55 protein-coding genes (2 of these 55 running past the window's edge) are annotated in these 57,671 nt (G+C 49.3%); 26 read left to right on the top strand and 29 right to left on the bottom strand.

The window, feature by feature from the left end:
- Positions 1–650 carry the 5' portion of an IS21-like element helper ATPase IstB gene (gene istB, locus AC1XYH_RS19865; protein WP_483326501.1) on the bottom strand. 106 nt of this gene lie to the left of the window's left edge, so 650 of the gene's 756 nt are visible here — the first part of the coding sequence; its start codon is at positions 648–650; its stop codon lies beyond the left edge, outside the window.
- A gap of 14 nt (positions 651–664) precedes the next feature.
- Positions 665–2,209 (bottom strand): IS21 family transposase, encoded by a 1,545-nt coding sequence (gene istA / locus AC1XYH_RS19860; RefSeq protein ID WP_483326500.1) that lies wholly within the window; start codon positions 2,207–2,209, stop codon positions 665–667.
- 393 nt (positions 2,210–2,602) lie between these two features.
- Here istA (AC1XYH_RS19860) and AC1XYH_RS19855 point away from each other — a divergent pair, with 393 nt between their 5' ends.
- Positions 2,603–2,896 (top strand): type II toxin -antitoxin system TacA 1-like antitoxin, encoded by a 294-nt coding sequence (locus AC1XYH_RS19855; protein ID WP_483326499.1) that lies wholly within the window; start codon positions 2,603–2,605, stop codon positions 2,894–2,896.
- 551 nt (positions 2,897–3,447) lie between these two features.
- Here AC1XYH_RS19855 and AC1XYH_RS19850 read toward each other — a convergent pair.
- The 11 genes from AC1XYH_RS19850 to AC1XYH_RS19800 form a co-directional block, all read right to left on the bottom strand.
- Positions 3,448–3,840 (bottom strand): hypothetical protein, encoded by a 393-nt coding sequence (locus AC1XYH_RS19850; protein ID WP_483326498.1) that lies wholly within the window; start codon positions 3,838–3,840, stop codon positions 3,448–3,450.
- Between the two features lie 3 nt (positions 3,841–3,843).
- Positions 3,844–6,054 (bottom strand): hypothetical protein, encoded by a 2,211-nt coding sequence (locus AC1XYH_RS19845; protein WP_483326497.1) that lies wholly within the window; start codon positions 6,052–6,054, stop codon positions 3,844–3,846.
- On the bottom strand, positions 6,051–7,637 hold the full coding sequence (locus AC1XYH_RS19840) for a tyrosine-type recombinase/integrase (protein WP_483326496.1): 1,587 nt from the start codon (positions 7,635–7,637) through the stop codon (positions 6,051–6,053). The genes AC1XYH_RS19845 and AC1XYH_RS19840 overlap by 4 nt, the downstream gene beginning before the upstream one ends.
- Before the next feature lie 282 nt (positions 7,638–7,919).
- A complete protein-coding gene (gene istB, locus AC1XYH_RS19835; protein WP_483326448.1) occupies positions 7,920–8,717 on the bottom strand; it encodes an IS21-like element helper ATPase IstB in 798 nt (265 codons plus the stop codon).
- Complete coding sequence (gene istA, locus AC1XYH_RS19830; protein WP_483326449.1) at positions 8,714–9,733, bottom strand: IS21 family transposase; 1,020 nt, start codon at positions 9,731–9,733, stop codon at positions 8,714–8,716. The genes istB (AC1XYH_RS19835) and istA (AC1XYH_RS19830) overlap by 4 nt, the downstream gene beginning before the upstream one ends.
- 81 nt (positions 9,734–9,814) lie before the next feature.
- Positions 9,815–10,888, bottom strand: a complete 1,074-nt coding sequence (locus AC1XYH_RS19825) for a tyrosine-type recombinase/integrase (protein WP_483326495.1) — start codon at positions 10,886–10,888, stop codon at positions 9,815–9,817.
- 164 nt (positions 10,889–11,052) lie between these two features.
- The gene (locus AC1XYH_RS19820) at positions 11,053–11,904 is read right to left on the bottom strand and encodes a HipA domain-containing protein (RefSeq protein WP_483326494.1); all 852 of its coding nucleotides are present in this window, start codon (positions 11,902–11,904) and stop codon (positions 11,053–11,055) included.
- Positions 11,894–12,136 (bottom strand): helix-turn-helix domain-containing protein, encoded by a 243-nt coding sequence (locus AC1XYH_RS19815; RefSeq protein WP_483326493.1) that lies wholly within the window; start codon positions 12,134–12,136, stop codon positions 11,894–11,896. The genes AC1XYH_RS19820 and AC1XYH_RS19815 overlap by 11 nt, the downstream gene beginning before the upstream one ends.
- A gap of 90 nt (positions 12,137–12,226) precedes the next feature.
- A complete protein-coding gene (locus AC1XYH_RS19810) occupies positions 12,227–12,481 on the bottom strand; it encodes a hypothetical protein (RefSeq protein WP_483326492.1) in 255 nt (84 codons plus the stop codon).
- Positions 12,471–12,902 carry a type II toxin-antitoxin system TacA family antitoxin gene (locus AC1XYH_RS19805; protein WP_483326491.1) on the bottom strand — a complete coding sequence of 144 codons (432 nt, stop codon included), beginning with the start codon at positions 12,900–12,902 and terminating at the stop codon, positions 12,471–12,473. The genes AC1XYH_RS19810 and AC1XYH_RS19805 overlap by 11 nt, the downstream gene beginning before the upstream one ends.
- Before the next feature lie 12 nt (positions 12,903–12,914).
- Positions 12,915–14,645, bottom strand: coding sequence for a phosphoadenosine phosphosulfate reductase domain-containing protein (locus tag AC1XYH_RS19800; protein WP_483326490.1), 1,731 nt, complete (start codon positions 14,643–14,645; stop codon positions 12,915–12,917).
- Positions 14,646–14,782: 137 nt separating this feature from the next.
- On the opposite strand from AC1XYH_RS19800, the gene AC1XYH_RS19795 reads away from it, so the two are divergent.
- Both AC1XYH_RS19795 and AC1XYH_RS19790 read left to right on the top strand, forming a co-directional pair.
- Positions 14,783–15,205 carry a hypothetical protein gene (locus tag AC1XYH_RS19795; protein WP_483326489.1) on the top strand — a complete coding sequence of 141 codons (423 nt, stop codon included), beginning with the start codon at positions 14,783–14,785 and terminating at the stop codon, positions 15,203–15,205.
- A gap of 91 nt (positions 15,206–15,296) precedes the next feature.
- Complete coding sequence (locus AC1XYH_RS19790; RefSeq protein WP_483326488.1) at positions 15,297–15,788, top strand: hypothetical protein; 492 nt, start codon at positions 15,297–15,299, stop codon at positions 15,786–15,788.
- Between the two features lie 343 nt (positions 15,789–16,131).
- On the opposite strand, the gene AC1XYH_RS19785 is transcribed toward AC1XYH_RS19790, so the two are convergent.
- The 3 genes from AC1XYH_RS19785 to AC1XYH_RS19775 form a co-directional block, all read right to left on the bottom strand.
- Positions 16,132–16,605, bottom strand: a complete 474-nt coding sequence (locus tag AC1XYH_RS19785) for a hypothetical protein (RefSeq protein ID WP_483326487.1) — start codon at positions 16,603–16,605, stop codon at positions 16,132–16,134.
- Positions 16,606–16,779: 174 nt separating this feature from the next.
- Positions 16,780–17,127: a hypothetical protein gene (locus AC1XYH_RS19780; RefSeq protein WP_483326486.1), complete on the bottom strand. Its 348-nt coding sequence runs from the start codon at positions 17,125–17,127 to the stop codon at positions 16,780–16,782.
- A 25-nt stretch (positions 17,128–17,152) separates the two neighbouring features.
- Complete coding sequence (locus AC1XYH_RS19775) at positions 17,153–17,383, bottom strand: hypothetical protein (RefSeq protein ID WP_483326485.1); 231 nt, start codon at positions 17,381–17,383, stop codon at positions 17,153–17,155.
- 236 nt (positions 17,384–17,619) lie between these two features.
- On the opposite strand from AC1XYH_RS19775, the gene AC1XYH_RS19770 reads away from it, so the two are divergent.
- Positions 17,620–18,933 (top strand): Y-family DNA polymerase, encoded by a 1,314-nt coding sequence (locus tag AC1XYH_RS19770; RefSeq protein WP_483326484.1) that lies wholly within the window; start codon positions 17,620–17,622, stop codon positions 18,931–18,933.
- A 58-nt stretch (positions 18,934–18,991) separates the two neighbouring features.
- Here AC1XYH_RS19770 and AC1XYH_RS19765 read toward each other — a convergent pair whose 3' ends face one another.
- Both AC1XYH_RS19765 and AC1XYH_RS19760 read right to left on the bottom strand, forming a co-directional pair.
- Entirely contained in the window at positions 18,992–20,281 is a 1,290-nt protein-coding gene (locus tag AC1XYH_RS19765) for a type II toxin-antitoxin system HipA family toxin (protein ID WP_483326483.1), read from the bottom strand.
- Positions 20,256–20,594, bottom strand: coding sequence for a helix-turn-helix domain-containing protein (locus AC1XYH_RS19760; RefSeq protein WP_483326482.1), 339 nt, complete (start codon positions 20,592–20,594; stop codon positions 20,256–20,258). The genes AC1XYH_RS19765 and AC1XYH_RS19760 overlap by 26 nt, the downstream gene beginning before the upstream one ends.
- A gap of 193 nt (positions 20,595–20,787) precedes the next feature.
- On the opposite strand from AC1XYH_RS19760, the gene AC1XYH_RS19755 reads away from it, so the two are divergent.
- From AC1XYH_RS19755 to AC1XYH_RS19730, 6 genes are all read left to right on the top strand, one after another.
- The gene (locus tag AC1XYH_RS19755) at positions 20,788–21,000 is read left to right on the top strand and encodes a hypothetical protein (RefSeq protein ID WP_483326481.1); all 213 of its coding nucleotides are present in this window, start codon (positions 20,788–20,790) and stop codon (positions 20,998–21,000) included.
- Between the two features lie 45 nt (positions 21,001–21,045).
- Positions 21,046–21,279: a hypothetical protein gene (locus AC1XYH_RS19750; protein WP_483326480.1), complete on the top strand. Its 234-nt coding sequence runs from the start codon at positions 21,046–21,048 to the stop codon at positions 21,277–21,279.
- 6 nt (positions 21,280–21,285) lie between these two features.
- Entirely contained in the window at positions 21,286–23,241 is a 1,956-nt protein-coding gene (locus tag AC1XYH_RS19745; protein ID WP_483326479.1) for a hypothetical protein, read from the top strand.
- 163 nt (positions 23,242–23,404) lie between these two features.
- On the top strand, positions 23,405–23,761 hold the full coding sequence (locus tag AC1XYH_RS19740; RefSeq protein WP_483326478.1) for a hypothetical protein: 357 nt from the start codon (positions 23,405–23,407) through the stop codon (positions 23,759–23,761).
- Between the two features lie 35 nt (positions 23,762–23,796).
- Entirely contained in the window at positions 23,797–24,384 is a 588-nt protein-coding gene (locus tag AC1XYH_RS19735; protein ID WP_483326477.1) for a DUF6012 family protein, read from the top strand.
- 55 nt (positions 24,385–24,439) lie between these two features.
- On the top strand, positions 24,440–24,700 hold the full coding sequence (locus AC1XYH_RS19730) for a hypothetical protein (RefSeq protein WP_483326476.1): 261 nt from the start codon (positions 24,440–24,442) through the stop codon (positions 24,698–24,700).
- Positions 24,701–25,412: 712 nt separating this feature from the next.
- Here the strand turns inward: AC1XYH_RS19730 and AC1XYH_RS19725 are convergent.
- The 3 genes from AC1XYH_RS19725 to AC1XYH_RS19715 all read right to left on the bottom strand — a co-directional run bounded on the left by AC1XYH_RS19725 (position 25,413) and on the right by AC1XYH_RS19715 (position 27,097).
- A complete protein-coding gene (locus AC1XYH_RS19725) occupies positions 25,413–25,901 on the bottom strand; it encodes a hypothetical protein (protein ID WP_483326475.1) in 489 nt (162 codons plus the stop codon).
- Positions 25,902–25,935: 34 nt separating this feature from the next.
- A complete protein-coding gene (locus tag AC1XYH_RS19720; protein WP_483326474.1) occupies positions 25,936–26,334 on the bottom strand; it encodes a hypothetical protein in 399 nt (132 codons plus the stop codon).
- Positions 26,335–26,602: 268 nt separating this feature from the next.
- Complete coding sequence (locus tag AC1XYH_RS19715) at positions 26,603–27,097, bottom strand: hypothetical protein (RefSeq protein ID WP_483326473.1); 495 nt, start codon at positions 27,095–27,097, stop codon at positions 26,603–26,605.
- 830 nt (positions 27,098–27,927) lie between these two features.
- On the opposite strand from AC1XYH_RS19715, the gene AC1XYH_RS19710 reads away from it, so the two are divergent.
- Positions 27,928–28,635 carry a hypothetical protein gene (locus tag AC1XYH_RS19710; protein ID WP_483326472.1) on the top strand — a complete coding sequence of 236 codons (708 nt, stop codon included), beginning with the start codon at positions 27,928–27,930 and terminating at the stop codon, positions 28,633–28,635.
- A 796-nt stretch (positions 28,636–29,431) separates the two neighbouring features.
- On the opposite strand, the gene AC1XYH_RS19705 is transcribed toward AC1XYH_RS19710, so the two are convergent.
- The 4 genes from AC1XYH_RS19705 to AC1XYH_RS19690 form a co-directional block, all read right to left on the bottom strand.
- The gene (locus AC1XYH_RS19705; protein ID WP_483326471.1) at positions 29,432–30,346 is read right to left on the bottom strand and encodes a Fic/DOC family protein; all 915 of its coding nucleotides are present in this window, start codon (positions 30,344–30,346) and stop codon (positions 29,432–29,434) included.
- A 14-nt stretch (positions 30,347–30,360) separates the two neighbouring features.
- Positions 30,361–30,585 carry a hypothetical protein gene (locus AC1XYH_RS19700; RefSeq protein WP_483326470.1) on the bottom strand — a complete coding sequence of 75 codons (225 nt, stop codon included), beginning with the start codon at positions 30,583–30,585 and terminating at the stop codon, positions 30,361–30,363.
- A gap of 50 nt (positions 30,586–30,635) precedes the next feature.
- A complete protein-coding gene (locus AC1XYH_RS19695) occupies positions 30,636–32,771 on the bottom strand; it encodes a hypothetical protein (protein ID WP_483326469.1) in 2,136 nt (711 codons plus the stop codon).
- 291 nt (positions 32,772–33,062) lie between these two features.
- On the bottom strand, positions 33,063–34,529 hold the full coding sequence (locus AC1XYH_RS19690) for a hypothetical protein (protein WP_483326468.1): 1,467 nt from the start codon (positions 34,527–34,529) through the stop codon (positions 33,063–33,065).
- Between the two features lie 739 nt (positions 34,530–35,268).
- Between AC1XYH_RS19690 and AC1XYH_RS19685 the strand changes: the two genes are divergently transcribed.
- The 4 genes from AC1XYH_RS19685 to AC1XYH_RS19670 all read left to right on the top strand — a co-directional run bounded on the left by AC1XYH_RS19685 (position 35,269) and on the right by AC1XYH_RS19670 (position 39,044).
- On the top strand, positions 35,269–36,033 hold the full coding sequence (locus AC1XYH_RS19685; protein ID WP_483326467.1) for a type IV secretory system conjugative DNA transfer family protein: 765 nt from the start codon (positions 35,269–35,271) through the stop codon (positions 36,031–36,033).
- Positions 36,021–37,226 (top strand): ATPase, T2SS/T4P/T4SS family, encoded by a 1,206-nt coding sequence (locus tag AC1XYH_RS19680; RefSeq protein ID WP_483326466.1) that lies wholly within the window; start codon positions 36,021–36,023, stop codon positions 37,224–37,226. The genes AC1XYH_RS19685 and AC1XYH_RS19680 overlap by 13 nt, the downstream gene beginning before the upstream one ends.
- Positions 37,227–37,532: 306 nt before the next feature.
- Positions 37,533–38,627 carry a plasmid segregation protein ParM domain-containing protein gene (gene parM, locus AC1XYH_RS19675; protein WP_483326465.1) on the top strand — a complete coding sequence of 365 codons (1,095 nt, stop codon included), beginning with the start codon at positions 37,533–37,535 and terminating at the stop codon, positions 38,625–38,627.
- A 21-nt stretch (positions 38,628–38,648) separates the two neighbouring features.
- Positions 38,649–39,044 (top strand): hypothetical protein, encoded by a 396-nt coding sequence (locus tag AC1XYH_RS19670; RefSeq protein WP_483326464.1) that lies wholly within the window; start codon positions 38,649–38,651, stop codon positions 39,042–39,044.
- Positions 39,045–39,088: 44 nt separating this feature from the next.
- On the opposite strand, the gene AC1XYH_RS19665 is transcribed toward AC1XYH_RS19670, so the two are convergent.
- On the bottom strand, positions 39,089–39,373 hold the full coding sequence (locus tag AC1XYH_RS19665) for a hypothetical protein (RefSeq protein ID WP_483326463.1): 285 nt from the start codon (positions 39,371–39,373) through the stop codon (positions 39,089–39,091).
- 276 nt (positions 39,374–39,649) lie between these two features.
- Here AC1XYH_RS19665 and AC1XYH_RS19660 point away from each other — a divergent pair, with 276 nt between their 5' ends.
- Positions 39,650–40,540: a hypothetical protein gene (locus tag AC1XYH_RS19660; RefSeq protein ID WP_483326462.1), complete on the top strand. Its 891-nt coding sequence runs from the start codon at positions 39,650–39,652 to the stop codon at positions 40,538–40,540.
- A 39-nt stretch (positions 40,541–40,579) separates the two neighbouring features.
- On the opposite strand, the gene AC1XYH_RS19655 is transcribed toward AC1XYH_RS19660, so the two are convergent.
- Complete coding sequence (locus tag AC1XYH_RS19655) at positions 40,580–43,015, bottom strand: DotA/TraY family protein (protein WP_483326461.1); 2,436 nt, start codon at positions 43,013–43,015, stop codon at positions 40,580–40,582.
- Complete coding sequence (locus tag AC1XYH_RS19650; protein WP_483326460.1) at positions 43,012–43,509, bottom strand: hypothetical protein; 498 nt, start codon at positions 43,507–43,509, stop codon at positions 43,012–43,014. The genes AC1XYH_RS19655 and AC1XYH_RS19650 overlap by 4 nt, the downstream gene beginning before the upstream one ends.
- Positions 43,510–43,618: 109 nt before the next feature.
- On the opposite strand from AC1XYH_RS19650, the gene AC1XYH_RS19645 reads away from it, so the two are divergent.
- The 5 genes from AC1XYH_RS19645 to AC1XYH_RS19625 are packed head-to-tail and all read left to right on the top strand — an operon-like array spanning position 43,619 to position 51,302.
- Entirely contained in the window at positions 43,619–44,122 is a 504-nt protein-coding gene (locus tag AC1XYH_RS19645; RefSeq protein WP_483326459.1) for a type IVB secretion system protein IcmW, read from the top strand.
- Entirely contained in the window at positions 44,119–44,742 is a 624-nt protein-coding gene (locus AC1XYH_RS19640) for a hypothetical protein (protein WP_483326458.1), read from the top strand. The genes AC1XYH_RS19645 and AC1XYH_RS19640 overlap by 4 nt, the downstream gene beginning before the upstream one ends.
- Positions 44,723–45,793, top strand: a complete 1,071-nt coding sequence (locus tag AC1XYH_RS19635) for a hypothetical protein (protein WP_483326457.1) — start codon at positions 44,723–44,725, stop codon at positions 45,791–45,793. Before AC1XYH_RS19640 ends, AC1XYH_RS19635 begins: the two co-directional genes overlap by 20 nt.
- A 2-nt stretch (positions 45,794–45,795) precedes the next feature.
- Positions 45,796–46,878, top strand: a complete 1,083-nt coding sequence (locus AC1XYH_RS19630; RefSeq protein WP_483326456.1) for a hypothetical protein — start codon at positions 45,796–45,798, stop codon at positions 46,876–46,878.
- Positions 46,879–46,892: 14 nt separating this feature from the next.
- Positions 46,893–51,302 carry an LPD1 domain-containing protein gene (locus AC1XYH_RS19625; RefSeq protein WP_483326455.1) on the top strand — a complete coding sequence of 1,470 codons (4,410 nt, stop codon included), beginning with the start codon at positions 46,893–46,895 and terminating at the stop codon, positions 51,300–51,302.
- A 56-nt stretch (positions 51,303–51,358) separates the two neighbouring features.
- Here the strand turns inward: AC1XYH_RS19625 and AC1XYH_RS19620 are convergent, their stop codons facing one another.
- Positions 51,359–52,036 carry a hypothetical protein gene (locus AC1XYH_RS19620; protein WP_483326454.1) on the bottom strand — a complete coding sequence of 226 codons (678 nt, stop codon included), beginning with the start codon at positions 52,034–52,036 and terminating at the stop codon, positions 51,359–51,361.
- A gap of 725 nt (positions 52,037–52,761) precedes the next feature.
- On the opposite strand from AC1XYH_RS19620, the gene AC1XYH_RS19615 reads away from it, so the two are divergent.
- The 5 genes in view from AC1XYH_RS19615 to istA (AC1XYH_RS19595) are tightly spaced (at most 56 nt apart) and all read left to right on the top strand, a layout consistent with a single transcriptional unit that may run on beyond the window.
- Positions 52,762–53,460, top strand: coding sequence for a DotI/IcmL family type IV secretion protein (locus AC1XYH_RS19615; RefSeq protein ID WP_483326453.1), 699 nt, complete (start codon positions 52,762–52,764; stop codon positions 53,458–53,460).
- 2 nt (positions 53,461–53,462) lie between these two features.
- The gene (locus AC1XYH_RS19610) at positions 53,463–54,410 is read left to right on the top strand and encodes a DotH/IcmK family type IV secretion protein (protein WP_483326452.1); all 948 of its coding nucleotides are present in this window, start codon (positions 53,463–53,465) and stop codon (positions 54,408–54,410) included.
- Positions 54,411–55,703 carry a DotG/IcmE/VirB10 family type IV secretion system protein gene (locus tag AC1XYH_RS19605; protein WP_483326451.1) on the top strand — a complete coding sequence of 431 codons (1,293 nt, stop codon included), beginning with the start codon at positions 54,411–54,413 and terminating at the stop codon, positions 55,701–55,703.
- A gap of 8 nt (positions 55,704–55,711) precedes the next feature.
- Positions 55,712–57,199, top strand: a complete 1,488-nt coding sequence (locus AC1XYH_RS19600) for a hypothetical protein (RefSeq protein ID WP_483326450.1) — start codon at positions 55,712–55,714, stop codon at positions 57,197–57,199.
- A 56-nt stretch (positions 57,200–57,255) separates the two neighbouring features.
- A protein-coding gene (istA, locus tag AC1XYH_RS19595) for an IS21 family transposase (protein ID WP_483326449.1) crosses the window boundary here: on the top strand, positions 57,256–57,671 show its start. Its footprint extends 604 nt past the window's final position; the window shows 416 of its 1,020 coding nt (coding positions 1–416); it begins with the start codon at positions 57,256–57,258; its stop codon lies off the right edge, out of view.

Below are 57,671 nucleotides of genomic sequence, written 5' to 3'. Positions count from 1 at the left end.
TCGGCGAGCGTGGCGGAGCCGATGTACTCGTGCCAGTGTTCGGTGGGTAGCTGGCTGGCAATGAGCGTTGAACCACGTCCATGTCGATCCTCGATCACCTCCATCAGATCCTGTCGTTGCTGGGCATTGACCTTCTGCATGCCCCAGTCGTCCAGGATCAGCAGATCGGTTTTCAACAGCTGCGTCATCAGGCGGGCGTAGCTGCCGTCGCCGTGGGCGATCCGCACTTGCTCGAACAGCCGTGGCACCCGCAGGTAGCGCACAGACAGTCCTTGCCGGCAGGCCTGGTTGCCCAAGGCGCAAGCCAGCCATGTCTTGCCACAGCCGGTGGGACCGGTGATGCACAAGTTCAGGGATTGACCGATCCAGTCACAGCTGGCCAGGCCTGCCATACGGGAACGTTCCAGCCCTCGCGGGTGGCGGTAGTCGATGTCTTCGATGCAGGCCGGCACGCGCAAGCGGGCAGCCTTCAGTAGCCGGTCCAGCCGGCGGTTCTCCCGGTGCAGTACTTCCCGGTCCACTAGCAGGGCCAAGCGCTCCTCGAACGCCAGATCGTGGGTTTGCGGTTGTGCCCGTTGCTGTTCCAGGGCGTCGCACATGCCCGTTAGCTTGAGGTGGCGCAGGGTGTTCAGTGTGTTGTGAGTCAGCATAGGTTTCTCCGGGATCAGTGGTAGTAATGCGGGCCGCGAACGTTGGTGTGCGCCGGCAGGTCGGTCAGGTCACGCTCATCGTCGGCCAGAGGCAGCGGGAACTGGTCCAGCCCCTGTTTCAGGATCGAGGTGATGCTCTGGTAGCTGGCCGAATTGATCGACACCGCCCGGGCACAGGCTTGTTCAAGGCGTTCACGGCTGTAGCGCCGGCTGAGATTCAGCAACCCCAGGCAAGCGCGGTAGCCATGCTCTGGATGAGGGCGGTCCTTGAGTTGGCTCTGCACCACCTCCAGCGTGCCGGGGCCAATGTCCTTGGCCCAGTTAACGAAGCGCTGCGGCGACCAGTCCTTGTGGGCCTGATGCGCCTTGGGCATGTGTTCGGTCAGGGTCACGAAGCGGCTCTTCCCGTGGCGGGGATGTAACGCCACCCGCTGGCCCTTGTGCATGACCTCCAGGGCGGTATCTGTTACCCGTACGTCCAGAACCAGCCCGACCAAGGCGTGAGGCACGCTGTACAGCCGCTTGTCGATCTCTATGTGGTAGTCGATGCCTGGCCTGGCCTTGCGCCACTCGGCGTAGGTATAGGGCGCTACTGGCAGAGGCCGCAGCGCCGGTCGATCAAGTGCGTCGAACAGGCTCTGACGGCTCTCGGTCCGCCCTTGGAACGGGCGCTGGTTCAGGGCGGGTAGCAACGCTGCAATGGCGGCATTGAGTTCGGCCAAGGAGAAGAACGTCTGGTGCCGTAAACGCGCCAGGATCCAGCGCTCGACCAACAGCACCGATGTCTCGGCCTTCGCCTTATCCTTGGGCTTGTAGGGCCGTGCTGGTAGCACTGCCGTCTGGTAATGGCAGGCCAGCTCAGCATAGGTCTCGTTGATCGTCGGACTGTAGCGGTCCGCCTTGGTCACTGCCGCCTTGAGGTTATCCGGAACCAGCAGTTCCGGCACCCCGCCAAAGAACTTGAACATCCTCTGGTGGGAGGCGATCCAGTCTGGAAGGCTCTGGCTCCAGGTGGCTTCGGCGAAGGTGTAACTGGACGCGCCCAGCACTGACACAAAGACCTGGGCCTTGCGCACCTCACCGGTAGAGCGGTCCACCACCGGCACAGTAGGGCCGCAGTAATCGATAAAGATCTTCTCGCCAGCGCGATGGACCTGTCGCATGCTGCGGCGCTGCCGGCCACGCCAGAGCCGGTAGTGGTGGCAGTACTGGCTGTAGCGATACGCCTTGTCCCCGTGGCGTTCTACGTACTCGGCCCAGAGCAGTTGCAGAGTGACGCCTTTGGTCTTGAGCTCTTGATGAACCTCGAAGTAGTCGGGCTCGGCAAAGCGTGACGGTGGTGCCTTGGCCGGGAACAGCAGCGCGTACAGCCGAACCTCGTCCAGGTCCTTCGGCAGTGGCCAGGTAACGCCCTGAACCTGGGCCAGGCTGACGTACTTGCCGACCACGCCCTTGGAGAGTCCGCAGGCACGAGCAATGCGCTCGTGACTGAGACCGGCTTCGTATTTGAGGCGCAAGACCTCGGTGATCTGTCGCATGGAAATCCTCGCAGCCGGCATCCGCTCTTCCTCGTGGAAAAAGGAGCGGTATGCGCGATTAAGTTGAAGAATTCCAGTGTGTTGGCAGTGATTCCGGGGGAACGTGACCGACGATTCCGGCATCGTGACCGGTGATTCCGGGAAATCCCCCAAAATCGGTCACGATAAAACGGAATGAGCGGTCACGTTAGCCCGGAACAGGCGGTCACGTTCAAACGGAATGGACGGTCACGATGGGCCGGAATATGCAAAAATACCGTTTGACGGCTTGCCAGCAGGCCTCAGCGTTCTCATTCCGGATGTACCAATCATTCCTACCCTCTAATCGCTCGATCCACATCAGCCTAGGCGCGCAGGTCCAAGCTGTCTCCGATTTAGCACCATAGAAAATATATGCCTCAGTGTGCTGTTATCATGAATATTGTGGCCTGCTATAGTTCATCAGTACGCAGCGCCGTTTCAATCCCAGCCAACGACAAGGTCGCTTCGATGACGCACGACGAGCACTGCGAGATTGATGTCGAATTTCATTCCGACCAACTCGAGCTCATCAAGACAGCGGCCGGCATGTGCGATCAGCCAATTACAGACTTCATCGTTGACGCTGCATTCGATAAGGCTGTAAAGACCATCCTGACGGACAAGGTCACCTTCATTTCAGATGAGGCTTATCAGGCAGTGTGTCGTACCATTCTCCAGTCGGAGTGATAGGTTTTCGGTCTCAATTGGAAAGGAAGATCGACCGGAATTCGGCCTAGAGTCGAACACACCTTTACCAAGGCCAACGAGATTGAGAGCCAAGTTGGTGAACCGCCCGCCGCAGCGCCACGGAGTCGTCGTTTTCCAATATATCTAACGGAGTCCGACCACCAAAAATGGGGATGGGCCAGTGTACAAACTTGTTCCGATTAGTAGGATTTTCGAATGTGGCGTCGATGACAATGCTCAACTCCAACACCAGCCTTGAGCGTTCCACCTGCTCCAACGTCACCCGATATAAACCGTCAATATTAGAGGACTGGTGCATTACATCTTCAAGCTCGCTTGTGGTCAGTCGCAAAACTCGGCAGATGCTTGCAGCGCTCAGGCTCCAGCTTCTCAATGTAGCCAATGCAAGGCAGAGAATTTCTCGCTGATTACCTCCCAAAATTGTTTTTTCGAGCCCCCCATATTGTTCAACCTTAGAATGCAATGATCCGGCGATAACTGTTTGACGGCATTCTATCAATCGCCACTAGCGGCCTACCAGCGCTCTCAAACTACCTCCTCGCTTTAAACAACGGCTGATCAAGCATCGACTCCGTCAAGCCGTGCATATCTGCGTTGGCTTGCCATCGCTTAAATCGCACTAGCAGCTGATTATTTACCTTTCTGAGCAACTGATTCTCAGCCTCAAGCTTGGCGATGCGCTGATTAGCATCCTTTAAATCTTTCACGTACCCCGGAGCTTGAGACGGTGCTTTCAATGCTTTTTTGCGATCCTTGATCGCCATCTTGAAATCCTGTCGCGTACTGAGAGCTTGGCGCGTGACGCTGATACCTAATTCAGCTTTGCACGCCTCAACCAGCTCGACCCATCCAAGCTTAGGGTTCGTCCACTGCGTAATGAGCGCGAGTATGTTCTGCTCATCCTTTTCCGAAAGACGCGCCATTCTTTAGCCCTCTAGCTTTTCCATAAGTGCCTCTAAGTCCGTTAGGGAGGGCATAGCTTCTTCGGCCTTAGCCTCGATAGTCTGGGGATCAATGAGACCCGCCATTGCAGCCGCGTTATTCGTCAAATTCCACCCGTTATCACTGTTCCACACGATGTCTCCATTTTCCCTTTCAGGGTTCTCCAGCGTCTCGATCAAGGCGTTGCATTTGAATAGATCCAACGCCGCTTTCTTGCGCCACTCAGACGCGCCGAAAAGTCCACGTGCTTCAGCATCAACAGACTTTTCATAGTTCATTTTGAGAGCGTTCCGCTCCTGCTTGATGTTCGCTAGCTTGACATCGTCGCCCTTCACGCACCCCAGCATGCCGCAGGTTAAACAGGCCCCCATCTTTGGGCAGGGGGTGTAGCTAAAATCATGCACGCAGATTCCTAGATGCGTTTTGTGGATGATCCGATCTTGGGCGTTTTCGTCCAATTCAGTCACATCGCTCAGACTGAGTGGTGCGTTGGTTTTAAGCATCTCAAGGCGCTGGCCATTATTGCTTTTCTTCGTTGAAGGGTGCACCGTAATGAGCGCCTGAGTGCGCTCTTCAATTGTTTCATGGTTATATACGCACCCCATTGAGGTGCGCCCCGAAAACGCGTCTATCAACAGCTGCGAAAGACCGGCTCGGTGCATCTCGGTATTCAACTCGTGTCGAAAAGCATGAGTGTTTACGCTAACATTAGAATATCCGTGCCGCTGAAAAATGCTACGCCGTTTACTCCCCCCCTTGAGCTGTACAGCAAGGCGAGCACTATTAGCTCCCAGCTCCACGCCAAACGGGTGGGCAATCGCAACAGGAACTTGTGAGTTATTGAACAAACTCCCCGTACGCACGGTAAAAAGTGCGTCACGGTACTTCAGTCGCGGTTTACCCTCTTCGAAGGGAGTGGTGTACGGGAAATTCTTTGGCAGGTACTTCTCCCGCATAAGTACATTCAGCGAGCGAAGCGTTATCACACAGGTATCTGTGTATTCCATGTGGTACCGGGTTGTACCAGGCACATAGACCCTTTCGCCTTCGCTCGTATCAATACCGCTGCAAATCGCGTCAAAGACAGCCTCCGCCTCAGGGCTCAGCGCGGTTCGCTTAGCGAACTTGTTGAGGAAGTTTTGATGAAATCTATTCCGAGCGCTCTCACCCTTAGCGACGGCGAGCCTAAGCGCCGCGCAGACTTCATCATAGCTTAGTGGATCATCTGGTCCCTTTTTGGGCAGCCCTGGGTGCGGTGGAAATTCGTCGGGGTGATCCTCCAGCCAAGCCGCATATTTGCGCGCCTCGTCAGTCAGAGGTCTTAGCAAGCTCAGGGCACGTTCTACGGAAGGCTCCATACCCGTCACCACAGGCTTTAGCGTCTCGCCAAACCCTTTTTCACTGTACCAGCGGAGGAACATACGTTGACTGCCATCCCGACCCGTCTTGTAGACGATACAGTCACGGGGAAGATCAGCCAGTTCGCCTACACGGCTTGGCTGGCTCAACAGGAACACACAGGCAGAGGTTATGATAATGTCTAGCGAGCTGTTCAGGTCGTTATGGAAGATCTCGCCCAAGGCCTTAATCGACTCTTGGCTAGGGAGTTTCGTCTGATGGTCACTCCTCTGCTGCTTCAGGGTACCCTTTGATATATGGAATAGCGGCGAGGACCAGTGAAAAGGCGTCGTTAGTAGCTTTTTTTCCTTAATCAAATCAACGATGTTTTCCAGAAACTTGCTGATTCGATAGCAAGTTTGACTACTGTTCAGATTGGCCTGGATGTACTCACAAGCCTTGTAGCAAACGGCTCCGTTGAGCTGGGTCACATCACCTCGACCGGTCATCTCGACCAGCGCTACCTCCATAGCTTTAAGTGCCATAAGCCAGCCAGTAACATTCTTCTTATTATTTAGAATCCGGTAGTGCACGATCATAGCTTTAGCAAAATCGATAAAGGGTTGTTGCATTGGTATTTTATCAACAGCCTTCGCGAATCTGTTATTGCCCAGTACGTAGAATGTGCAACTTCGAATACCCCATCCGTGCCAAGAGAATGCCTCCCACCGCACACCCGCATGTACTTTTTGCGGGACACCTTTGGGAAGAGTGGCTTTTGCCCATCCAATAAAGACATCCACCTGCTCTGCGGCTTTGAGGTTTTTTTTTGGCGTGAACGGCTCGATATTTGTCATACATCGCCTCTAGAGATCTCGCGTTTGGAGATGAGCGACCTACAGTCCAGTATGACCCTACGACAGGCGAGGATGGCACGATCCCAGATCGCGCCAGTGACTTTGTCATTATCGATTGACTGCGCCCGGTAGCGCTCCATGCGCTCCAGTGAAGCTGCGTGATCGGCATGCAGGAGTGGTTGGAATTTCCTGCACCCATAACACGAGAGAGGAGTGTCTAAATGGCAGGCCGCATCAGAGCCACAGACAGCCAGATCCTGAATTTGACGATCTGCCCTGAAACCATTCTTAGCCGACTCACGATCCGTAACTATTGTTCCTGAGAAAGCATTTACCACCAATGCAAGATGACCGGACATCTTTGCGTCGATCAGCTTCATCAGCTCTGCGGAGACCTGTCGGTACTTGCGGACCGTAGTGGTTTTCCTGTGCATCAACGCATGGGCAATCGACCACTCGTCCAAGCCAGCATTTGAGAGATCGGTACCCAGGGTGTGCCGGAAACGATGACCACGGGTGATCCTCAAAGGTTTATGGGTCCGACTCGATATCGGAAAGCTGTCCATCTTTTCAATCTGCTTCAACCAGTTCAATGTGATGGCCTGGGTGACATGAAAGTCCGAGTTGGGACCGTGTTCGAGTGAATTAAGGTCATTGTTGTCGGTAATGACCGGAAGAGGGCTGACGTAACTGGTACCAGTAGCTAATTTACGCCGAAAGAGCGGGACGTGCTTTATTGCTCGATCCCAATCAGCTCGACCAGGAAACTCTAATTTAAGACGGGCCAGCACGAGCGACTGATAAGCCTGCACAGTGGCATACAGATCTGCATCAAGGTTGAAGGTCTCGTATTTTTTACGGAAGCCTCCGTCATCATATCGCTGCTTAGCCCAAAAGAGGCGGATCTTATATCCCCGCTCTGTCCTAATAAAATCATCAAAGACGCACTTGCGTAGCTGAGTTCCACGTTGCCCGTACACCATCAGCAGTTGTAAATAAAGGTAACGTTCGGGATCCAGAACGTCATGACAAAATGCCTCGTGCGACCACTGGTGCAGTGCATTTTGTTCTTGGAGTGTAAACGGACCCTCTTCGGGGTCCAAACTCAAGATCACGTCTCTACCAGATAGCTTTTTCCTCGGCATTGCGGCATAAGCATCGATCAGTGCTTGGTCCGGACGTTGTTGCAGGGATTCGCAGTCGTGCCAGAAAACCACAAAGCTGACCAATATCGAAAATTCAGTAATCGAAAAGCGATCACGCAAGTCGATTATCTGACTCTCTCTCAAGGGGTTTAATTCAGCCTGAGCCGCACGCGATAATATTGAAGCGATATTAGACAGTGTTGCTTGTCCTATCTCTGCCATACGATACGCCAACGCGGCATGAAGCCAACGTTGCCATTCAACAGGGACGCAGCCTATGGCAGCTTGCCAGTTGACTGAAACACAGGTCATATCTGGCCTCCACATCGGCTGGGAAGGAGTAAACAGGGTCCCGCACCTTGCCAGTCGTGGCTGATCAAGCCAATTATCAAGTTTATCGGCTGAAGGCACTTCTAATGCGGTAAGTGCGATGTTCATTGCTTATCTCGCTTATTGAAAACGTCTTCCACTTCCTCGCGAATCCGCTGGAAATTCTCTGAACGCTTTGTCACGGCTTTATCGGCCTCTTCTTTCCAGTATTTTGCGCCGTAAAGCCCCGGCATCTCGGAGTTTGACCTCCACCCGAATGCATAGGTCAGCACCTTCTGTGTTTGCGTTGTGCGATCTTCGGGAGTAAGTGCGTCCAGATGTCAACGCCGGTTTAAAACTGACCCACTTAACGGCGATATCGCCAGTTTAAAACTGACCCACCCTTGGCGATTAAGTGTTGCTTAATAGATCCTTGCTGCTAGCCGAGATCGGCGCGATACCGGCAGCATTCTTGTCCTTCAGTCGATAGCTTTCACCCCGGATCTGCACGATATGCGCATGGTGTAACAACCGATCCAAGAGCGCTGCCGTCAACGTTGTGTCGTCAGCGAAGGCATGGGACCACTGCGAGAACGGTAGGTTGCTGGTCACGATGACACTGCCGTGCTCATACCGCTTGGCAATGACGTTAAAGAACAGATTGGCCTCTTCACGACCAAACGGCAGGTAGCCGATCTCGTCGATAATCAATAGCCGGGGAGCCAGAACACTGCGTTTCAAGTACTGATCGAGACGCTCCTGCTTGCGGGCGGTCGCCAGTTGCAGCATCAGGTCAGCGGCGGCAATGAAGCGCGTTTTGATGCCCTGGGCGACGGCCTTGTGACCCAGACTGATCGCGAGGTGGCTTTTGCCAACGCCACTGGGGCCTAGGAACACGACGTTCTCTGCTCGCTCCACAAAGGCTAGGCTCGTCAGTTCGTTCAGCTGTTTGCGCGGTGCTCCGCTGGCGAACTTGAAGTCATAATCCTCAAACAGCTTACGCCCCGGGAAGCCGGCAAATTTGAGTAACGTCTCCCGGGAGCGGAGTGACCGTGCGTCCAGTTCCAGGCGCAATAGCTGCTCAAGGAAGTCAGCCAGGGTGTCTTCTTGCGAGGCGCAACGGTCGGCCATCGCAGACCATTCACTGGCGAGCGTATCGAGCTTCAGGCTCGCGCAGGCGTACTGGATACGCTGATGTTGCAGGTTCATGGACGCACCTCTAGCAGCCGGTCATAGGTGCTTAGCGGATGCTGGAAGCTCTCCCTGGGCACAGGCCTTGCGGCGATAGATATTTGCTGTACTGCCTGTTTTGACTGCGACGGCAAGGGATTGAGTTGGAAGCGTTCCTGATCCAGTAATACTTGAGGTTTAATGCCTGTAGTGCCGTGGATACGTTGATGCGCCACACGTTCAAGCCAGGGACCTATGTGAGCGTTGGCCGTGGGCACATCCAGTCGCAGGCCAGCCTGGTTCAGTGTGGCCGCCAGAGGCGTGATGAAGCTGTTCTTCAGATAGCCATTAAAACGCTCAACCTTGCCCTTGGTGCGTGCTCTGTAGGGCCGGCAAGCGCGGGCGATAAAGCCGTAATCTCGCGCCGTCGCCAGCAGTTGCGCATTCCAACGATGATGGCCTTCGCCGTAGGCATCGCGCTCGATCATGATGGTCTTGGCGTTATCGAACAGGATCTCCTGAGGCACTCCGCCGAAATAATGACATGCTTCCTCAATACCCCGCAGCCAGTCATCCTGACGCTCATGCTCGGAAAACCGGACGTAGGTGGCGCGGCTATAACCCAGCGTCGCAACGAAGGCTTTAATCGTACGCCGGTGACGTGAAATGGTCGTGAAGTCGACCTGCATCTGCTTGCCGGGCGGGGTCTCGAAGCGGACGACGGGATCAGCCTCGACCGTTTTGAACTCGGCAACGTAGTACTTGAGCTGGGAGATGCCACCGGTGTAGCCACGGGCTTGAATCTCGCTAAACAGCACCGTTGCGGGTATCCAATGCGGCTTGGCCGCTTCAATTCGACCTAACAGATAAGGCTTGTAGGGCTCCAGCTTCGTTGGTCGCGGACCCCGATCTGGATAGCTAGGCACAACGGTCAGGTCTCGTAGGTACCGCCGTACGGTATTGCGCGATACTCCGAGTTGCCTTGCGATGGCACGAATGCTGTTGCCTTGGCCATGTAATACATGAATTTCCACGAGTCTCTCCTGAGTCAACATCGGCCGCCGCTCTGATCATTTGATTAGGCGGCCATTTTGCTTCAGGTGGGTCAATTTTAAGTCGACGTTGGTGGGTCAGTATTACTCCGGCGGTGACACCAGATCCTCCTTCATGCTGCGAAGCAGTGTAAATACCGCATCATGGCGCAACCTGTGGGAGTGAATCCCTGCCAGCTTCGGCACTGTTTCACCCAACCGATTGAACAAACCATCGACGGCTTTAATAGACATGGGCTGACCCTCATTGCGATGATGAGCCACAAGAAGAAAAGGATGGTTGTTCGCATCAGAAGCGCTGGCCTCGGTACGCCGGTACGTATCGACGTACTTTTGAATAGCCCGTGCAAGCTCGTCGGGTATCGGCAGCATGCGTTCATTCGTTTTGGGGCGCGGTCCAGCCTTACGAGGATCAATCGATTCATCCTCCAGACCCACGATAGCAATCTGATTGATGTGCCACATGATGTCGCTGAGTTTAATAAGGAGCATCTCAGATCGACGTAACCCGAGCTCCAACCCAAGTAGCACTATGATGTAGTTGCGGTACTTGTGAGCTCCAGTGGTAAACGGGTTGGCATTGCTCTCAGGGTGAGCAACCTCAAGCAAAGATTCCCGTTGCTCTTTAGTCAGTCCTTTTATCTCGTCATTCCGTGTTCTTTTCCAGGCGGGTCTAGCAGACTTGATCTTACGATTAAACCGCTTTTTAAGATCTCTGGCAGCATCCTCTCGCGTAACTTCATCGCCTAGCCTTTCGTACAAGAAATCAAGGTAATCTCGAACAGTCTCGCAGCGCTGCTCGGCGTGAGCACTGCCGACGAATTCGTAGGCTTTTTCGAGCAAGCTCACACCGGCGTGCTTTTTGTCTAACGTGATCTTTGAGAGGTGCGCATCAACCATGAATCGGCTGATTTCACTATCTGTTAGGTAGGCAGATTTTGGGCGCTGTTCGAGTCGTGAAATTAGATCAATGGACAAGCTGTCAAGAAACTCGTGGAACAGTGCGATGTGTCTTAGAAGCTTATCTTGTGTGTTGGGCGACCGATTCCGAAACTTATGTGTCACTAGCAGATTGGGGTAGTAAAGCGGCACCCGGTCTTGCACCAAAACCTTTTCTCGACCACCATTGAGCCGAATTTCCACGACTTGATATGACATTATCTTATCCCAAAACTTTACATTTCTAGAATAAGCAAAGCGGGGATTCAGGTCAAATCTTAAACTTTACACTTCTTGTTTCCCTTAGAATCATCAAGACCAAGAAGCATCAATCATTGAGGGTATTTTATATGGCCAAAGGCGACAAAACAGGGCAAACAGGATCATAGGTTTAGGACATTCATCACGCTGGGCCTTGTCGCTTTGCGAAGCAGCTCAAAGGCGTCTGAGAAACCCGGTCCACCCTCACTCTGATACTTCGCTTCAGAAACAACACCTAGAGCCTGACAAAAATCTTCCTGATGAACGCGGTGTATCGCGCCAAGCTCTTCATGTATCCGGTCGTAGCGCTCAACCAGAAGCGTTTGCTCACCTGCAGCATTCAGGACAAGTGACTCTGCAACTTGCAGCCCCATTGCGCCAGCAAGTCTTAATGAAAAGGCCTCATTGATCACGCTGCCATCAAGGGTGCGTATTGCCGGCTTCATGATATGGGTGCTTGGACTGCCGTTCAGGGGTAGGCCAACGCGGTGACCATCAAAAACAACAGGCAATTTGTCCTGAGCGCCAGCAAGTGACAAGCGCAGACCGTCCGTACCCGCAAGCATTGGGCGCCGTGGAAGCTCTCTAATAACTTGGCCCAACTCTTCATCACTCAGCCATTGCACCTGAGCGCTCTGGCCTTGAGTCGGCGCCCGAGCATCAAGGGTTATGGTGACAGCGCCAGCACACTCACCCCCCAACGCTCTCAGCATGCCAAATTCATTCTGCCTAGAAACGTGAGTGATCTTTTCTAGCCGCGCACGCTGGGCACCCTCTGGCAATAGACCGGCAAAGAATGGTCTGGCTTCGCTATCAGAGAATGGGGAAACCCGCTTAGGCAAAGAAATCGACAAAGCAGGTATTGAGGGGTTATCCAGGGCGCTGGTGGAATACTGGAAGCTCATGCGGCCTTCGACCAAGCTCAGAGCCCCAACACGTTCACCCTGCAACCAGACTGACAGATCATGAGCCACCGTTAGCCACCTCATTACCAGGCATACCAACCAGCTGTACGATCCCACCTAGGGCGTCTACTACTTTCAAGGCGGGCTCTAACGAAAGAGTACTTTTGCCTGACTCAAGGTCTACAATAAACCGCGTACCTACCCCCGCAGCAAACGCAAGCTGCTCTTGGGTCAACATCAACGATTTACGCGCTTTGCGCACTGCCTGCCCAAGGTCTTTTACGTTTGTAATAGTCTGCATGATGCCCACCCTATTCTTACCGTTCGGGAATATTAACCCCTCAGGGCCAGATCACCTACAGAATATTACCGTTCGGGAATATGCAATAACCTAAGCAGGCGCCACGGTGAGGTAATGGCTCTGCTTCCAAGTGCCCTTCTCAGCTTCAACGAGTATCTCCTGTGATTTAATGACACACCGTTTACCTACCTTTGCAAAAGCAGACTTTAGGCTTTTAGATACCACAGCGCGCGCATCCTTTTCAGCAGGATTCAAAACCACTATGGCTTCTTGACCATCCATCAAGCGCGCAAAATCGGAGTATCCAAGATGCCCAAGAAGATAGCGGCTTTGCTTACCTGACATTCTTCACCTGCCCTTTCTCAACTTTGACTGCCATAGCATCAGCTCCGTTTAACAGGAACGCACTCATTGTCACTCCAAGCAAATCGGCGCATTTCTGGTAACGTTTCAATCGCGCACTCTCAAGACGCAAATCTAGCCTTTCATTAGCTGGTTCGGTTTTACGTGGTGGTGGCGTCGGCTTTCTCCCCGCAATAGCATCGCGGTAGCCGGCACTTTGCTGAGACTTCATGCTAATGACCTGGTTGTGTTTCTCTAAGCCCGCCATCTGCTTATCAGGCTTCTTGTTACGAAAGGACAGCCCCTGCTTGTACCCAACCCCATAGCGCGTCGTTAAATGCGGCTCGATGAGCAGGAGAAGTGCTTTATGTTCCTCGGCAGTCAACGGTTGAACTGGGATTGGTGCCGGCGTTGTGTCTGTCATGCAAAATTCCATTCAGAAAAGGTCGAGCTGGGCCTCAGCCCGCAGGCGCTCACATAGCGCTTTTGGGTCGTGCAGAATCGGCTGAAGCTGCAGGCGATGAATCTGGTTTGACATTCTAACCATACGGTCCCACTCCGCGTAGCCACCTTTGTACATCTGTACGGTGCCCAAGCCCATCAGATAAAACATGGCTTCTGCTGGCGCATGGGTAAGGCTAACCCGCTCTAGGGCGTAATCCAGATCAAATTCATAGAACAACCAGGCACCCTCGTGATCAATGTCAAAGCTATCTCCTTCGTTGGTGGCCTCAAGGGCGTAAGTACCATCGCGCAGGGTCTTCAGTTCTTCACAGTCTGCAGCAGCTGCAGCCACGTTTCGCAGCCCGCTGAAAACGGCATTGTAGTCTCGGTCACAGAAAGGCATTTCAGCTGTGAACTTCACATCAGCTGCAGTGAATACCGGTAGGCTACTGTAATCCGGCATAGCAACGGAGAGCCCATTGTCCTCAACGTCCCGGTACATCCGAACAGCGGTGAATGGCTGTTGATACCCATAGCGCGCCCATAGCAAATCGACAGCGAGAACTTGCTCAAGAGTCAGCAGATGGAAGCGGGGCTCAATGCCTTTACGCGATGCGTATGCACGCTCATTACGTTGCATGGTAAGAATGATACCCAGCAGCTCTTTTGTGAAAGCAGGCGAATAAGCATTGGGTAGAATCTTGATCGTGCCACGATCTTCATTGACTGTGCGTGCTAACCAGCAGCGCGCGGATGGATCAAAGTGTCGCGCTTTGATATAGCCACGAAGCTCATTGAGCGGGCGCATCCAGTCGTAACGGTTGCCTTCATCAGCAAGCATGTTTTCGGTCGAGGTATCTCGCGACACACGCAAGCACGTCCAGCAACCTGTTCTAGCCGAGCAGGGAGCCCGTGGCGCTTCTTTCTCAGCTAAGTAGGCAACAACCATACAGTCACCGCCGTTCATATCCCTGTACACCCTTAGCAGGTCTTCCCAGTCGTCATAGGTTGCCACCTTACCGCTGGTGACACGGCCAATGAACTCAAACACCTCAAGAGTGCTGAAATTAGCAATCGGGCTCAGTACCAGATCATTAGTGGCTGTGTTGAGTGACTTTGCCTCACTCGCGCTTTCCCCGCGTTGTTGCATTGCGTTGCCGCGTGCGACCGACTCATCAAACCGCGTGCCTATGATCGACACAATCCGCAATTCTTTGCGCTTCTGGCCGGTTTCACTGGCAATCGACTTTTTAATAAAGCCCTTCACCTGATTTAACGGATAGGCCTTAGTCATTTGCTGACATTTCGTATTGTTGCCGACGGACGCAATCGTCCTACCTCCCAAAATTGAGACAAGGTAGTCCTGGCTCAGCGGGGGTTCGGCCAACCAGACCTTAACCGGCACTTGCTTTGATGAGTAAGCACGAATCTTATTCAGCTGGCCCTTGTTGTAGTTGTGGATAACAGGATTTTCCATCTTTGTGTTGCTGTGGGCAACGTGGATGGTCGGTGAGGTGTTGCCCTCTTCCACCCACTCCCTTGCAGCCATCAATGTTAGCGCCAGCGTTACGGATGAATCTTTGCCCCCAGAGTAGGCAACTACTAGATGCGAACCTTTGGACAGCTCTACTTTGACGCTCTCAATAGCATTTCTCACCAAAAGGTCCAGTCCGTTCAACGGGGCTTGGTGCTGCTGAATATGGATGATTGCTTGAGCTGTCATGGTTCACCTGTTTTATGTCTTCGCCTCAATGACTCCATAATATTAAGTTACGCTTGTACATACAATCGTTATTTAATATTATCTTTTCGACGGCCACACAAAGGTCTATATGGATACTCAATACGAGGATGGCAAACATGAAACGCGGCGAACAAGAAGCAATCAGAACTGGCATCAAGAAGCGACTAGCCCAACAGGTGCAAGGCTCCAAAGCTTCAATTGAGGGTCAATTTGATCAAGTAAAATCAGACCTGATTTTAGACTACGAAAAGCGCATAGACCTCGTGTTGAACTTTAAGTTGGGTTACATGGAAGAGAACGCAGCAGCCTTGCCGTGCAACGACTACGCGCTTATCAGAAACGCCATTGACCTCTTTTTTATGCCTTCGCCATTAATCCCGGTTGAGTCTGCATCGGCAATGTTTGCCAGGGCCAAGAAAGAGTTGATTGCCACATTCGAGCGCTACCGTGATACAGCGATGATGTTCTCCTATGCCGACATTAATGGTCGAAGAAAACACGCAATACGCGAGCAGATGAGCTTAAAAGTGGCGCCTTAACAGGGCGCCCCACCCATCTCTATGTTCAAGGCAATGTCGAAGCCTTGAGCCAATAACAAATCGCAAGCGCCGGATGGCTATTGGGGTAAAGATGACTGACAAGAATGAAACAAATGCTGAATGGGAAGAGCTAGACTTTGTGTTCGCTGGTCGCCGCGTCCTAGAGGGCAACAAGATGGGTGCGCTGATATACCCCATCATGACGAATGGCGAACTGGGCAAAGCAGGAGTTTATGGCTTCAAATCCTTCAAACGCTGCGCGGTTGGTGGTGTTTACAAAGGGGCGAGGTTCACCGATACCCAGATCAGTGGTCATGCCGCAGCAACCTACAAAGAACAGTGGGCGAACCTGGAACAGCGAATTGAGTGGCGCGCTCTTGATGAGAAAGCTGAGGCAGATGACCGGCAAACTAAGCTTGAAGCTGACGCCCGCAAAGTCTCTGACATAGAGCGTATTTTGCTACCACTACGTGAGACCTACGCCGGTTTCTCGCGGCGCTATGACCGGGCTGGTCAGCAGGCATTGGAAGGCGCAGTTTTGGCGGCGCTGCGCGCAGCTCCACGACAAGCAGAAAAGCGTTAAGCAGGTATTCAAGCGCGTTACTCTACCCTGCAAGAGCGCCGGTCAGGGTTAGTGTGCACATATAAGTTGAGCCTACGTTGCTGCTAATTGGGGGTGCTTTGCCATGAATGTTGCGTACACCATCCCCTCAGGGTTCCAGCCTGCGTCTAGCGCAACCTTGGTCACTTCGCGAAAGACCTCCTGGGCGTCTACGGTTACTTCGCGAAAACCTTCGGCAATTGTCACTTCTGAATTGCCAGGGCCGCTTGAAACTCGACATACCCGCGTCTTATCGTTTACGAAATAATTTACCTGCTGCATCGCTGGGCCTCCTATGTGCCGATTCGTGTATTGAATTCCTAGATCAGTCGGCGTTTTGCTCGGTGGCGGGGTCGCTCGGTCTGAAGACCTTAACATTGCCAGTATTTTTCACCGTCTCAGCTCCAGTTCCGTAGAGGGTGTCTCGACAGCGTGCCTTCTCAGATATGCAGGCGCTGTTGATCAGCCCTTTCGCTTCCCCATAGGTCAGGGGTCGATTTTGATTTGCGACCTGTTGGATGAATTCAAGGTGGGTATCGTCCAGGTATCCCGCTTCGATCATGGATACAAGCTTGCGCTCTTGGGATATATAGGCAGAACGAAGACTTTCTGCGAAATTTATCAGCAGTACCCCTCCTATAGGCAGGACCAGAAGAACTTCCGTACCACTACCAAAAGCAATAATGGAAATTACCCCTATCACTAGAAGAGTGATCGCTAGGAATGTGAAACGACGCAGCGCTTTCAGCTCTAGAGCTGTAGCCGGCGACTGATCGAGGCGAAACCGGTAGAACTTCATTTTGATTTACCCTGATTGGTAAAATTAGACAGCAGCCCATCAAGCTGGAACATAACAAAATCGCGACGTTCTTTCTTGGTGTGCATTAGTTGATTCCTTGAAGCCCCGGCTACCAGGGCAGTTTGATTAGATTGGTCGGGCTGATGGTCAGCGATGGCTTCCTACAACAACCCATTATTTAGAAAGCTCTAATTCGTTTTGCTGATCAGTCGCTATTCTCTCAAAGTGGAAGTCGTTATTACCACAAAGCTCAAAACCAGCTGCATTTCGTAAGAAACCGTCATAGCTGATGTATTTATCGCCATCACTTACTTCTAAATCACAATTTGCTAACTCGATGCCTGTATCGGTAAACAAACGGCCTTTAACCTTATAGCTTTTAAGATCACCGGTGCTTAGGGTTTCTAAAACGGTCAATAAATGATCGTCAAAGATGAACTCAAACGCCTTAACCGGCTTCCCATCGAGGTCTTTTACATCGTATTTGCTTTGGCTTGTGTGATTAACAATTATTTTTCGCATACGTTTTCCTTCGTAGTTGTACCTGTCACACCTGAGCTTCTTCCAGGGACTGCACGGCTTCATCTATTGAGTCCAGCGCTGTACCCATCTGCTCGGTGGCTTGCTCCATTGCCTGCCCACGGTCGCCTTGTTGAAGGCCCTCGGGCAGATTGTTGAAGCCTTCCTGTTCTTCTTCCTGCAACTGCTCGATGCGGTCTCGAAGCTCTAGCAGTTGCTCGGTAATTTCAGACAGCTGCTTGCGTCGGGCCTTGTTCATGGTTGGGCGGTTTCCTTGATTAGTTGGTATCTATTGGCATCATACTAGGTGCGTTTAATGCACCTGTCAACTTTGTAAAGACGCTTGCTTGATGCCCGCTTAGCGATAAAGCCCGCCAATCCCCAGTTGCAAGCTGTCGCTAGCGCGGTATGTCTCTGGGCAGCTGCCGGTGACCATCGGCAGAGGCCACAGAAACCTTACACCCGACCGATCAACCTTCACGTATAATACTGGTCATGCGTACAGTACACAGCCCACCACACTCCATTCCCCGCCCTCCCGCAAGTCAAATCGGGCTGATCGACTGCAATTCGTTTTATTGCGCAGTTGAGACCATGTTTAAGCCTTGGCTACGAGACAAGCCGGTGGTTGTGGCGAGCAACAATGATGGAGCCGTGGTGGCACGCAACCCAGCCGCTAAAGCCCTTGGTATCAAGATGGGCGCCCCTGTCTTTGAGATAATGCCAATGGTCACAAGAGGCGAGCTTTACTTGTTCTCTTCTAACTACGCTTTGTACCAGGCAATGTCAGATAGGGTCATGGCTATCATTGACGAAATGTCGCCAAAAAGTGCCGTTTATAGCATCGACGAGTCCTTCGTAGACCTAACCGGTATGGCCGATCCTTACGGTTGGTCGGTAGCTGCTCAGCAAGAGATTTATAGGCGTACCGGCATCGCTGTTGGCATAGGCATTGGTCCCAACAAGACATTAGCGAAAATGGCTAACTGGGCCGCAAAGCGCTGGATCAAGAAGACCGGGGGAGTCGTTGATTTATTAGACCCTGAGAAACAACGCAAGCTACTGCAGTACGCACCCGTGGATGAGGTGTGGGGTATTGGCGCCAAGCTAAGCAAGCGCTTGATCGAGGACCACAAGATTACAACGGCATGGATGCTGGCGCAGGCTGACCCAAAGCAGATCCGTAGACACTTCAATGTGAACGTCGAACGCACAGCCCGCGAACTTACCGGCGCCTCATGCCTACCCTTCTACGATGACGCCGGCAAAAAACAAATGATCGCCTGCACCCGGTCTTTTGGTAACAAGCTATATGACCTTTGCGAACTCGAATCGGTGGTTGCTACCTACGCTGCCAATGTGAGCGAGAAGGTACGCCGCCAACAAAGCCTTGTGACTTGCCTTCAAGTTTACGTCCGTACCAGCTGGTTTATATCTCCTGAAAATCGCTATGGACGCTCTGTGACGATGGAGCTGCCACACCCTAGCGCTGACACGCGCGTTATCACGGAAGTCGCTCAGCAGGGTCTGAGGGAGGTTTACCGCGAAGGATATGCTTACGCTAAAGCTGGTGTGGTGCTCACTCACCTAATAGACGCACACGGGCATACCCAAGACCTTTTCAATGAAGGTGACTCAGGCGCCAGCCAAAGAGTGATGAGCACGCTTGATCAGATCAACCGGAAGATGGGGCGCGGCAGCATTCGCTTTGCGCGGACGAACCCCGAGCCAGGCTGGGGCATGCGCCGGGAGTATTTATCTCCCGCGTACATGACAGACTGGTCTCAGTTGCTGAAGGTGCGGTGTTAAACGTCAAGGTATCTGCCGGTCATACCCGCTTAGGCTAACCGGCCCCCAAGGACCAGCATTAACGTGGTGCTGGTCCTGCACGTTTTGATGACCGACTCTCAGGCTCGCTTGACACTGGACCAGCATAGGCAACCAGCTTGTCATGCGCGATTTTGTGAAGCACGCCTGCTTCTAGCTTGCTGGCGCCAGCATCAACAAAGTACTGATTGGCGTTCTGAGTAACCCTAGTGACGTTATCAATGGCGTCTATAGCCTCATCCCTGCTCAGCCCGAAACGCTCATGCATAGACAGCGCATTTTCCAATGATGCCTCCCTACCATCCCTGCCAATGGATAACGCCATCTGAGTTATTTGCTTTGGGTGCGGTAGCACGTCGAACACGGGGGAGAGACGATACCGCTCACCCCCAACATGAAGAAAGCCATGATTGCGAAGGTGATCATCGGTATTACCAACAGCGACGTTCAAAACCATCCGCGTGAACAACTCCTTTCGATCAGCTGCAGGCGCCGCACTCACCTTCCCAATAACATCGGCTATCCGTATGTAGCTCATCACGCCTTCAGGGTCACCATCAATAGCCTTATTTGGATTCAGAAGCGCAAATGAACTGAGGTAATGGCGCTTAAAGCCCTCCTTGTCCCTATCAAAGCGCTCAATCATCAATACCGACCGACCCCCAACCATGTGCAGCTTATGTCTAGGCACAGTAAGCCCGCAGTCAGTGGCCATATTTAAGCTGGCCATCTCCGCAATTGGTTGGTTAAACGTATCGTCTGACCGGCTAAGCTTGCATATCCACTCACTGCCATCATCAGCAACAGTGAACTTTGGCCGCGCGCCCCCCATTGACGATCCATAAACCAAGGCCTTTTGGATGTGCTCAGGAAGAGCGGCAATTTCATCTACCCTGCCCTCTTGAATCAGCTGCTCGGCCTGGACCATCATTTCCGAGACCAAGGCAAAGTCAGGCGGTGCAAGCATGGTTGGCAGTTGGTGCCTCGATGCTGAGATGACCACAGAACCAACACCGGTCCCACGGGCGGATATAAGCCATTCGATTTGATTTGCTGGCACCTGCCTATGAGTCGCCATTAAAACGCGCTGGCCCCAGTTGTCAGCGCCAGCATCAAGCAAGCACCCCCAGCATTTTCGACTACTGAACTCTTGGTCACCTAAAGGCAAATTCAACGGGTCCAAAGAGTAAGCTTCGGGGTTGGTCTTCCACGACTGCGCATAGGCAAAGCGAAATCCAGAAGGGGATTCTGCCAACACGCCAGCAGCAACGTATTCACCCTTCAGCTGGGTAAACACATACGCTTTAGAAATTGGTGTCCAACCTGCCATTGTCATCTCCATTACCAGATTTACTTGCGCGAGAAACTTCTAAAGCGATTCCCTGCTTATCAGTGGCCGGGTCTGCAATAGCCTGCAAGGTGTCTTCCAGGTTCAGCGCGTGAAGCACTGCGGCGATTACGCCAATCGACACACCAGGGTCACCATTGACCAGTCGCTTGTAAGTTTGCGGGGTTATCCCTGCAGACTCGCACACAAGCTTGGCGGTCTTCTTCCGGCGCCGTCTGGCCACCTCAATATGCAAACCTACGGACTTGATGTCGTCCAATACTGAGTCAGATAGAAGGCTATGAGCTTTTTTCATGATATATCACGTTAATTTGATCTTAAGTGATGTTTTATCACTATTAGATTAATTTAGCTAGGCTTCTCTCAGTATATCCTTTGGTAGCAAAACCGGGTGTTTTGAAATCAAATTATTGGTCTGCTTTATCGTTGACAAGGTGCGTTTAACACACCTATTATGATGCATACACATCAGCACTTGAGGCCAAAACATGCAGCAAATTAGCGAAACCGAATTCAACGCAGTACTCAAGACAGCTGACAAAGAAAATGACGAGCGCGTGAGTGTTGGCTTGGAACCACAAGCTGTGACCACCAAAAACTATGGTGGCATGACCGGCGCTGGCTCTCTGGTTGAATACCACTTCGGCGGCTCCATGTTCGGCTTCATCCAAGATGGCGCTTACTACTCCAACGGCTTGTAAGTCTGTCGTTGCTGGCGCTTACAACACCCTGCTTAAGGTGACCTCATGAGCATCTACATTATTCCGCTGATTTTACTGCCAAGCATTGTTGTGGCGCCGGGTGAGTACTTAACCCGTAGCGGCGAGCGCGTCACTGTTCAGCAGTCGTCAACCAAGCATGACTTTGGATGCAATGGCTTATACGTGTCTTGCGGCACCTCTGAACGTTGGCATAAGTCAGGTCGGATACTGGCTACCAGTGAAACCATGAACGATATCGTCACGCGCGCAGAAGGATAATCAGCTATGACTGCGGATAACGAAAGCCAGGGCAAACCTACACAACCGTCCGTTATCTCAAGCGTCGAGGTAGAACGGTTTTATACTGGCTTTGAGACGGCCCAGCTCGGCCAATGGTACTGGCGTAACTACAGCGATGAGCCCGTGCTTATGTGTGTCAGGGAGATTGGTAGCAACTACGTCGAGCTATCAGAGCCAGAGCTGAAGGGTTGCCGTGTCAGCCGTGTTCACCGTGATGAATTCGATGTGAAGCTGACCCATGAGCCTGAAGCGGACGCTTACATAAAGTCGATGGTCGAGCTTTACCAACACGCACTGGCCGACAACATGGCAGAAATCCAGCGCCTGACTGAAGAGCTAGGCATTGCCCCACAGCTAAATCATCAAACGACAGGTGACAGCCAAGGAAGATCGCTTGCCTTGCTATCAGGCCAAGTCGATGTTGATGCCTTTAAGAACGCGCTGGTGCTGGCGCAGAAAGAAACCTTGCCGGCACTATTCAAGCGCAATGAAGAGCTGTCAGGCGAGCTTGCGCGATGGATGGGGGCTACAGGATTACCCCTGCAGGCCAAGCTAGGCCCAATGAAAGCCAGCGTTAGCAAAATTGAAGACCGCTTATTCAATATCCAGCTGTATACGGGCATTTTTGAAACTGTCGTGACCATCACAGACGGTCAGCCGGCAGCTCGTGATGAGAAGCTAAGGGTCATGCAACGTCGCTTGTACATGGACGAAGAGTGCCTTCTTGATTATGAGACGGGTGGAATGACCTTTAAGTCGATGGACGCATTTGATAGATGGCTAGCCAAACCTAATAACGTCAATCGCATATTGCCCTTCCCGCGCTGCATGGTGTCGATGAAGGTGCGCCGACATACCAAAGACCGGTCAGAAGATAACATCAGTGCTTTCGTTGCTTTCAGCATGGCTGAAGCTGACAGGCAAACCTATTTGATGGTCCGCAATGGCGAGCAGCTTTATCGCGTGAGCACCGAAATTGACTTTGGCGAGCAGATATTTCCCGAGCGAGCGGTGTTCGATCCCTCAGAACCCATGATGATGAAGCTTTGGGGGAGCGACCGAATTGAAACGATGATCACAAAGCGTGACTTTGATGACAGGGTTGCTAAAAGCGACATCAACCAAGCAAAAAGCAAACAGTGGGTACTCGATAATCCACAAGAGCAATGGGAAATAGCTAACCCTAATCAATCATGGTGGTATGCCAACCCCTACAAGGATTCACATTTTTCTATCCAATCTTGGCATCCCTGCGATGACAGCAGTGTTTACTACGATCTAGCGATGGCGAAGATTCAAACCGAAATTAAGGAATACAACCGTGTGGCTCTAGTGGTCCAAGGACTTTTCGACCGGACCCACACGCTAATACCGCACGCCCCGGTGAAGATGTGGAGCCCTGACTCGTTCAGCAAGTCAGTAGAGCTTATCTACGACAGCTCGATGGCCCTGCACTGGGGTGATTCCCCCGACATCAACGCATACGTTCAGAAGTGCAACGCCCAGGTAACCGAAGACTCGGTTATGTTCGGCCAAGAGGAAATGGGGGAAGTAAGAGAGGCTGACAGGGAGAACGTGAAAATGGACAACAATTATAAAATCCCCTACGAGCGCAAACATTACTACAAGAGGCTTAGGCCCTATGGCGACCCCGGCCCCGGTCGCATTGCCTTCATGGCCTCACTCACACCACGGAGCAAGGTGGCTACGTTCACTTGGTTGCGCGAGAAGAGTTACAGCTTCGACAGAATGGTGAAAGCTCAGATCAAAGTACCAATTAGCAGCTTGTTCAATGTCAGCGCGTACCAGCTGGGCGACTACATACGCTTCTTCACTGACCCGCGTACTCGCTCAGAATATCTGAGCTGGGCACCTATGCTACTGAGTGCCGAGGAATACCACCGTGGGACGCTTGAGGCCGAGAAACCTTTGGCCTCATAGCATTTAAAAGTTGGCAGCAATAGCAAGCAGGGCTAGCAAGCTTGATCGGTATTTAGGCAACAATGAAGTTGTCGTATCTCAGGTTAGGCAGTAAAACATAGAGACGACCAACCAAGGGCTTGCAACCACCAAACACGTTGCGAGCCCACCTACTGATCAGGGAATGATGATGCCGAATAAGGTGATGATCCTCGACAAAAGCTTTGCTTCGCAGATTGCTGCCAACGATTTCTTCTATGCCATCCGTGACAAGTACGCCGGTACGAATACCGATATCGTTGATTCAGCTGAGTTCGACCAACTACAAGACCTGTATACCAAGTACTGCAAGTTTACTGACTACCCAATGAAGGCTGAGCCTGTCTCGTTTTGCGTGCGAAACATACAGCGTGGCACCGGCGATAAGGGAGGCACGACTCAAGGTTTTGTCGTGAAATTCAGTGATGGTACAGAAAGTGAGTTTTCAATTCGCAAGGCCACAAGCGCCATTGCTGGCGCTCAGAAGAAAGGCCTTGAATGAAGCAAAGCTAGTAGCTCGACCTAAGAGGAAACGACATGCTGATCCACCTAACACCCCAGATTTATGCAAATCGTGCAACTGAGCCATGCGCTCTCATTGACCTTAAATGCCCTGAGTTAGGCTTAGACTTGAAAGGCGGTCAGGAGCTAACGGCTCGGCGCCCCTACCCCAACAAAGATTATCTCGTTGTCTGCAGGAATATTGGCACCAAAGCGATCAATGGCTTTTATGTGGAAACAAACAAGCCGGTACGTGATTTTACAGTCACAACGCGATGGGCTGTGGCAGCAAATCATATTGCTACCCACCAGGTGCGATATCTGGTCTTGGATGATGAGTTCGACACCATCACTCAGAAAATGGTGTTGTGGTACGCAACGCCCGAATACCCATCTCGGTTCCCGCTCAATCTTGATTACAAAACACCGGCGAGAAGCGAACCAAAAATGGAGATAGGGTCACGCCTAGACAGGGCGGGTGACATTACAGACGAGACCAACGAGCTGGGCTTGTTGATTAAGCGCTCTGAAGTATTCCGCCTGCCCTCCATACAACGTGAGCGGGTAATGAGCGCAATGTCTGGTAATGACCAGCGCATGCCCAGCTTAGGAGATGCCTTCTGAAAAGGGTCTCTGCCCATAGGGCTCATCCCACCTACCCCCACAAGGCGTTCGTACTGTGACTAAAACAATGCGCGGCCTTGAGTGGATTGGAGCAATTGCCGGCATTGCTGGCGCCATGATGATTGCGAGCAATACTGGGTTGTCACCCTATGGCTGGATTGGCTTTGCAATAAGCAGCTCAACCTTGGCTGTCTTCTCCTACAACCTCAAAGCTTGGGGCTTACTCTGCTTACAAATATGCTTCTGTGCCACCAATGCTGTTGGTCTCTGGCGATGGCTTATTGAGCCCGTCATTTCTGCTGGCGCCGGCGCCTAACATCCAACTCTGCTTGCTGGCGCTCTAAACCTCAGAGACCAGCACACGCAAGCACCAAGCACGATGCCAACAAGATCAGTTGATACTTGGCCCCACTGGATGTATCCCCTTGCTGGCGCTCCGTATACCGTAACTAGGGGCTGAATAATCAGCTCCCATCCCCAAGACATAGCCAAGCAAATTGCTAACGCTCTGATGCTAGGGGATCTGAAGGAGCGGGCTATGTGCGCAAGAAGTCCAACCAGCACCACAAGGGCGCTCACAGCCTCACCAGTAAGCGGAGTGACGAAACATGCGGCAGAGAGCACTAGGCATGCACTAAACAGCAGAGCTGCAACCTGAGCCCTGCTTGGTATCGGGCATTCAGCCTCAAGACGCTTTGCGCATAGGTAACTAACAAAATAGAAAGCGAAAAACGAGATACCGTGCAGCATCGCTCTTGTATCGGCCAGGTAGGTCAGCATGATCACACCATTCATGTTGAAAGGATCAATTAGATCAGCTGGTCACATGTGGCGCATCTCAACTAGGGGTAATTACTCATAGGGCTACGCGGGAAGAGAGGGCGAAGAGCAATAAGATATGGCGGTATTATTATACGATAGTGAGGGAGCGCAAAAAGGGTAGGACGGTCTATGAAATTTATATGCTTCCAGCTGGGCTGGGCACCAACGAACGTACGATAATCGCCAGTACATTTACCCCTACCTAGCTAGGCTTTGGCAACTAAGCGGCGTGCTATTGAGTACAAGGCGCTTCTCTCAGCAAGAGCATCAGATTCATGCTGGAACTCACGCCACTCCTTAAAGAGTTCTTCTATCTCTGGTGGTTGAGGTGTTGAAGCTGGCCAGATATTCCCTCGGGGTTTAACCACGGCATTTACCGTTCGGCCCTTGGAATACAGAAGCCCCCACTTAGCAGGCAATTCATTCGGGCTTATCAAGCCCTCAGGGCATAAATAAAAACGATAAACGCCAATTCCACCTGATGAGCGTTCAGGTTTTTTATGGTCGGCAAGAAAATCAGATCGGCTTACCTTAACCTCAATCATGGCAGAACAACTGCTACGAAAGCCTAAGACATCAGGACGCTCTCGATTGCCGAAACAGGTTAACTCGGTGGCAACCACACCAAAACCGTTCCTACGCAACCAAGATGCGCCCTGATTGGTTAAACGTTGGTGTTCTTCAGAAGTAGGCATAATCTCGCATGATCAAAGCAGTTACGACCAAGAATCAGTTTTTTGTACAAAACATGAAGCGTCGGTCTTGACCAATCTCACCTTGCCAATCATTCAAAGAATAACCTGCTGGGCAACCTTGGGTGTACATGTTGTAACCAAGACAGCCGTTTCCAGTTGTTCCCCAGTTTGACTGGAAGCCACACATCGCACCGGGGTCAACTGGCTCGTGACGAGACCAGAAACCAGCTTGGCAAGACAGTAATTTCCCCACTGAATTGAAACCTTTGGCACCAACTCCAGGGCAAGGCTGGGACTCGACAACCACGTTTGCTGTCAATACCGGGAGGTTATGATTCGTAATGTCAAAACCTTCAGCCATTGCCGATGACAAAAAGAATGCAGCCGCTCCTGAAAGGAATATTTTGCTCAGTAGGCGTGGTGATGTTGTCATCGAAGTACCCCGTAGATAAACCTGTGATGGTTCATAGAGTCGCCACATTATCACAGTACAATATTCTTATACAACAACAGGAACAGGAGCCCAGCTCAACGCCAACTCAGGTCTAAGAAAGGCTGTAGAGCGCCCACAGCAATGCCCCCGCATTAGCGGAAGCTGCACTAAGGGCAAAGGCGATTGGTAAGGCGGAATTACACAGAACTACGTGGGGAGAACAAGACGGGGGTTGGGTGAGGCAGAGCGCATTAGCGCTACCCTACCCTCAGACCACCAACTTATCGGATTCTGGATCAGAGCCCGCTATATCGCTGACATACCTGAATAACTGATGAAAATGTACTTGCTCATCAGCCAGAGCACTATCATTGACCACGATAGATCCCGCTTCACTAGCAAACCGGCCACGCACCACAAGCACCCAAGAGTCACGCTTAACGGTAAGGCCACCTACAAAAAGATCAGCTGGTAGCCATGAGGCAAAGACACGCTTAATCGCCAAACCATTACCGTGTCGAAGATCGAACCGTGATTCTAAAATACGACCAGGTAGGGCTAGACGAAATTGCGGCCAAGCATGGCTGAAATAGTCCTTGCTCGATTCACCGGCAGGCGCTGTTGCTGCTACCCTCACGAGCGAAATACCGAACGCATGATTATCTATCAGCGCAATCACACGAGATGGCTTTAGCTGAAAGTGTAACTTCGCGCAGAGGGCTTTCAAATTAGTAGATTTATTTGAAGCTTCGATAACACTCATCCGGTAAAGGCCTATTCAAGTTTCGAGTTCCACAATGGTAACTCAGAACATGCATGTCAATTTGGTTGCAGCTCAAAGATTTATATGGTTGTATATTGCTCAAATAGAGATGCTCTGTACATGTGAAGCATCCTTGCGGGCAAAAGATTCAGTAGCTTGGCAGCTACATATCCCGCCTTGCTGACGAAAGACCTGATAACAGGCGACCGTCAGCCACTTGCCGGCTCTACGGCAAACCCCTTGAAATTCAAGGCTTCACAACTATTTTTTTGCAGCGCATAGGCGCAGACAGAATCCCTTTGCCTTTTTTTAGGCTTAGCGGTTTACGGCTGCTCGTACCTTTTTTTTGCCCTTGCCAGCATTGATGTCTGATTAGCTTAGTTGTGTCGTTATTGAATCTATTTTAGGGCTGATCAATTTTTACTAATTTCGGAATCCGAAAATATAAATAGTTTAAATAGCTATTGCCATTTACGCAGTTTCGGAATCCGAAAATTGATTTTGTTACAACTGAGGTATTTCCAGAGTGGAAGTATCAATTAGTGCTTGATGGCACAAATAACGAATAAGGAATTGCGGGCAAAAAAAATCCCGGTGAAGTCGAGGTGTGTCTTGGCGGACGCTCAACTAACCGGGAGTACTTCTTGCGATCACTTGGCATGTGACCTTACGTGCAAAAGATTCAATGAAATACTCCCATTTTTCCGAAATGTGGTCAAGTCGCATTTTCGGATAAAACAGCAAAAGAGCATTATTTTTCACTTTTGCTTAGTTAGAGCCCTCCCCCGCTCCGATACCCTCCCCCAGGATTAAATAGCCCGAACCGTAAAATGAAGGTTCTTGAGCTAAAAGAGCGACTAATAGAGAAGCTGGAGGGATTTCGGATAGATCCGAAGACCTTGCCGCAGCTTGTCTATGCTCGCTACGCCAACAACCTTCCCGCGTCGATAGTTACCAAATCTGTAATCTACGCTGGCGCCAGGGCACCCAAGCATCACAAGCCACACATGATTCACACCCAACACCGTGAATCGCTTATTAAGGTGCTTAATCACCTCATTAAACGGCTTGATATCAAAACGCTCGAATGCCGCTTTGTTAATCCGAAGTACAATATTACTAGACCACTCTACAACGACGAGATAGCGCGCCACACGGGCCTTAATAGCCGCACTGTAAAGCGCTGCATGGGAACGCTAGTGAGGTCTGGCTACATCCTCAGGATGGCTAACACCAGGTTCATTCGGCTGACGTTCAATCTGTTTCGTGATCTTAAACTAAACATTGCATTAGAGACTCTTCGACGTAGAGCGCTTGGCCTTGAGAAACGCAATCTCAACACGCCATCAAGCACTCCTTCTAAGAATCGGTCACCTGACCGTTTCTCGCAATTACCAAAGACCGGCACCTATAGCCAAGCTCACAACCTTTGGAAGCACGAAGAAAGCCAGACTCCCGATCCCGAAACTGCAAAGCGTGGAATTGAGGGTCTGAAGTCAATTCTAGCTAAACGCAAAGAAGACCCTCCCCCCTCCTGACGTTTCGGACTCCGAAATTACATATTAGATAATCACCATTGCGTAGAAGGCCGCAGGAGCCTCTGTGGTCATTCACACCTCTAAACCCATAAAAGAGCACTACCTCATGCTCTATCGCGTCATATAAGCGATTACAGAGGGTCGATTTTGACCTCACTTCAACAAAATCTCATTTACAAGGACATGCTCACTTACTTTATCCACAGCCTGTCTAGAAATACTGTCACCCTTAACCCAGAAAATCTGACACCTATAGTAGTAGGGTTTAAAAACAATAAGTCGCTACGACATCTCTTTGAGATTTGACTACACACCCAAACCCAAACCCGGTTGATCAATCAAAACCAATGCTCGCCAACAGCTACCAGGTACGCGGCCTAGAATTTCGGAATCCGAAACTGCAAAACAAAAGACCGTGCTCAGCTGGTAACCATCGCTGAATATTTAACAAACCCCCTCCCCTACTCCGATCAGCACTCACGCTCAGAATGGATTCGATTATGTGGCATCGTCATTCAGGATCTATTCAGCTGGAGGTCATCAAGGTTGGGTCCAAGACTGGACAGATCTTTGAGGGCAGGATTGAGAGTTGAAGCTAGCAAGAAGCTCACGTGTGTATTTGTCACGAGGGTTTCTAGGAAGTAGGTGCTCAATATTTCATGAGGTGATCTAAGAATGTCTTCATTGCATATCGGCTGAATTAACTGCCTTAGAAAGAAACTCCTAGAATTTCGGATTCCGAAATCGAAAAATTACAGACACAAAAAAGGGCGCCTTAGCGCCCTTCTCAAGATGGTTAGTTCGTTGGGCCCCTGAGCCCCGGCCCAGAGTCTGTATCCATTCGCTGTAGAACGTCGTTTAACAGCGCGCTTCCGTGAGCCCTGTCATAGGAGCTAGCTTGTGAATGCTCAATACTCGTTGTAGCCCAATCACGCATGAAGCTCGTTCCAGCTTTTGAAAACTGCTCAAGGCTCTTAACAACTTCTATCTTGGCGAACCGCGCAAGCTTGTTGATATCAGCTGCAGACGTTATTTGGTCCACAGGAATAAGAGCACTATTGAGACCAACCTCGCGGATGATATTTGATGTCTTTAGCTTGATGCTGGCCGTGCTATGCAGATCAAACAGATCAACAGGCTTAACTGCAATACGCATCAACGTGTTCAAGCCCTTCGATTGACCATCCAATGCCATCTCAACTGCAGAGTTAAATGCATCGCCAGGTAGCTGTGACCACTCAACCTGCATGTCGTGGGAACTAGCCAGGGCATCAATGAAAGCTCGCGTAGTCCGTGCGTTACCGTCTGGGAATGGACTAATGGCATAGAGCTTTGTGTAGTAGTCAGCCATCTTGTCGGCAAAATCAATGCGTGTCATATCACCGAAGTTTTCGCTCTCAATTGCTTTCATCACCTTATTGGTGGAATCAACAACCTCTGACGCTTTTGTCATGGATATACTTGTTGTATTCCCAACCACCAATTCCGTGTCCCGAAATTGACCCGCCCACTCATACATATCACCTAGCAAGTGAGCGTGGATGTTCTTGAGGTGATCTGAATCAAATTTACCCTCAGGTAGGCCTTCTGCAAAAGCCAATGTTGTCAGCACCGCTTCAGCTTCATTGATGACAAACTGGTCAGTGATACCAAATTTGTTGTCGTACTGGATTTCACGGAACTTACCGATACCTTTAGCTTTATGGCTCATAGATAAGTCCTCGTTTAGTTTTTGGCTGCAGACAGACGATCAGTGATCATCTTGCGCGTTTCAGCTGGATCAAAATCATCAGCTGCTATGGACGTAAGCATGTGGGCCATAATCGCTTTGCCTTCTTCCGACTCAACCGCATAGCCACTGATCGCATTGGAATCAATTGCCGCTCCCATATTGCGGAGACGATTATTGACCCGTGCCAGTTGATCGTTGTTGTTGCTGTCATTTGTCATAACTAACTCCTAATGTGATTTGGTAGTGCTGGTTGCCGGTAAATTTTTGATTATTGAAATTTCGGAATCCGAAATGAATTGTGTCTATCCGTCATTTTTAGAAACCGCTCGCAATGCGCGTACTCCCTGCCTTGCTTGGTAAGCTCGCATTGAATTGCTGAGATGCTTGAATTGATAAAGCCAACGCTGATTCCTGTGTGCCTGGACAACAATATGCGCATGGGCTTGGATGCAATTATTTCTTCACCTAAGGTTGGCGATATCGTGACAAGGCCACTGAATTCAGATAGATGATCTTTCTTGAAGGTGTGACTTGCGAATGACCAGAAGGGGAGGGCGGTTAGCCGGTATTTGTCATCGCCAACTCGAACCATTTGGTAGCGCACACACAGATCACTGGTGTAGCCGCTTAGTAAATCTACGAGCAAAGACTTCAGGAAAAGATGAAGGTCGTGCGTGTCAAACCCGCTTCGATACAGTGAACGAAAGACTACTCGTATTAAATGTAGTGACTTACGGTTGCTTTCGATTCGTACCGAAAATTTCAGACCTTGGGGGTTATCCTTGGGAACAGTCGCAAGCTCCATCAACGCAACAGCTTCTTCAAGAATGATTGAGACCAAAGGCACCCTGTAAACAGATCCCTTTTCATTTTGGAAGCCTGGTACGTTTACTGTGCCAGCAACGCTAGTTATTCCATCATTCGCCAACGAAATTAGGTCAGTGCAGAATTGATGGGTATTAACGTCGCGGACATTTTTTAATTTCGGATTCCGTAATCGCAAAACCTCATTTGAATCTTCGTGACAAATGACTCTGCGCACGCTGCCCAGCCAATGGCTCACTAAAGCCTCATCTAGACGCATGTTGCGTATTAAATGTGGTTCATCCGTAACCTTGTCGGTAGATAACCAAGTCGCTGGTAGCAATCCCAACATTCTGCTTGTGGGCAAGTTTGTTAAACGTAAGGAGCGATTCTTTGATTCGCTTGCTGCAGGTAGCTTCTTAATTGTGTCCAGAAGCTCAGGATTAACACTCGCCGCATTACCTGACTTAGTAATCGTTAAGCCCATCAACTTAAAATGGCGTCCATCTGATTTTTGTAATCCCAGACGAGTCATTTCGTTTGCAACTAATCTTAAAGGGCACCAAGGCGATACTTCAGACGTGTGATGGCTAAAACCCTGAGTGATACCAATGCTGTCTATGGGTAACTGACTACCCGTCTCAGACGATCCGTAAAACAACGCGCCATCAACCTGATAAATCGAACCCGCATCGACCATCGTTTTCTTGCTTACTTGGTATGACTCACTTGGGTTAGAAGACACGGTTAACTGGTAGCTGCAGGATGTTTTAAAGCGGCTGAACAAATAACTTTTTTGAATTTCGGATTCCGAAATAAAATTGCCGGCGAAGGAGGGCAGTGCTCTGCCACTCACAGCTGCAGACATTGTTCGCATCACACCTGTGTCTCGCCACACTCTAAGCCAGCTCGACAACGCGGCATCTAGGCCTTGATGAGTACAGTTATTGAAATGATCACCAATCCTACGTTTTAGATTGAGATGCCACTTGTTCTTGCGGATCACATAACGCCGGTTAAGCCTTACCCCTGATGCCGACATCTCGTTGAGAAGCTTCCGCTCACTCTCTACAGCTTCTTCAAGGCCAATCAAAGGCCATTCATCAAGGTTAGCTAAACGTCCTCGACCCTTTGATTGTTCACGCATATTAAGCCTGACAAGAGATGGCCTAATCGAATGTGGCAGTGACGCCGCCATAATCTCAATGAAAACTGACTCCTTAACCCAATGCCGCTGCCAATCTCGTAAGCTGCTTTCAAGGGTTAAACCTTCGGGGGCTGTTTCAAGCATCTTCGCGCTTACTGCCTGGAGGTTATTAACCCTCAGATAGGTAGGCCAACGATTCTCAGAACTCAAAACTTTAGAATCGCCATCCACTAAATGCTCAAGCCTCAACAAAGCAGCTTCAAATTTCGGAGCCCGAAAAATCGGTTCATCTCCTGTACACAGTTCGTATTCTTGAATTGAGGGGAGTGTTGTCGGCAATTCGATAGGTGAGGCACCTAAGTAACGCGCAGTTGCCCGTGCGCTATGCCAAGCAGGCATTGGCTCTGAATCAACAGTCACATCACTTATTGAATGCAGTCGAAATCGACGCATCTAAAACCTCCACCATGCCAGCGGGATCACGCCTGAAATCGGCTGTTGGCATGCGGTACAATAACACTATACATATTTCAGGAGAAGCAACGACATCAGCTCAAAAGCGAACGATTAGCAGGACTATTAAGCTTTTGACATAGACGGGCTATGTCGTGCCATTGATTCTGTGAATGAAAGGCTGTTTGTCGATTGGGGGCAAAGACAACAAAGGGGTAGGGGGCAATAGAAACTTGGGTTTGAGACCAACGGATTAATCTTGGTAACCAGGTTGCTATATGCCCGAATACATCAACGCAGGTAAAAGCTCGATGCTCCGTCTCTACTGAAGCTACTGCCCTGCTCACTTTCAGTACCACTCATTCCACCAAATAAATCACCCTGCATGTACGCAGTGCGTAATGGATTGACCTTGTAATCCCACAGCTTGATTTCGTCAGCATCTCCCGGCCAAGGCCTTGGCAACACAAAGTCATACTCGCGGTCGCTGCTTTCCATCTTGGGGCCGTAGTACACCTGATTCGTCAACAATGAGTGCCCTAACATGGCGGCAAGCTCAAACCGTGTCAGGGAGACGCTACGTCTAATCTCTTCTGCAAACACATGGCGCGCGGTATAGAAGCCAACTGCACGAGTGTCGTCCACCATAACCATACCGCTGTAACTAGATTCCTCAACTCTCACCTTTGTCGCCTCAACATCGTTACCTTCGTCACCAAGGCTGTCTGATTTTGGGGGCAAGGGCTCCTGTGGTAACGAGTCACGACCTTTGGCGACATCCTCGGCCTTAGAGTTGGTTTTAATGGCTAGACGCTGTGCGCGCTTCCACGCGCGCCCTAAGGTCATCCGAGCACGGTTGTAATAAGCATCAAAGTCCTCCGCAGAACCCTGTATCTGATCTATGAAAGCCACTACCCTTTCAATTTGGTCCTTCGGCCATTTATCTAGCACAAGGTATCGCTTCTCGCGTAAGGGATTATCTTCACGACGACTCGACTGCTTCAACGTCATCACCTCTAACACTGGTCCCAACGTAAGCTTTGTCTCGGGATCAAAGAAAAGCTCTAAATACCGTGCTGTAGGCCATTCGTGTGGGCGCAGTCCAGTCATCATGCTCACCGTAAACATCAACGCTGCTTCTGGCCCTGCTTGGTAACGAGGCGTCCCTTTGGCCGTCACACTCAACAGTTGCTCTAACAAAAGCGACAGGCTCTCACGGTCAATGAACGATAAATACCGCGTGTTCCCTGGCAACAAATCATCTGAGGTGACCAACGACCTACTTGGGTCATAGGTCTTTGCTGCCAAGTATTCCGAGTCTGCAGCATCACTTGCCAACGCAGCCTCTTGCGAACTGGGTGGTTGCCAGTTCCTGATCATCAATGAGTCTGGGTGACCTATGGCGTCAAAGTAACTAGCAAGCCAACGCCGGTAGCACTTCGCTGTAGTCAAGCTCACACCCTTGCCACCAAACCGATCATTCAGCCAACAAAGTAGCTGTGTCATATCTATCCGGCAGTCATCAACGCCACCAGGTACATAACCAGCATCATCTACCACGCCGATTTCTGTACTCAATGTGTCCTCGGCAACAGATACAGCCACTTCGCTGCCAATAACCCGTTCATTGTTACCAGAGGATTTAGGTGCTTGGGATGCACCATCATGAGTTGGAGACACAGTGGCTTTGAGACAGTGCTCTTGGAAGCTAGATAACAAGCCTATTGCGCGGAATCTGATGTTTTCACTGATGGTCATTTGTAACCTTTTCTGGCAGCAACTGAGGTGTTGGCAAGCGGCTCCGCGATTCGGGTGTATCACCCAAATCACTAGACCCGTAATAGATTCGCACTGATTTTAAAGCAGTTCAGAGCGTGATACACAGTTCAGAATCACTATACCAAATAAAATCAGTACAAAGCGTGATACAGCGAACCACAGCTCACCTCTCGTGAGCTGTTTTTAAACCGTAGGTTAAGAGCTGATTAAGGCCGGTTCCATTTCACAACATCAGAATAATTTGGACCGGTAAGGGAGTCTTAGTAACTAGAAGGAAAAACACGGATAGGGAAGGACGGCAGGTTGTTGGCTCATGAGTTTTGCTGCTAGTAGCCAATTGGCTTAAAAGCAAAATATAAAGCTTTTTAAGGAATAATTGATTTTATTGGGCTTGTTAAGGCTTATTTCGCCATTATTGGCTAGTTTAGGTCATATCCGCCATTAGTGGTCGTTATGGGCATTATCAGACTATTTCGCCATTTTTGTATCACTCTATGCACTGTTTTTAGAGAAGCTACGCGATTTGAAAAGACCTCTTATGGGTCGCGTTAGGCTGTTTGAGTCCTTTTTGGCCTGATCCAGCCTTATGTGTCTAGTCTGGGATTGTATGGGCTAAATAAGGCTTTAGTGCCCACTTTGACCCTAATTTGCTTGCCATAAAAAAGCGACAGGTCTAATATTCAGCTATCGTTTAATAATATTGTACGAGGCTTAAATTATGGATTTTCCTGTTGTTGATGTTGAGTTGCCGTCGCAGCTTCAGACATCATCTGAATTGGAAGCGATGGTGAACCTGAAAGGTAGAGAGGTTGAAGATCGAGACGTTTCTACGGGTATCAGAATTCGTGCAATTAGGCAGGAGGGTTTGCGCGTTGGTGCTCAGACCGGCTTAGCAGCTCGATACTCGATGATCATGGAGTATTGGTCTTCAGTAGAAGAAAAGCTGAATGTGACATTCAGTTTTACTGGATTCGTTCGTGAAGGGCGCTTGCTCATGCCAGCCATAGTGCAAGTTGATAACGCACTGAGCTATGACCCAGAGACAGGAGCTGCTACCCAGGTCCAGAAAGCTTACACAGTTGAAGAGGAAGCACGGGTTGTAACGTCAATACCCACATGGCGTGATTATGTTTACCAAGTCTATGAACGCCCTGAAGCACCGCATGAAAGTCTTTTGCCTCGGAATGACGAAGAGGTAGATGAGTGGAAGAAGGCCTTACGTGAAGGGTGGACGGCTGGCGTTTTTCAGGCTGATCAGATTTACGAGGATCGAGTTAATCAGCTGGTTAGAGCTGTAGAGGGGCGTCACCTCTACAGAACTCTTGAAGCTAAAAATATGATTTCTCCTGCCGCACTGCGGGTTGAATCAAACCGCGTAACCTTTAATGGTCGAACCATGAATATCGGTGAGACCATTTACATGGTTGGTGGGGATGCTCAGTACAATACAGCAGCTGACTGGAAGCCTGTATGGACACGCTGAGTACTGCAGCACCAGACGCTTCAACCATTGGGGCTAGAGGCGAGCTTGCTGAGGTCACGTTTTCAGACCCTATACGAATGGGTCTCGAAAGCCTGAACGAGATGCTGCACTACTGCCTAGCGAATGGGGTCGAAGATCTGATATTACAGTCGGGTTCACCTTGGTCTGTTATTTGGTCTTCAAGAGTTGTTTATAGAGGGTCGCGGAAGCTAACTACGGAAGAGCTTGAAAGTTTGGTCAACCTGATGACCTCCAATCCTAATGCATCGCTTGATCTGATCCGCGCTGAGCCTTGTGATTTCAATTATTCGTTGAACATTGGCCGTGGTGTTCATGTTCGCTTCCGATCTTCCGCAACAGGTTGTTTAGGGCTACACGGAAAAAGTGGTCTTGAAATTGTCATGCGTCCTAGTACTTCACAAACGCCCACGATGGACGACCTAGAGGTTCCTACTTATATCAGGGACAACTGCATGCCTTCGACAGGGATCGTCCTGATTTGTGGACCTACTGGATCTGGTAAAACCACCCTACTAGATTCGATTTTGCGTGAGCACGCCACCGCTGAGCAGGGTAGGCACATCCTTACCTTCTTCTCACCTATAGAAAACGACCTCAATAACATCCCTGATCGAACCGGAATTATTTCGCAATGCGAAATAGGTCGTCAGGGCTATGGTGCCCACCTTCAGAGCTATTCAGACGCGGTTCGGAATTTCTTGCGCAGGCACCCTCACGTAGTTGTGTTTGGTGAAGCTCGTGACAAGGAAACGATTGAAGGGGCTGTCTTCGCATCTATGACAGGACATTCGACCTACACAACCACACATACATCGAATGTTCACATGGCCATAGCCCGAATGGCTGATGTCTTTAGCGGTTCAGACCGTGTGCGGATTACTAATGCACTAATCGACAACACTCGTTTGATCGTCCACCAACGCTTGCTTCGTCGCCCGAATAACATAGGTCGCTGTGCTATCCAATCTGCCTTGGCACTGACGATGGATATGCGTAGTGAGCTGCTAGCTACACCTATTGATTTGATGCCTTCATTGATCCACCGGTTCACTAAAGATCATGGGATTAGTCTGATTGATGATGCTCAGCGTCAGTACGAGCGTGGTCTTATTCATGGCAATGAAATGATAGCTCTTGAAGCAGAAATGAAAGCAGACAGGTTGGCGTCCTGATGCCCCTAAAAATTGATAACGAAACGGTTTTCACAAGCCATGCGAGCAAAACGTCAAAGGTCAGCCTAAAGATCATCGAGGCACATACAAGCGTACTCGTTCCCTTGTTGGTGTTACCGCTGTCCCCCACGCTTTTCACATTAAAGATAGTCGCGGTCCTGATTCTGATTCTGGTTTTGTTAGAACGAAAGGGCTGGACCATGAAAATAGCTATTAAGCGATTCCGGTCGAAGCTTGCAGGCCGGTATCGCAGTCGTAAAACACGCTCCCAATTGATCCGTAGAATGAATAGAAGGTGATTGAATAATGGCTGATACGAAAAAGGTTCAAAAGCAAACTGCCGCATTTCGCTTAGTAGCTGATGATAATGGTTATGCAGATCACAAGTTTGCCTGGTACTCCGATGATGGAACGATTCTTACAGGTAAGGTGCCTTCTCTTATCCAAGTTGGCGGCGTGGGGCTAGGTAAAACCACTGGTGAACGTGTAGGCGCTTATATGTGTGACGGTGTTGAGTACACCTGCTCTGCGGCTATCAACGACCGCATGGACATCAGAAATGCTGATTACCCAACATCAGTAGCTAACCGCGTATTGTTCAATCACGGTCTTACCCGGTTTGGTTTGCTCGGCATCCCGGTGAGAGCGGCGTTGACTCTTCCTATCCGTGATTTCTTCTCTGATGGGGGGGTGATTAACACAGCACTGCGTACCGCTAGCGCAGAAAGCTTAAGCAAGAGGAACGTTGAGGTTGTTGGCTGTGAAGCTCAACCTGATGTGGTCAGCGTGCAGATTTACGCTGAGGCATTAAGTGCCTGGTTCGACTGGGCCATGACAGATACCGGTGATTACTCTCAAGACTACATTGAGATGGAGGAAACTCTTGGCGAAGTGCTTGTTGTAGATGTGGGGGGGTCAACTACAGATCTATTAAGCGTGCAGATGATCAACGAAACCGGTGATGGCGAAATGATCATCAACAACGGTAAATCCGGTACAGAGAAGGTTGGTGTCATTGATGCCAAAGCAAAGCTTGAAGAACTCATTCGTAAAAAAATGCAAAGCGAAGGGATTGAGGGAATCTCAGGTCACGGGTCTACCTTTCCTAGTCATTGGCTTGAGCGCGTATTGAGTACGGGCAAAGCGTCCTACAGCGGCAGAACTTGGGATTTTACTGAAGAGCGTGATACCGCGTGCCGAGGAGTGGCAGAGCGTATAAGTGGGTTTATTAAAACTCGTGTGGGCTCAACTGCAACCTATCAAAGTATTCTGGTTGTTGGTGGCGGCGCGATTGTGTTTCGTAAGTGGCTTGAACTGCTTCTGCCCAATGCAGATTTTAAGGATGAGTTCGCTAACGCTCGTGGCTTGTTGAAGTTTATGAATTCACAGCAGCAGGTCTAAAACATGGCGGGAGCTAAGGGAGTGGCCGCTTTCAACGAGCGGGTTTATATCAGGTTCCAGCCTGGAAAGGCTGGAACACACAATGATGCTCTCATTGCCGAGCTGGTAGAGAGTCTTGATCTGAAGAAGTCGATGGGCGTTCATCAGTCATTTATCAAACAGGCAATTTTTGAAAAGTTCATGCGCGAGCGGGAGGCGGGATTTAATGAGGCGATACCGGCACCTCAGCAAAGACAGGCTGCTGTAACACATGAACAAGCTGTTAGCGTTTCCTCCGCCACACCCAATAAGTCTCAAAGCACAGATAATGAGCTTGAACCGATTGTGGCTAGCGTGTCGGTTGCAGGAGAAGTTGAGAGCCGTATGTTGGCGCCATCTAGAAAGCCTACAACGGGCATGAAAAATTTGATGGGTTGAGTACCATTAGCGTTATCAGGCTGTCCACCTGGACGGCCTTTTTTTCATTTTGAAGCAGTCAGAATGTTTTTTAGTGATGTGTTGTACGCCCCTCCATGAACCTCTATCAGCAGTAGAACCGCCTCATTTCTATTCAACTCAATGTTCCAGTCTAAAGATTGTGCAAAGCACTCGAACTTCCGCAGCATGATTCTCTGTTGATTACTGAGCTTCACAGTCAGATTCGTTTTTGTGCCAGGATCAGGTGTGAGCTTATCTAGTAGTTTGCTGATTATTGATATAGAAACAGCTTCCTCAATAGCACCCTCTTTAAGCGTATCGTCAATCAAGGCGCGCAACCATGCAGCGCGGCTAGGGGAAGCACGATTCACAAAGCTAAGTAGTTCAGCGCCCTGATCCATCGTCTGGGCGGTTGAAGGGGTGAGCCGTATAGTAGTGTTGAAGCTCTGAGGTAATGAAGGTCTGCCACCCTTATTCGTGTTGATAATGAAGCTCCTTTACTTGCATTAGTAATGCAATATTATATTGACATACAGCGTTTAACAATCTAATATTAGCACATGGGATTAGGAATTAGCAGCAGTATTCATGTAGAGGGTTTCCAAATGAGCCAGAACAGAAATTACCTTGAAGAGTTCGCTTTAACTGTCCGCCAAATTGGCGACAACGTGTCGCTCCCAGCCTTTTGGGAAAAGAATTCGCAAGAATGGGGGGTCTCTCCTGCAGTACAGGCGGGGATAGTTGGTTTGTATCGTGATGGTCGGCTTTCTTGCAGCGGCAAGCCAGGTAGCATGACCTTTTATACCACTGGTAGCAGTAATCCTGTTGCGCGGATGTTTAGCAAAGTTACCACGTATCGGCAGGTATTCTTCACAGCTCTGTTCATGGTTGTGCTCATGCAGGTGCTTTTGAGCCAGTCTGCTTGGATAACCGATGTGATCGCATTGTGCTTAGCCTGCATTGGGCTGGTAGGTTATTTTTCAAAGGTTTCTCAGTCCTACTACAGCGGCGTTCTGTCTGCTTGTGTACCTGGACGGGGATCGCGTCTTAGCTACTTGGGTGTGCTTGGTATCTATAACGCAGGTTGGTTCTCAGCGGGGGGTTACATTTATCTTTTGATCAAGAGGTTGGCTGAGTCTGAGTATGTCAGTGCTGGCGGGGTAGGGCCGCTCTACAGCGTAGTTGAAGACGTTATCGTGGAGATGCAGGGGGTGTTTTCCAACCTAGCGACAAAGGATGCCATAGAGCTTATAACGGCACTTGGGATCGTCGCTATCTCCTATTGGGTAGTGAAGCTGGGCGCTGCATTAACAGGGGTATTTTTCTCCGGTTTGGGTTTTGAAGGTAGCTACAGCACACTTGCACGGCATAACCTTTACAACAAATATCTAGGTCGTTCAGAGATAGTAACTTCCAAAGGTTTTGCATCACTGTTTGTTGTTGGCTTGTTAGTTTGTACCTTCCTTATGGGTAGTCAGATTCAGTCCTATCTTTAAGAGCATCAAGCAAAAGGCCCGGTGAACCGGGCCTTTTTTTTAATTTGGCATTGGAGCCTTACCCCCGCCACCTGTTGTTGGTCTAGGTTGAGCGTTTCCAGCGCCGCGCATTCCCCCTTCAGCTTTGTAGCCGAAAGAAGTAACCATCGCTGTTACTCGATTGGTGCCGTTTTCGTCACCTGTGACTTCCTGGCCACCGTTTACCCACCGTAAACCACGCTCAAATAATTCATTCGGCAGTGAGAAAACCCGCATTGCAATACTGTATGCGAGGAAGGAGAGGGCGAGCATTCCACCAATGATAATGAATGGAGACGTTAGAAACCCTGACGAGATAATTCCTTGCATGTAGCTCGATAGCCACTTCACCAGGACACCGAGAGGGTAGATTACGACGAGTACAGCGAAGAAACCGGCTGATCGCAATATTGGGTTCAGGTACAAGCCAATCATGAGCATGTAACCCTGACGTGTATGCTCAGACCCCCAGCCCTCTTTTTCAGCGGTGCCGTGAGCAGACAACCATATTGGTGAAATTAACAGGCATTCGATATAAAACAGAATCCACGAGACGACACCCATAAGCCAAAAGAATAATGGGATGCTGGGTAAAACAACGGCCAAGATAAAACCGGCAATGACCAACGGCCCGAGAAGACCCTTGACTAGCTCTGCGTATCCCTCAATCGCGACATAAATGCCTTCTGCAACTCCTTTAGCTACCCCTGAAGCTGGACTGGCAACAGCTGAAATAACCTTACCAATTATCGGGATACCTGAACCCGCATCCCCAACTTTTTCGGCAACGTGTTGAACCGTAGTGTTAGCTGCAGCTGCAGCTGCAGGAACTAGAACTGTTGCGTGATAGCTAAGATCAATGAAGGAAACAAGACCTTGACCGGTAGATTGCATTTGGTTCACAAAGTCACCGTCATCATCGGTAACAAGATAGAGCATGACTGACTGTGAGAGACTAGAAATCCAAGACTTAAAGAAGCCAGACCCAGAGCTACCGGCTTCAGTAATGCTCACGATCTTGCCAAATGAATTGCCATCCAACGGCGGGGGCGTAAGCGACTTAGCAGCATCCAGCATTGCACGGTAACGCAGCATTAGATCGCCCAAGCGTTCATCGTTTTCAAATTGACCATCGCTCTGTGCTTCGATGTAATTTGGGCTAAGTGTTCTGGCAATCGTATTGATTAGCTTCTGATCGTTAGATTGTTGCCAGTACAAGGTGCCTAGAGCTGTCCAGCCAAGCGCCTTTATCTCTTCAGCCCATGCTCTACCTTGGTTGTCGGTAGCTACCGAGCTACGCGCAGCATTAACAGCTTCAGAAACTGCCTTTTGTACAGCAACGTTTGCCTTGGAGTATAAGGCGTTTAATTTTGCTGAGGCTGATGTAGCGTACTGGTTCGATTGAGTACTCATGCTGCTGAATGACTCTGGACTTCCAGTACCGTCTTGGAGACTCGCGAGCGAGGATGAATCGCTAGCTAGGATTTGGGCTATAGCTGCGGCATCTGAGCGGATGGTATTGAATATACCAGTGAATTTTTGAGTTAAGAGCCTTGAGGCGACCTGTTCACTATTCTTCGACCGAGTGAGGGTATCTGCACCTGAAGTCCATTTATTGCCAGTAAAGAATTCCTGAGCGCCCTCCATTACCGTTGTTTCAGCACCAGGTGCGGTTATCTCTACAGCGCCACAATAATTAGGGATTGGTGCTGATACGCGGTACGAGCTGGTATCCGTGTAGTCGTAAGAAAAATAAAAGGTTTCACCAACCTGCTTGGTATTAACAGTTACAGCTTCACGACGAAGGCTTGTGTTGGTATGCAGCATACAGAGTTCGGCGGCAACAACCCCATTCACCAGATTCTTGTTGTCAGCCATTAAGGGTGGTGAATAGGCGCCATACGAGACCAAGTGATCAATACCCTTACCGCTCAAATATGATCCGTGCGTGTTGCCGTATTCAGCAATTTTGGTTACACCGTGTTGAAGGGTGCTATAGCCAGAGCCGAGGGGAACAAGAAGAATCGTAGCAACTGAAATTCGTATTGGCATCCAGAATGACGAGATTACTTGTCCGCCAGGAACACCCTTGTTGGCTGTCTGTATGACGAAATTGGCCCCGCCGACAACAGCTAATGTAGCCATAACAAATAGTGAGATTACACATATCACTTTTGCGATTGTGGCAAGGAGAGAAGGGGTGTCGTAATCCCCTTTTTCGTAGCTTCCATAGGTAACAAAATTCAAAAGCGCTTGACCAAAATCCTCAGGCCCAGCATTCATATTCCCAAGACTGTTGGCCGAGTCTGTGGCTTGAATGACCATCTCATCTGATACAGCTTGAGCACTTGCTGTGTCGCACGTAAAGAGCACGAATAACAGCAGCAAGGCCGCTATCAGGTATTGGCCCAGACCTTTCTGATTCTGAGTGGTGACACCTTGATAGCTATTCATCATCTTTGTTCCTTCATGTAGCCGTGACTTGGACCACGCTTTAAAAGCTCTTCATCGCATAGACAGATTGTTCTATAGCTGGTGAAGGTTCTCGCTACTCCAAGAGCTAGGAGCGGAAGGCCGAACATTAATGAATCATTAAACCAATGACCGTGAGTGATAGCGGCGTATCCCCCTTTCACCAATAAAAGGACAGACCAAAGGCTTATCACGGAGAAAAGGACTAAAAATAGCTGATGACCACGGCTTGTTTTTCTTAGCAACTCACTGCGTATATCCGCACAGGGAATGGTCGTTCGCTGTAGCAGAGCCTCATCGCGAATAATCTTTCTGAGCAAAGGGAAGGAAGATCGACGCTTTATATCCTTCATATTTCGGGTGAGCAGGTAAAAGCCCGTCACACGTGAAGCAATGCCGGGTTTCTCTACAAGGCCATCGGCGGGCCTGACGTTTTCTCTCGTAGGTTTGTTTACTTCTATCTTGTGCTCGCTGCTCATGGTCTCAGCCCTTTCAAGCGCCGGCTCAGGATGGTTAGCGCCTTGTGGTCCTATGGTATAAGATTATTGTATGATATAAAACAACCTTTCTCATCCTCACGGAGTTCCTGTGAACATCCAAGTGCATAGCGGCATAAATCCACACCCTACGTCCGAGTTAAGCGCTGTCAGGGTTGCCCAGTGGTGGGCTGAGACCAGTCCTTCAATTGCAAAGCTAACGAGCTGGATGGATTCAAAAGAATCATGGGTTCAAGAACCTGATGACGAGTTCATTTTTCTTCTTGGTGAGGTTGTTGATCGGCTGGATCATCCTGAATTTGTGACAGCTATCGAGGGCGAGCTTGCAGCTGATGTTGCAAGACTATTTGCGCTTTTATGCTCTAGCCGTTTTCTACGGCTTATGGATTTATTTGAAAGACGTACCCCCGGTATCGCTTCCCGCTTGGTTTTCATTCTTGGTCGCCTTGGTGGTGAATCAAAAATTTACTCGGATTTGTTCTGTGAGCGATTGATGGTCGTTCACCGTTTTGAGCTTCTAGAAATTGTATTTTCCGCGCGTAGAGCTAAGGCCATAGCAAGCGCTATGCGTGTTATCGGGGGTGTTGATTCATGATTTTTAGAAGTGCTTTAGCAGTTGCTTGTCTATCAGTTACGGCCTTTTCAGCCTATGGGCAAGAACCTGAGCTTGATACCCAGGAATGTGCTTTGACACGCGCAATGGATGAAAAGCGGGCTGAGGTCAGAAGCCGTAATTCAGAAATGACCAAGGTTGGGATCGAAGAGCGAAACAGTACTGTTATTGACAACATGCCAACGATTCAAGAGGGAGCCTGCCTAGATCAAATCTACAAAGTCATGGAAAGCATTCAGAACAGTATGCAGTCGCCAATGGGCTCGATCATCTCCAAGGCTTATTCCCAACAGATTGCGAACATGATCAACAACATGACTTGTCGTGAAGCTGAGCGCTATTACAAAGAGGTGATGGGAACAAAGCTCGCTGAGCTTGATGACCGCTTTGGTTTGATTGGATCTGGTGGGCAAGTCACGGGTTATGACGAAGGAAAGACCACCAGTATTGATGTTGGTAAAGCAATTGAGATGGGTCGGGAGGCAGCTGGTTCTGTTAGAAATTTACCCTCAGCACCACCGGGTCGAGCACCGGCCAGCTCAAGTGGAACTTCTTCAGCACCGTCAAGCGAGGGCGTTCGTAATGCGATTAATGGTCTGTAAATCGACATTTTTAATGGCTCTACTTTTGTTGTCATCGAATCAGCTGCGAGCGCAGTCGATGGATGGCGGCATACCTGTTTTTTGCGATAACTGTGCGATTGCAACACAAAACGGAGCCATAGCTATAGGAGAGCAAATTCGAGGTCAGACTAAGATCCTTCAGGAGGCGCTGAATTATCAGTTGAATACCTCGGAGTACAACGCTGGTGTTCGCGAGGCTGCTATCGAAGATACGCGCGCGGCCATGCATGAAGAAAGAACATTGGGTAAAGGGAGCATACCGAGAGATACATGCGCGGTTTACTCAGCTACAGGGGGTAGGGCTCAAGGGTCAGCCAGCTCTGGTGCTATTCGTGAGCATCTATCTAAAAGCTCAATGACTCACACACGGCAATCACGGGCCTTACCGCTTGGTGAGCCCAGAACAGCCTATTCGGTAGAAAGAGTCATATCTGAGCTTGATGACGAAGACCTATTGGTTGGTGAGGCTCTTATGTCAGACAAACCCTTAAACCCCGAGGATCAAGAGGCTTACGCGGACCTAAAGCGGCTACAAAATATAGTTGCCGTTCCTTTCCCAGTGCCAACACCTTCTGAGGTTGAGATAGAGCGTGTAAAGGAACATGGCACGCCGGTAGAGCGCGAGCAGCTGGCGGCTAGTATTGCTTTGCAACGTAGGCAGGAGCTTGCGGCCTTTGTTCTAGACGCGATGACAGAAAGAAATACACAACGGATCGACCCAGCTGGTATGGAACAGCTTCTTGAGAATCGAATTGGAGCCGAGAACGTTGAAGCTTTGAATTTGGACGAAAAGCTTTCACCAAATCAACTCGATGAGATTTTAAACACATACAGGGTTCAATCACCTGAATGGTACATCGACGTTGCTGAGTCAGAGGACGTTATCAAGCTCGCACGCGATCAATCAATGATGCAGGCCGAGATGCTTAATAGCATTTGGGAGCTTAGGAAACTCATCGCCCAATCATTGAAGTTGGATGCTTATGACAGCATTCGTGATGTCTCACAAACCGGCTTGATGTCGAGGTAACTATGACCGACAAACAACCAGCATTGAACACCCAGAGCATTGGACCTACGGATACACCTGTCGAGGCTGAAGCTCAACTGTCTGGCCTGCTAAAAGGGCTTTTTGGTAATGACGGCAACCCTATATCAGCTGATGGTGGTTTTGATCCTGGCATAGATGATGATTTTGAAAGTACCGATATTTCTGAATCAGTTATTGATCCAATTTCTAATAATAGTGACGTATCTGATCCCGGTGAAGTGATTGAACCGGCTTTAGATCAAGACGGTGATTTGATATTTGCCGATGAGCCAGCTGAGCCTCGTATTCCCGACCCTGAAGCTGGTGAAATTACCCACGAAGAGTTTCTTTCACAAGGCTTTAGTCCAAGCGCTCTTGTGCGCCAGCAGGCGGCTGATATGAGCCGTAAAACTCAAGCTGAACTTGAGCGAGGGATTCAAAACAACCCTACGATCAATCAAAGCCTTCCTGAAGAGTTCACAAGGCCCGGTGTGGCTGGAGCTGTTAGCGGTTTGGTTGGGCTAGCTATAGCAATTCCAATGGCCCTAGCTTCCAAAGGTGGCTATGCGGTCGCTAAATCGGTTGCTGAGTTTTCACATTCCAAATCAACGAACGAATTAAGAACAGCGCTGGATGATGCGGGGATGGTTGCTGCTGATCTGCACGTTAGAAGTCGTTCAGCTGTCGAAGGCATTCTTGACCCAACTGAAAAGGCCAACAAGCTTGATGAGTTTTTCAGTAGGCAAGATAACGCTGAAAACGCTGAGCGCCTTGCAGATTCTATTGATCGTGCTAAGCAAGCAGCCATGAAAATAATCCGCCGAACTGAGCAGCTGGGCACTAACAACCCCGACAAGGTTGTTAGCGAGACTGTGGGCCTTGTAGCCAAGTTCAAAAAGGATAACAGGGAGGTTTTGGAGGCCATCAAATTTAATGGGGAATCTCTTTCAGTCCGAGTTGAAGGCGCTCTTAAAGGGCTCTTTGATGTGGCTCGAAACTTTGTTTCCCTAATGATGAATAAGCTTGGCGCTACAGCTAACCAAGAAGGCGCCGCGACCTCCACACCAGCACCAGGCATGCGCTAATCAAGGAGTAGAAAATGATTGAGTTACCAAGCGTTTGGGGTCGGCATACTGAAGCATTCATTGACCCGGTTATGGTTAATGGTCGTGCCTTGGTGACATCAATCATGAACTCGCCGGCAGGTTGGGAAGAGCGGATGTCTTTGCTGGGATTCCGCCAAGGGTGTAAGGCGTGGCTTCGGGTGGGTTATCTAACGCCAGCTGAGTTCCAGTACCTATCCCCATCCATTGATCTTGTAGGGTTAAGGGATGAAGACGTAATAGACCTGATTGAGCCATCTCATTCCGAGGTCGCGGTTCCGTATGCTGTTCAAGATGCCATTTTAAGGATTTGGCAACGTCAGTCAGGGGCCATGCTGATAGCGTTATCAATGGAGCACTCTGTTAATTACTCACGTAGTGAGGCGTGGTCTTTTGTAGAGACTGCTCTATCAGGAGCAAATACCCCCGAATCAGAAACGATTCTAGGTCTCGCTCTTACTAAGCTGAATCTTGAGGATAGCCTTAACTCAGATTTGCTGGTGTATGCACGTCATGTTGGCTGGAATACGGTTGGTGAAAACGAAGCGTACCCAGTCCCTACGGGCACAGAACAAGTAATGTTTAGAGCTGGTGTAACGGTGAACTGGGCAGATGAGCATGGTGTTGTTCATGCAGGTCGTTTAGCTCAACGATTAAAAGCGAAGGACACTGGTGCTTGGGTTCACAAAGAACACCCGCATTGGGCGGGTGGATACCCAGTGGTTTCGCCTATATGGATATCAAGACAGGCATTGCAGTACCCAGGGACTCACGAAGATTGGTCGGTGCAGGAAGATGCAGATAACGCCAATTTACGAAGCAGACCACTTGAAACACCAGCTCAATTCAGTCTTACAGAGGGTCAGCAGAAAACGCTTCGTGAGCTTTGTAATCACAGGTATTTCCCATCGGATGGGTGGGAAGAAGTGGTCAAACAAACTTCAAACGATGTGGACTTTAACGCCTTAAAGGAGCTAGCCGATCATATTGAGCATTTATCTGCTCACTACTATGGCTCACTACCTATCCAATTCATCGTCAGCCATGTCGTTGATGACCAGATTTATTTTGGACACCAGGTAGGTACTTGTCCGGTTCAAAATCTAACGTCACTTAGTGGGTTTCGCAGCGGATTTTCTCTCACAGACATTGCGTCAACGCTCGATTCGATCATTCAGTTAAGCGTGAAGGTATTAGAGTCTCAATCAGCCGAGGTTGGCAGGGTACTTGGTGTGGGGCCAGCAATTACCGTAAAGCTACTTCAACGGAATTTGCCACTTTGGCAGGAGCTGTTCGCCAATGGTTTGAGGATAGAAAATACAAATGATCTGCTAAGGGTGGTAGCCGCTTCAACCAACAGGACCGATATGATCCGAAGTCTTGATACGAGTTGGTCGGCAGTTCAGAAGCTGCCATCAGCATTGAATCAAGAGGTAAAGCTCAGTCCTCGGAATGGTATAGAAGGCGTGAACATTCTTGCCGGTGCTTACGATTGCTCCGCAGTAGAGTTAGATTCGGTTGTCAGTATGGTTGCCAATGGAACATTCAGCTATGACATGGCTAGTGGTGCCCATACGCACTCAGTAGAGGTCTTCACAGTAGAGGCACACAATCCCGGCACCGGTCTAATCAGCGCTGATTTTAATAAAGGGGTTTCGGTGTTTCCGACACCTTCAGGTGAGGTGCCTATCAGGCACCTGCATTCAACGATGGAACAGGTTAAAGAAACCTATAAAGCGGTAGTTGAGCAGCTGCTTAAGGTGGCCGACGAACCATCTTCAGCTCGACTGAAAAGTGCCGAACTCATTCTTGAAAACCTCCCTTTGCGGAGTCGTTTCTTAGATGCGATCACCTCAGTAAAACAGAAGACAGATGACGAACTTTTTAGCTATCTCAATCAGTCACTTTCAACAGGGTTCAAAGGTGGATTGTCTGATTTTAGCGAAGGGTTTCAGAAGCGAATAATTGATCATGCAATCGAAAAGATCAGAAAGCATAAAGCAGAAGGCGTTGTGTTCGTTAGAAAGGGACGAAGGATGTTCATCGACGCCGTGGAGCTTTCAGACGAATCGTTGATTCAGAGTCGCGATGCAACGCTAGAAGGCAAGGCCGCAGAGCTTAAGGCTAGCTATGGTGGTCGTTGCAAATCTGCTGCTATCGACCTCATTAGTATGGTTGATCCTGAGATATGCGATGTGTTGAGCGGTACATCGAATCTGGCGGGTGGTGGTGTTAGCAAGCCGACATCTAAAGGCGACGGCTACCAGGACACGGGCGTTGTTGCAGGGTTTGCGCTTAAGGATATCCGAGGGATGGGGCGGGAGGCGTTATTGCTGCGCTCTGATGAAATGAGTGATCTACAGAAGTCTAAGTACATTACTAAAGATCTAATCTGGCCACGTAAAAGCATGGAGGAGCTAAAAGAAAAGGGTCATTCAGTAACTGTTGCATCAGCTTTCGACATGTTCTGGAAAGGCTTGCCTAAGGCGCCTTTGAGCCCAGCGCGGACTCATGTTTTTGCTTTTATTGAGCTGCTAACAGCAATGCGTGAGACGGTAGACCCAATCTTAGAATCGTTAGCTAATACACGTCTTGATAACAAAGAGGCTTTGGCTGAATTCTCAAGAGCTATGACACCGGCGACCAAGGAGATTTTTGAAAGCTTTAGTGGCTTGAGAGCAATGTATCCGATGTCATCGCGCAAAATACGAGGGACCGATACATATTGGAGTTCTTACCAGCCAAACCGTGGCGGACGTTTCACATGGGCTTTACATGACCTTTCTTGGTCCGAGGTTATCAAGCCGCGCAAGAAGGCCGCAGCGGCTTCAGGGAGCCGCGTACAGCGCGGCGAAGTCGTTCGCTTAGGGCCTGATTACCGACAGGGTATTGATGTGAGCAGTGATGACTTCATAAATACCTTTATGTATTCCGGTGTTGAATACGGAAATTGGACTAACCAAAAAGAGCGAGCCAAGCATCTGAATTTCGCTTATGACTCCATGATGGACTTCACGAGAATCATGGGGTGGGAGCCACCAGCGCTCAGTCTAGGTGGCCGGTTAGGTTTATGCATTGGATCTCGCGGTCATGGTGGGTCACGCGCAGCTTTGGCCCATTTTGAGCCAGCAAACATGGCTGTCAATTTAACCAGAATGCGTGGGGATGGATCATTAGCACATGAATACTTCCATGCTGTTGCTTGTCACTATGGCCGTCTCGCGACAGGAAGGATTTCTGATGTGCTCGACACAATCGGCTACGACCTCCGTAAGGCAGGTAGCCCAAGAGACCTTGCGTCAATAAGTACCGGGTTAAGAGACGAGGTTAGAGACGGCTTCTATAAGCTGCTAGTCAGCATTATGCACAAGCCACACGAAGGATCAGACCCTACCGATATCCGCAATTACACTCAGGCAAGCGACATGCTTGTCGCTTCGCTTGAAATGGATAAGGGCTCAAAGGTTTACTGGTCACAGCCCGCTGAAATGTTTGCGAGAGCTATGGAGATTTGGGTAAGGGAAACATTAGCTGAGTCTGGTGAGCGTAATGATTACCTTGTTGGCCCCTCAAAGGACGGGACGATATACCCAAGTTCAGATCATCTAGGACGAATTAACCATTTCGTCTCGCCGTGGCTTGAGTCAATGAAAACTCAGGTGCAGAGCATTGAACATCCATTTCTTGGCCCAGTTGATATACCGGTTTTGTACTCTAAGCTCTATTCAGCACAGCCAGCTAATCGGCAGGATTTAGTAGAGCTTTGTGAGTCTGAGCTGGTGAAACTCTTTGGTTCTATGGCGCCGCATTACCAGATTGATGATGGGCAAGGTTACGCAGGGCTTTATAGGGCAGGCGCAAACATAATAAGGCTCAGTTCTTTAAACGCCGACAAGGGCACCTTCTATCATGAGTCTTGGCACGCATGCCATAACATCCTACTGACTCGGCAAGAGAAGCACGATATGAACAATCTCTTTGCTAAGGGTGGTGACGTTAGTGAGAAGGTTAGGGCGGTGATGGTAGAGCAGGGCTGGCCACATCACGTAATTGAGGATGCTGCGGCTTCGCCAGAAGAAATGGCCGCATTCGCATTTCAGCTGTGGTCGTGCAATTTGATCAGTATTGGTGACTTACAGCCAAAAGAGTTTCAAAGGGTTAAAGGTTTTGTGGATGGCGTTGTCGAAGTAGGTGACCTTTTTCAAGCTGATGACGCTGTGAGTATTTTTGAGAAGTTTGCATCAGGCGAGCTTGCAGCCAGGTCAACGATGCTAATTGCTAAGGAATTGTCCGAATCAGATTCGTGGGATGAGGATAATCGAATATTTTGGTCAGCTGGTATAGACGCTCATGCTGATGAAGAAGGTATACAGAAAAGAGGCTTGAGTTTAGAAATGCGTCTCTAAAGGCTTTAGAAGTTGAAAGGGGGGGGGCTGAGAAATCATGCCTCCCCCTTTTTCATTCAGTAATTTAAAAGTGATCCAAAGTCCTCAATGGGAGCATAACCGTTGAACAAGGTAGAGTCTTCGGGAGCGGGGCCAGTCTTAAAAGCAACCAAGGGTGTACCTAGTTCCTCTCGACCCATCATCGCTCTTAGGTAGGCAGCTGATTCTTCAAGCCGAGCAAAATCACGCTCAGAAGGCTCACCAAAAAGGCTGTTCAATAAAGCTACGTCGATTGTGGGGTTACCCATGATCATAGCCATTAAGTCCCTAGCTGTAGCCATACCGCCTTTGCTATTAAGAGCCTTAATTAGGTGAGCGCTGTAGGTTTGACTATCACCAGTGGAGTAGGTGGGAATCCATACCAGCCTTGCACCAAATCGAGTAGCAATCTGTTCTTGATCAGCGAAAAGCTTTTGGCAGTGCATGCACATTGGATCAAAAGCTATATAAACGGGCTTCTTGTTCTCGCTGTGAAATACGATCTGGTTAGGTAGTCCTGACATGTCACCTATAAGCGTGTCGATAGCTGTCTCTTGAGAATCAGGGCTAGACGTTACCGCTACACCACCCGCCTCAATCATTTCAGCGACCTTAGACAGCACCTCAAGGTCTCGCGATAGCTTTGCATCCTCATCTGATAGTACCGGCACCTTAGCCCCGTCACCGATGGTAGATAGATTGCTAGAGCGGTTCATGAGCGGTCCATTCAAGAAATGCTCTCCATCAGGGAGCACATATACAAAGCCACGAGTGGAAGGAATCTCTGCATTAGCGAATAACTCAACTGAAAGCAAGCAAGAAGGGTCGGCAGTCCCTTTAGGCTGAGCTGATATGTCAATTATTTCTAAATCGGGAAAGTGATGCCTTAAAAGGCTCTCAGCTTGTTCAGGGGTAGCCGTTCGACAGGCCAACGGTGGCTCATGTGGGGGGGTCAGTGTCTGAAGGAAATTTAGATTCAGAGACAGAAGAAGCGCGATGACCACTAGAAGGGCGCAAATCAAACCCCCCTTAGTGATAGATGCGATTAGTTTATTTGTTGGCACGTTAAGCCCTCTATGAGCGAAATTAAGGATCAAGAAAATACCGTATAATAATACTACACCGAAGAATAATAAGCTGCTACGATATGTACCAACACCAAATGGAGTAGGCCAATGAGGCTGAATGACTACATTTCAAGCCTTCCGATAGGCCAGCGAAACGAATTCAGAGAGCGTTTAGCACAAGCTCACAACTGTTCAGTATCACTGATTCGTAAATGGGAATATTGGCCACCACCACAGGATTGGGATACAGAAAAGGTGAAGAGAATGAGCCGAAAACATCCTGCGGAATTAGTTTCAGTGCGGATCACTGAAGAAACGACAGGGTATCAAGTGAAGCGAAGTGATCTGCGACCAGAGTGCTGGGGTGACGAGTAATGGCTAAACCAAATGGCGGCACGAAAGCTAAAGGCAACGAAGGATCAGTCACCCTTGATGATCAGGTGATGTCTATGACCGGCCTGAGCGGATTGATTCAAAAAGGGCTAGATGCTGAACGGGAAATTAAGACTAAGAATAGATTTATCCTAATTTTGCTGGTTGCTTTGACCATTTGCTTGGTAGCAATAACGATCATGTCAGGCCGTGAGACCCAGGTGAAGCTATTGGGCGAAACAACGGATGGGCGAATTAGATCGTTGCCACTTCTATCGAATCCGATATACACGCATTCTGAGGTTATTGCTTGGTCCGAACGGTGCGTTAAAGATATATATCGACTTTCTTATGTTGATTGGCGGACGACAATACAAAACGAAACATTGTGCTTATCAGATGGTTCGCGAAGTGCATTTGTAAATTCATTAAAAGAAATGGGTTTGCTAGATAAGTTCACTGCAGAAAATCAGGGACAGCTTTACGCCGTTCCAGAAAATACAGTGATCAGAAGCGCTGGTCTCTCACCAACAGGGTATAGCCAGTGGATAGTAGATGTGCCTTATAAGATTGTGTTGGATGGAAGGCAGCGCGGACAGATTGATGTCGTTATGTCAATGAAAGTAAGGCGTGTAAGTCTAACGTGGCGCGAAACCGGTCTATGGGTTGAGTCTTATAAAATCACACCTAAGAGGGGCTGACCGTGAAATTAATTACACCAATTATTACAATTGCTATGATGAGTTTAGCTTTCTCATTAATGGCACAAAGCAATTCTGAAGTTGATCTTCCGATTGTTGAGAGAGCAGACAATCTATTATTAGCCGACCCTCAGACAATCATTGATTTACGTCACAAGATTATTCAGAACTCAGCGGCTAGGCAGGCACCGATTATTGATGACTTCAGTGAGGTCGGTAATCGAGAGATGCTAGATCTAGAAGATATTTTTGAAATAACGCTTGAGCCCGACAGCGTGGCTCCACGTGTTTCAATTGCACGTTATCAGAGCACTGCTGTTTCATTTGTTGACGCTTATGGAAACCCTTGGCCTATAAGACGAATTAGTAATTTCTTAGAAGGTTTAATAGCAATTGATAAAGCTACCGGCGATGAAGACGTTAAAAAGGACGATCCACAAGCTGGCTCTTTTACCATGACTGCATTGCGACATGGTGTGGTAGGAAACATCACAGTTTATCTTGAAGGACTATCAACACCAATTAGCTTGATGCTTGAAGGTAATAGTGGTGTCTTTCATAGGATAGCTACGATGAGAGTAAATGAAGCAGGCCCTCAAACAAATGTTGCTTCAATGCTTAATGACAGCGCAGTAACAATCGGTACTGCAAGTGATGTCGATCTTAACAACGCCTTGTACGGTGTGAGTCCTGCAGGCTCAGAAACCATGCTCGTAAGCGGAGCCGAAGGAAAGGCATGGATTAAGGATGACCATCTATATCTACAAACTCCGCTGGCAGTTTTTTCCCCGCAAATTCTTGGTGTTTCTCATGGGAACGGGCGGTATCGAGCTTATAAGCTACCTCTTAGCTCTACCGTGATGGGTACAAACAATAATGGACAAACAGTTTCTATGAGAATTGGCAGAGCCGTTTCTGCAGAAGCCTCTAGTTCTTTAGGAGTTCGATAGATGAGTGCTATTGACGACAACGATCTATCTTTGTCAGCTACACCTGACGAACGTTATGGTACATCTTCAGGTGAAAGTGTTGAGGTATCATCAGTCAACGGTAAAGCAGCTTTAAAGTCGATCTTTGCTCCTGGTAATAGAAAGAGACTCGTTGTTTATGCAGTAGCTCTGATAATTCTGGTAGTAGCTATATTCATATCGCTGGTTGGTTTAGGTAGTGATGACGACATTAGAACTGCAGTGGGAAGCGGTACTAATCAAGGTGGTAAAATGAATATACAAAACGACAGGGCTGCACCTACATGGATACAACAACAAGAAATCGAAAGATACAACAACGAACAGCTTGCGATTATTCAACAAGAGAAACCAACAGCTCATCCGCTACTTGAGGTCTCAGATTCGGATTTAGGAGCTTCAAAAGATATAGATTTGACAGTCACGGAAGAGGTCAATCCATTCTTTGTAGAACCAGAGAAAGAAGCCCCACGAACTGTAGGAAGAGCAATAAACAATGGTAATGATCAACGGAATCAAGAACCACTAGTTGACGTGCAAGCGATGGATTCACTAATAGAAAGCTTAATTGAAAGTGAAGGTGCGCGCGCACCAAAATTACAACAGGTATCATGGTCATATATAGAGCCTATCAAAGATAATAAGACGCCCCTTGTTGACGATAAGATAGGTAGCCAAGCACCTCAGATTGATCAACGTAGTTCATGCTCAGTAAATTATGCAAGAGCAGGAGATATGGCATTAGGGACCACTAATATGGGTCTTAATAGTGATGTTGGTGGGCCAGTATCTATTGAAGTGCATAGTGGGAAGCTTCGTGGTGCTAGGTTGCTCGGACAATTTGAGCGTGCAGATACGTGGATTCGGATAAGTTTAAATAAGTTAGTTTTACGAGATGAAACTATCTCAATAAATGCTATAGCTCTTGACACTGAAACGACTCTAAATGCTGTTGAAGGCGATGTGGACCGGCACATTATGTATCGCTACGGTTGGTGGGGTGTAGGTACTGTCCTGCGTGCGATTGGTCGTGCTGCTGAGATAACAGCTGATAGCGAAGTATATGTAAGTGATGGAACAATTGTAGAAACAACCTCAGCGTCATCTGAACGTGAAACACGGATTGCTTTAGGCGAATTAGGTCAAGACGTTGGAGATGTAATGCGGGACAGATTAGATCGACCTATTACGGTCTCTCTCAATGTTGGTGATGAAGTTGGGATATTCTTCATGGATGATGTTTGCAGTCAAACCGCTGGGTTGTCAGTAAAATGAGGCAGGATATGAGCAAAGATATAGATAACAAAGACGAAGAGTTTGAATTTGATATTGATAACTCTGGTTTGATTGAAGAAATGATTAACGATTCTGAGAAAAACCAAGCAGACTCTTCATCTAGCGATCCATTTCTTGAGAAAAATGATGGTTTAAGCCTTGAAGATGATTCAAGCAGCAGCGATGAATCTCAGAAAACATCTGTATTAAAGATATCAATAATTGCTTTTTTAGTTTTTTTAGTTTTGATCGCCGGTCTTGGTTGGGTTGCTCTTAGGGTCTTAGGCACAAACAACACAAATACTCAAGGTGCCTCTGGTTTTGATCAATCTAACATGTCTGCGCCTAACCAAATGCAAACTCCATCAGCAACTAACGATAACGCTCAAGACGTTAGAGTTGAATCAGCATTTGGTGACAACCAAACACCGGCAAATTTTAATGAGCGAGTAAGCGATGCCGAGTGGGGCAGTGATGTAAACAATATAAAGCAATCAGAATTCCAACAAAATGAAGATTTTAGTGGAGGCGTGCCTGTAAGCAATAATGATGTTGCTGATGCAATAGTTATTCGTAGCGGCACAGAAACTCTATCAGACACTGAAAACAGTATCGCCGCTAACAATGTTAATAATGAACTTTCAGAAGAAGAGCTACTGTACGACAAATTGCTAGATCAAACTGAAGAGCTTGATGTTGTTCCAGAAGGTTTGGTTATAGATGAAAGTGTTGTAAGGCGTCAGGTGAGTGACAAGCGCATGAGCGTGCTCGAATCTGAGGTATCTAGTACGCGGCAAACAATAGGCACGCTCCGAGTCACTCTAGGTGCTGTTCAGGAACAGGTCAAAGATATGGCTGACGTAATTTCTAAATCATCTACGGAACAGAGTGAGCTTAGAAAATCTATTCAATCAATTGGCTCTGCTGTAGATGAAATGTCAAAAGAGCAGAGTAATCTTATGATTGACCTTAATAAAAAGATCGAACTGGTTACGAGCATTGCAACGGTAGCTCAGCAGGATGCGAAGTCTGCCAAGGATATTTCATTGTCTTCAGCTAGTGTTGCCCGCCGATCAAGCCCTGAAGCGAGACCACAAGCAGTGCCATCAAAGCCTGTAGTAGATGTACAGCCGGTTCGTGAACCTGAACCAGAGCCAGTAGTAGCAGCAGCGAAACCTGCTAGGCCAGCACCTGTAACCCGCCCTGTGGAAGCGCCGCAGCCTGTTAAGGCAACAGAAATCTCATCTACTGCACGCCGTTCAAGTCAGGTATCAGAAACGAATCAAGCTAACGGTTGTTCTTCTCAAACTGTGTCTGCAATCTGGCGTGTCAAAGGTGTGAATACAACCTCTGCTTATGTAACCAGGGCGCAAGATCGAACCGGGATCATTCTACGAAAAGGTGTGCAAGTACCGGGTTTCGGTAATGTCGTGTCTTTTAATTCAGATGCACGCTGTCACCGCCGGAGTAATACTGACCCACCAACGTCGACTTAAAATTGACCCACCTGAAGCAAAATGGCCGCCTAATCAAATGATCAGAGCGGCGGCCGATGTTGACTCAGGAGAGACTCGTGGAAATTCATGTATTACATGGCCAAGGCAACAGCATTCGTGCCATCGCAAGGCAACTCGGAGTATCGCGCAATACCGTACGGCGGTACCTACGAGACCTGACCGTTGTGCCTAGCTATCCAGATCGGGGTCCGCGACCAACGAAGCTGGAGCCCTACAAGCCTTATCTGTTAGGTCGAATTGAAGCGGCCAAGCCGCATTGGATACCCGCAACGGTGCTGTTTAGCGAGATTCAAGCCCGTGGCTACACCGGTGGCATCTCCCAGCTCAAGTACTACGTTGCCGAGTTCAAAACGGTCGAGGCTGATCCCGTCGTCCGCTTCGAGACCCCGCCCGGCAAGCAGATGCAGGTCGACTTCACGACCATTTCACGTCACCGGCGTACGATTAAAGC

This window comes from Pseudomonas sp. GW-45 (assembly GCF_056896675.1).
Note: the sequence above shows the minus strand (reverse complement) of the source record. Positions and strands in the feature narration are given on the sequence as shown.

Coding starts and splice junctions, on each gene's coding strand:
- istA (WP_483326500.1), bottom strand. CDS start 2,209: ATGCCGGCTGCGAGGATTTCCATGCGACAGATCACCGAGGTCTTGCGC.
- AC1XYH_RS19855 (WP_483326499.1), top strand. CDS start 2,603: ATGAATATTGTGGCCTGCTATAGTTCATCAGTACGCAGCGCCGTTTCA.
- AC1XYH_RS19850 (WP_483326498.1), bottom strand. CDS start 3,840: ATGGCGCGTCTTTCGGAAAAGGATGAGCAGAACATACTCGCGCTCATT.
- AC1XYH_RS19845 (WP_483326497.1), bottom strand. CDS start 6,054: ATGACAAATATCGAGCCGTTCACGCCAAAAAAAAACCTCAAAGCCGCA.
- AC1XYH_RS19840 (WP_483326496.1), bottom strand. CDS start 7,637: ATGAACATCGCACTTACCGCATTAGAAGTGCCTTCAGCCGATAAACTT.
- istB (WP_483326448.1), bottom strand. CDS start 8,717: ATGAACCTGCAACATCAGCGTATCCAGTACGCCTGCGCGAGCCTGAAG.
- istA (WP_483326449.1), bottom strand. CDS start 9,733: ATGTTGACTCAGGAGAGACTCGTGGAAATTCATGTATTACATGGCCAA.
- AC1XYH_RS19825 (WP_483326495.1), bottom strand. CDS start 10,888: ATGTCATATCAAGTCGTGGAAATTCGGCTCAATGGTGGTCGAGAAAAG.
- AC1XYH_RS19815 (WP_483326493.1), bottom strand. CDS start 12,136: ATGCAGACTATTACAAACGTAAAAGACCTTGGGCAGGCAGTGCGCAAA.
- AC1XYH_RS19810 (WP_483326492.1), bottom strand. CDS start 12,481: ATGTCAGGTAAGCAAAGCCGCTATCTTCTTGGGCATCTTGGATACTCC.
- AC1XYH_RS19805 (WP_483326491.1), bottom strand. CDS start 12,902: ATGACAGACACAACGCCGGCACCAATCCCAGTTCAACCGTTGACTGCC.
- AC1XYH_RS19800 (WP_483326490.1), bottom strand. CDS start 14,645: ATGACAGCTCAAGCAATCATCCATATTCAGCAGCACCAAGCCCCGTTG.
- AC1XYH_RS19795 (WP_483326489.1), top strand. CDS start 14,783: ATGAAACGCGGCGAACAAGAAGCAATCAGAACTGGCATCAAGAAGCGA.
- AC1XYH_RS19790 (WP_483326488.1), top strand. CDS start 15,297: ATGACTGACAAGAATGAAACAAATGCTGAATGGGAAGAGCTAGACTTT.
- AC1XYH_RS19785 (WP_483326487.1), bottom strand. CDS start 16,605: ATGAAGTTCTACCGGTTTCGCCTCGATCAGTCGCCGGCTACAGCTCTA.
- AC1XYH_RS19780 (WP_483326486.1), bottom strand. CDS start 17,127: ATGCGAAAAATAATTGTTAATCACACAAGCCAAAGCAAATACGATGTA.
- AC1XYH_RS19775 (WP_483326485.1), bottom strand. CDS start 17,383: ATGAACAAGGCCCGACGCAAGCAGCTGTCTGAAATTACCGAGCAACTG.
- AC1XYH_RS19770 (WP_483326484.1), top strand. CDS start 17,620: ATGCGTACAGTACACAGCCCACCACACTCCATTCCCCGCCCTCCCGCA.
- AC1XYH_RS19765 (WP_483326483.1), bottom strand. CDS start 20,281: ATGGCAGGTTGGACACCAATTTCTAAAGCGTATGTGTTTACCCAGCTG.
- AC1XYH_RS19760 (WP_483326482.1), bottom strand. CDS start 20,594: ATGAAAAAAGCTCATAGCCTTCTATCTGACTCAGTATTGGACGACATC.
- AC1XYH_RS19755 (WP_483326481.1), top strand. CDS start 20,788: ATGCAGCAAATTAGCGAAACCGAATTCAACGCAGTACTCAAGACAGCT.
- AC1XYH_RS19750 (WP_483326480.1), top strand. CDS start 21,046: ATGAGCATCTACATTATTCCGCTGATTTTACTGCCAAGCATTGTTGTG.
- AC1XYH_RS19745 (WP_483326479.1), top strand. CDS start 21,286: ATGACTGCGGATAACGAAAGCCAGGGCAAACCTACACAACCGTCCGTT.
- AC1XYH_RS19740 (WP_483326478.1), top strand. CDS start 23,405: ATGATGATGCCGAATAAGGTGATGATCCTCGACAAAAGCTTTGCTTCG.
- AC1XYH_RS19735 (WP_483326477.1), top strand. CDS start 23,797: ATGCTGATCCACCTAACACCCCAGATTTATGCAAATCGTGCAACTGAG.
- AC1XYH_RS19725 (WP_483326475.1), bottom strand. CDS start 25,901: ATGCCTACTTCTGAAGAACACCAACGTTTAACCAATCAGGGCGCATCT.
- AC1XYH_RS19720 (WP_483326474.1), bottom strand. CDS start 26,334: ATGACAACATCACCACGCCTACTGAGCAAAATATTCCTTTCAGGAGCG.
- AC1XYH_RS19715 (WP_483326473.1), bottom strand. CDS start 27,097: ATGAGTGTTATCGAAGCTTCAAATAAATCTACTAATTTGAAAGCCCTC.
- AC1XYH_RS19710 (WP_483326472.1), top strand. CDS start 27,928: ATGAAGGTTCTTGAGCTAAAAGAGCGACTAATAGAGAAGCTGGAGGGA.
- AC1XYH_RS19705 (WP_483326471.1), bottom strand. CDS start 30,346: ATGAGCCATAAAGCTAAAGGTATCGGTAAGTTCCGTGAAATCCAGTAC.
- AC1XYH_RS19700 (WP_483326470.1), bottom strand. CDS start 30,585: ATGACAAATGACAGCAACAACAACGATCAACTGGCACGGGTCAATAAT.
- AC1XYH_RS19695 (WP_483326469.1), bottom strand. CDS start 32,771: ATGCGTCGATTTCGACTGCATTCAATAAGTGATGTGACTGTTGATTCA.
- AC1XYH_RS19690 (WP_483326468.1), bottom strand. CDS start 34,529: ATGACCATCAGTGAAAACATCAGATTCCGCGCAATAGGCTTGTTATCT.
- AC1XYH_RS19685 (WP_483326467.1), top strand. CDS start 35,269: ATGGATTTTCCTGTTGTTGATGTTGAGTTGCCGTCGCAGCTTCAGACA.
- AC1XYH_RS19680 (WP_483326466.1), top strand. CDS start 36,021: ATGGACACGCTGAGTACTGCAGCACCAGACGCTTCAACCATTGGGGCT.
- parM (WP_483326465.1), top strand. CDS start 37,533: ATGGCTGATACGAAAAAGGTTCAAAAGCAAACTGCCGCATTTCGCTTA.
- AC1XYH_RS19660 (WP_483326462.1), top strand. CDS start 39,650: ATGAGCCAGAACAGAAATTACCTTGAAGAGTTCGCTTTAACTGTCCGC.
- AC1XYH_RS19655 (WP_483326461.1), bottom strand. CDS start 43,015: ATGATGAATAGCTATCAAGGTGTCACCACTCAGAATCAGAAAGGTCTG.
- AC1XYH_RS19650 (WP_483326460.1), bottom strand. CDS start 43,509: ATGAGCAGCGAGCACAAGATAGAAGTAAACAAACCTACGAGAGAAAAC.
- AC1XYH_RS19640 (WP_483326458.1), top strand. CDS start 44,119: ATGATTTTTAGAAGTGCTTTAGCAGTTGCTTGTCTATCAGTTACGGCC.
- AC1XYH_RS19635 (WP_483326457.1), top strand. CDS start 44,723: ATGCGATTAATGGTCTGTAAATCGACATTTTTAATGGCTCTACTTTTG.
- AC1XYH_RS19630 (WP_483326456.1), top strand. CDS start 45,796: ATGACCGACAAACAACCAGCATTGAACACCCAGAGCATTGGACCTACG.
- AC1XYH_RS19625 (WP_483326455.1), top strand. CDS start 46,893: ATGATTGAGTTACCAAGCGTTTGGGGTCGGCATACTGAAGCATTCATT.
- AC1XYH_RS19620 (WP_483326454.1), bottom strand. CDS start 52,036: ATGAACCGCTCTAGCAATCTATCTACCATCGGTGACGGGGCTAAGGTG.
- AC1XYH_RS19615 (WP_483326453.1), top strand. CDS start 52,762: ATGGCTAAACCAAATGGCGGCACGAAAGCTAAAGGCAACGAAGGATCA.
- AC1XYH_RS19605 (WP_483326451.1), top strand. CDS start 54,411: ATGAGTGCTATTGACGACAACGATCTATCTTTGTCAGCTACACCTGAC.
- AC1XYH_RS19600 (WP_483326450.1), top strand. CDS start 55,712: ATGAGCAAAGATATAGATAACAAAGACGAAGAGTTTGAATTTGATATT.